This window comes from Chryseobacterium sp. UF-290 (genome assembly GCF_058245615.1).
This window is the reverse complement of record NZ_JBSICB010000025.1, coordinates 1-43,183: the sequence shown is the minus strand read 5'-3', so window position 1 is coordinate 43,183 and position 43,183 is coordinate 1. Positions and strand designations below refer to the sequence as shown.

The 43,183-nt window shown below is 37.6% G+C and carries 35 protein-coding genes; 24 read left to right on the top strand and 11 right to left on the bottom strand.

Features of this window, described 5'->3' with window-relative positions:
- The 6 genes from AC4IF5_RS19975 to AC4IF5_RS19950 form a co-directional block, all read left to right on the top strand.
- Positions 1 to 266, top strand: a 266-nt coding sequence (locus tag AC4IF5_RS19975; RefSeq protein ID WP_490737643.1) for a hypothetical protein, incomplete at its 5' end; no start/stop codon positions are given.
- 25 nt (positions 267 to 291) lie between these two features.
- Entirely contained in the window at positions 292 to 861 is a 570-nt protein-coding gene (locus AC4IF5_RS19970; RefSeq protein ID WP_490737641.1) for a DUF6705 family protein, read from the top strand.
- Positions 862 to 977: 116 nt separating this feature from the next.
- Positions 978 to 1,775 carry an MPN domain-containing protein gene (locus AC4IF5_RS19965; RefSeq protein WP_490737639.1) on the top strand — a complete coding sequence of 266 codons (798 nt, stop codon included), beginning with the start codon at positions 978 to 980 and terminating at the stop codon, positions 1,773 to 1,775.
- Between the two features lie 35 nt (positions 1,776 to 1,810).
- Positions 1,811 to 2,302 carry a hypothetical protein gene (locus AC4IF5_RS19960; RefSeq protein ID WP_490737637.1) on the top strand — a complete coding sequence of 164 codons (492 nt, stop codon included), beginning with the start codon at positions 1,811 to 1,813 and terminating at the stop codon, positions 2,300 to 2,302.
- A complete protein-coding gene (locus AC4IF5_RS19955) occupies positions 2,259 to 2,813 on the top strand; it encodes a hypothetical protein (RefSeq protein WP_490737635.1) in 555 nt (184 codons plus the stop codon). Before AC4IF5_RS19960 ends, AC4IF5_RS19955 begins: the two co-directional genes overlap by 44 nt.
- Positions 2,814 to 3,265: 452 nt before the next feature.
- Positions 3,266 to 3,847 carry a DUF6705 family protein gene (locus AC4IF5_RS19950; RefSeq protein ID WP_490737634.1) on the top strand — a complete coding sequence of 194 codons (582 nt, stop codon included), beginning with the start codon at positions 3,266 to 3,268 and terminating at the stop codon, positions 3,845 to 3,847.
- Positions 3,848 to 3,971: 124 nt separating this feature from the next.
- Here AC4IF5_RS19950 and AC4IF5_RS19945 read toward each other — a convergent pair whose 3' ends face one another.
- The 6 genes from AC4IF5_RS19945 to DarG all read right to left on the bottom strand — a co-directional run bounded on the left by AC4IF5_RS19945 (position 3,972) and on the right by DarG (position 9,021).
- On the bottom strand, positions 3,972 to 5,129 hold the full coding sequence (locus AC4IF5_RS19945; RefSeq protein ID WP_490737633.1) for a beta-ketoacyl synthase N-terminal-like domain-containing protein: 1,158 nt from the start codon (positions 5,127 to 5,129) through the stop codon (positions 3,972 to 3,974).
- Positions 5,126 to 5,554 (bottom strand): acyl-CoA thioesterase, encoded by a 429-nt coding sequence (locus tag AC4IF5_RS19940; protein ID WP_490737632.1) that lies wholly within the window; start codon positions 5,552 to 5,554, stop codon positions 5,126 to 5,128. Before AC4IF5_RS19940 ends, AC4IF5_RS19945 begins: the two co-directional genes overlap by 4 nt.
- Positions 5,544 to 6,812 (bottom strand): ABC transporter permease, encoded by a 1,269-nt coding sequence (locus AC4IF5_RS19935; RefSeq protein WP_490737630.1) that lies wholly within the window; start codon positions 6,810 to 6,812, stop codon positions 5,544 to 5,546. Before AC4IF5_RS19935 ends, AC4IF5_RS19940 begins: the two co-directional genes overlap by 11 nt.
- Positions 6,799 to 7,557, bottom strand: a complete 759-nt coding sequence (locus AC4IF5_RS19930; protein WP_490737628.1) for an ABC transporter ATP-binding protein — start codon at positions 7,555 to 7,557, stop codon at positions 6,799 to 6,801. Before AC4IF5_RS19930 ends, AC4IF5_RS19935 begins: the two co-directional genes overlap by 14 nt.
- A 1-nt stretch (position 7,558) precedes the next feature.
- Positions 7,559 to 8,554, bottom strand: a complete 996-nt coding sequence (gene darH / locus AC4IF5_RS19925; RefSeq protein WP_490737626.1) for a BtrH-related acyltransferase DarH — start codon at positions 8,552 to 8,554, stop codon at positions 7,559 to 7,561.
- Positions 8,555 to 8,616: 62 nt separating this feature from the next.
- Positions 8,617 to 9,021, bottom strand: coding sequence for a flexirubin biosynthesis protein DarG (gene DarG, locus AC4IF5_RS19920; RefSeq protein WP_490737624.1), 405 nt, complete (start codon positions 9,019 to 9,021; stop codon positions 8,617 to 8,619).
- 428 nt (positions 9,022 to 9,449) lie between these two features.
- Between DarG and AC4IF5_RS19915 the strand changes: the two genes are divergently transcribed.
- Positions 9,450 to 12,362, top strand: a complete 2,913-nt coding sequence (locus tag AC4IF5_RS19915; protein WP_490737622.1) for a M16 family metallopeptidase — start codon at positions 9,450 to 9,452, stop codon at positions 12,360 to 12,362.
- A 434-nt stretch (positions 12,363 to 12,796) separates the two neighbouring features.
- Here the strand turns inward: AC4IF5_RS19915 and AC4IF5_RS19910 are convergent, their stop codons facing one another.
- Genes AC4IF5_RS19910 through AC4IF5_RS19890 form a run of 5 tightly spaced genes read right to left on the bottom strand, consistent with a single transcriptional unit; the run spans position 12,797 to position 19,429 of the window.
- Positions 12,797 to 13,240 carry a hotdog family protein gene (locus AC4IF5_RS19910; RefSeq protein WP_490737621.1) on the bottom strand — a complete coding sequence of 148 codons (444 nt, stop codon included), beginning with the start codon at positions 13,238 to 13,240 and terminating at the stop codon, positions 12,797 to 12,799.
- 6 nt (positions 13,241 to 13,246) lie between these two features.
- A complete protein-coding gene (locus AC4IF5_RS19905) occupies positions 13,247 to 13,678 on the bottom strand; it encodes a hotdog family protein (RefSeq protein WP_490737620.1) in 432 nt (143 codons plus the stop codon).
- The gene (darB, locus tag AC4IF5_RS19900) at positions 13,678 to 14,817 is read right to left on the bottom strand and encodes a dialkylresorcinol biosynthesis protein DarB (RefSeq protein WP_490737618.1); all 1,140 of its coding nucleotides are present in this window, start codon (positions 14,815 to 14,817) and stop codon (positions 13,678 to 13,680) included. The genes AC4IF5_RS19905 and darB overlap by 1 nt, the downstream gene beginning before the upstream one ends.
- A 1-nt stretch (position 14,818) precedes the next feature.
- Positions 14,819 to 15,733 (bottom strand): dialkylresorcinol condensing enzyme DarA, encoded by a 915-nt coding sequence (locus AC4IF5_RS19895; protein WP_490737616.1) that lies wholly within the window; start codon positions 15,731 to 15,733, stop codon positions 14,819 to 14,821.
- 42 nt (positions 15,734 to 15,775) lie between these two features.
- Positions 15,776 to 19,429 carry an MMPL family transporter gene (locus tag AC4IF5_RS19890; protein ID WP_490737614.1) on the bottom strand — a complete coding sequence of 1,218 codons (3,654 nt, stop codon included), beginning with the start codon at positions 19,427 to 19,429 and terminating at the stop codon, positions 15,776 to 15,778.
- 193 nt (positions 19,430 to 19,622) lie between these two features.
- On the opposite strand from AC4IF5_RS19890, the gene AC4IF5_RS19885 reads away from it, so the two are divergent.
- The 17 genes from AC4IF5_RS19885 (at position 19,623) to AC4IF5_RS19805 (ending at position 42,854) form a co-directional block, all read left to right on the top strand.
- On the top strand, positions 19,623 to 20,630 hold the full coding sequence (locus tag AC4IF5_RS19885) for a hypothetical protein (RefSeq protein WP_490737612.1): 1,008 nt from the start codon (positions 19,623 to 19,625) through the stop codon (positions 20,628 to 20,630).
- A 1-nt stretch (position 20,631) separates the two neighbouring features.
- Positions 20,632 to 21,771 carry an EpsG family protein gene (locus AC4IF5_RS19880; protein WP_490737611.1) on the top strand — a complete coding sequence of 380 codons (1,140 nt, stop codon included), beginning with the start codon at positions 20,632 to 20,634 and terminating at the stop codon, positions 21,769 to 21,771.
- A 214-nt stretch (positions 21,772 to 21,985) separates the two neighbouring features.
- Positions 21,986 to 25,423, top strand: coding sequence for a T9SS type A sorting domain-containing protein (locus AC4IF5_RS19875; protein ID WP_490737610.1), 3,438 nt, complete (start codon positions 21,986 to 21,988; stop codon positions 25,421 to 25,423).
- A 272-nt stretch (positions 25,424 to 25,695) separates the two neighbouring features.
- A complete protein-coding gene (gene topA / locus AC4IF5_RS19870; RefSeq protein ID WP_490737608.1) occupies positions 25,696 to 28,257 on the top strand; it encodes a type I DNA topoisomerase in 2,562 nt (853 codons plus the stop codon).
- Positions 28,258 to 28,417: 160 nt separating this feature from the next.
- Positions 28,418 to 29,488 carry a formimidoylglutamase gene (locus AC4IF5_RS19865; RefSeq protein WP_490737606.1) on the top strand — a complete coding sequence of 357 codons (1,071 nt, stop codon included), beginning with the start codon at positions 28,418 to 28,420 and terminating at the stop codon, positions 29,486 to 29,488.
- A gap of 3 nt (positions 29,489 to 29,491) precedes the next feature.
- Complete coding sequence (locus AC4IF5_RS19860; RefSeq protein ID WP_490737604.1) at positions 29,492 to 30,493, top strand: glycosyltransferase family 2 protein; 1,002 nt, start codon at positions 29,492 to 29,494, stop codon at positions 30,491 to 30,493.
- Positions 30,494 to 30,605: 112 nt separating this feature from the next.
- Positions 30,606 to 31,724, top strand: a complete 1,119-nt coding sequence (locus AC4IF5_RS19855; RefSeq protein WP_490737602.1) for a glycosyltransferase family 4 protein — start codon at positions 30,606 to 30,608, stop codon at positions 31,722 to 31,724.
- 35 nt (positions 31,725 to 31,759) lie between these two features.
- Positions 31,760 to 32,647: a polysaccharide biosynthesis/export family protein gene (locus tag AC4IF5_RS19850; RefSeq protein WP_490737600.1), complete on the top strand. Its 888-nt coding sequence runs from the start codon at positions 31,760 to 31,762 to the stop codon at positions 32,645 to 32,647.
- A gap of 5 nt (positions 32,648 to 32,652) precedes the next feature.
- Positions 32,653 to 35,145 (top strand): exopolysaccharide transport family protein, encoded by a 2,493-nt coding sequence (locus AC4IF5_RS19845; protein WP_490737598.1) that lies wholly within the window; start codon positions 32,653 to 32,655, stop codon positions 35,143 to 35,145.
- 213 nt (positions 35,146 to 35,358) lie between these two features.
- Positions 35,359 to 36,249: a type IX secretion system protein PorG gene (gene porG, locus AC4IF5_RS19840; protein WP_490737596.1), complete on the top strand. Its 891-nt coding sequence runs from the start codon at positions 35,359 to 35,361 to the stop codon at positions 36,247 to 36,249.
- A gap of 1 nt (position 36,250) precedes the next feature.
- Complete coding sequence (gene uppS, locus AC4IF5_RS19835; RefSeq protein WP_490737594.1) at positions 36,251 to 37,000, top strand: undecaprenyl pyrophosphate synthase; 750 nt, start codon at positions 36,251 to 36,253, stop codon at positions 36,998 to 37,000.
- A 27-nt stretch (positions 37,001 to 37,027) separates the two neighbouring features.
- Positions 37,028 to 39,562: an outer membrane protein assembly factor BamA gene (gene bamA / locus AC4IF5_RS19830; RefSeq protein ID WP_490737592.1), complete on the top strand. Its 2,535-nt coding sequence runs from the start codon at positions 37,028 to 37,030 to the stop codon at positions 39,560 to 39,562.
- Positions 39,563 to 39,569: 7 nt separating this feature from the next.
- Positions 39,570 to 40,124, top strand: a complete 555-nt coding sequence (locus AC4IF5_RS19825; protein ID WP_490737590.1) for an OmpH/Skp family outer membrane protein — start codon at positions 39,570 to 39,572, stop codon at positions 40,122 to 40,124.
- A 65-nt stretch (positions 40,125 to 40,189) separates the two neighbouring features.
- Positions 40,190 to 40,693 (top strand): OmpH/Skp family outer membrane protein, encoded by a 504-nt coding sequence (locus AC4IF5_RS19820; RefSeq protein ID WP_490737588.1) that lies wholly within the window; start codon positions 40,190 to 40,192, stop codon positions 40,691 to 40,693.
- Positions 40,694 to 40,763: 70 nt separating this feature from the next.
- Entirely contained in the window at positions 40,764 to 41,249 is a 486-nt protein-coding gene (locus tag AC4IF5_RS19815; protein WP_490737586.1) for an acyl-CoA thioesterase, read from the top strand.
- A 52-nt stretch (positions 41,250 to 41,301) separates the two neighbouring features.
- The gene (rfbD, locus tag AC4IF5_RS19810; protein WP_490737584.1) at positions 41,302 to 42,165 is read left to right on the top strand and encodes a dTDP-4-dehydrorhamnose reductase; all 864 of its coding nucleotides are present in this window, start codon (positions 41,302 to 41,304) and stop codon (positions 42,163 to 42,165) included.
- A gap of 8 nt (positions 42,166 to 42,173) precedes the next feature.
- Entirely contained in the window at positions 42,174 to 42,854 is a 681-nt protein-coding gene (locus tag AC4IF5_RS19805) for a hypothetical protein (RefSeq protein ID WP_490737582.1), read from the top strand.
- Positions 42,855 to 43,183: the final 329 nt, after the last annotated feature.

Below are 43,183 nucleotides of genomic sequence, written 5' to 3'. Positions count from 1 at the left end.
ATATGCTCCGGTATACTAATGAGAGCTGGCCAGGTTCTACTTGGGATAAGATTGATACCTGGAATGCTTGGTATAATGACGAGTATTCTAAGCTCATCAACGAAAATCAGCTAAATCAAGAAAATGTAGAAAAAGTATTTGCACAGTTTTTGAAAGAAGTTGTAGGTATAGATGGCCTACAGGTATATAAAATTGATGGGGATACAACCAAAAAATTGGAATATGACGGCAAAGATAAACCAGTAAAAAAAACACCATGTTCCTAATCCATAATTAATAAATTTGAAAACTATGAAAAAAATATTTTTGCTTATGTTGTTAGCTTTTTCATTTTCCTCTAAAGCACAGCAAGTTTATCCTTTGAAAACTTATGGTATTGAGTTTCCAAAAGACTCTTATGTAAAGGATACTAACAATGAGCTCCAATCCTTTGAAGGTATTTGGAAAGGAAATTGGAATGGTAAATCCATATTAGTTATTCTCAAAAAAATAAAATTTTATAAATCCTATCTAGGTAACAGAGCTTATTATAGTGATATCATTATTGGTAAATTCAAAGTATTAGATATTGATGGTAATATTTTATTTGATAATACCAATCTGTTGGATGATCAAGCTAAAATTAAAGGAACAAACTTCAAAAAAATAGATAATAAATACTCATTGATTTATAATGATCCTGATTTATGTCATATAACAGGTAATATTGCTATTAACTTTACAGATACTACAAAAACAAAACTAGAATGGAAGTATTATCAAAATAGTGACTGGACAGATAATGATTGTTTTTATTATGGTTTGCCACAATCCCAACGACCTGATCCTTTGCCAAAGAATATTGTTCTAACAAAGCAATAGAATACAAATGCTGTTTCAAAATGGGGCAGCATTTTGTTTATTATTAAATCGGAATCTGATATTCTGGCAAAGACTGTTGGAAGGTTGCTTCGTGGACAGATCCCAAAAACGGTCCTATGGGAGGGGGACAGTCTATGTCCGGTGATGGCTCCAAGCATAAGTTTCCTGATTATATGAGTCCTGATGATGATCCGTGTAAAAAGGCTAAGACTGTGGTAACCGCTGCAAATAATGTTTATGGAAACGTTAAAGTGCAGCAAAATATGGATTCTGTTCTGAAAGCAAAGACGACGGCTCAGAATGAATGGGCAGTTGCAATAGGACAAAAAGCGGATGGCACTTATGATGTAACGCCTCCTAAAGAAGGATCAGCTACCAATGGAAGTATACCCACTTCTCAATTGTCTGGCACGTATATTGGGGACGGGCATTCACATGCCGGGGGTTTTGGTGCACCGTCTGCCGGTGATTTGTATGGGATGCTGGAGGAAATGCTTACCAATAGCAATTTTAAGTATCGTTTTGTATATGGCAATTACCATGGTACCCCAGAAGTCTATGTATTGATCGTCAATGACAGAAGCTTAGGGGTTAATTTTCTGGCGAACTATCCCAGAAGTCAGAATTATGACCCTATAACACATAGATTTTTGGAAGGATCTGCTGTGGAAACTGATTTTTCTGATATTTATAAAAAATATGGAAACGGAACCTACATTAGCTCTATAGGAGATATCACAGGACGTAGTGCAGGTTTGGCCTATATTTTAGATCAATTCAACACTGGGATCAGCTTGGGAAAAGTAGATGGGAATGGTGATGTGAAAAAGATAAATGTCACTAAAGAAAATATCGTAGTACTGGGAGGAAATGGAGTGCCTAAACCGGGAGTGAACGTGAAAGGATGTCCTTAAATATATGTATCAATAATAAATAAAAAATAAACAATATGAAACCAATTTTTAAAATAGTCTTAGCTTCTTTTTTTCTTCTGTCATTGCAGTTCTGTAATGCCCAACAGAATGAATATTTCAAATTTTATAATGAAATAACTCCCAAATTACAAACTATAGCAGAAAGTAAAACACAATATTATAACAGAAAATTTTCAGACTTCAATACAATATTACAATATAATGATCTGACAATTAAAACTTTCGCCTATGATACTAAAATATTTAACAGTAAAGATAATTATGTTCTGAGAATTTATTTTATAGATGATGATTTGTCAAGCTATGCCATTGATAATAAGTATCAATACCCCAGGGTAACAATAACTTTTACCGAAAAAATTCCGGATGTAATAGAAAAACTGACCAGGCAATATCATGGAGAGTGGAATAAAGAAATGTTGCAATTTTTTTCTGATCAAAAAATTGAGAAAATAGATTTTTATGGGATCAACGGAGTCACAAGTGCTGACAGGAAGGGTAGATAAGAGAGGAGGTTTATTACGGCAGCATTTTGCTTTAAAAGTAGTCTTAGCTTCTTTTTTTCTTCTGTCATTGCAGTTCTGTAATGCCCAACAGAATGAATATTTCAAATTTTATAATGAAATTACTCCTAAACTACAGAAGATAGCGGAAAATAAGACTCAGTATTATAACAGAAAGTTTTCAGATTTCTATGAGATATTTCAGGATCATAATATTACAATCAAAAGGTTTGGCTATGATACTAAAATATTTAATAGTAAGGATAATTATATTCTGAATATTTATTTTACAAGTAATGAGACTTTGTGGTATGCAAGCGATAATCAGTATCAGTTTCCCTTAATTAATATTACATTTACCGAAAAAATTCCGGATGTAATAGAAAAACTGACCAGGCAATATCATGGAGAGTGGAATAAAGAAATGTTGCAATTTTTTTCTGATCAAAAAATTGAGAAAATAGATTTTTATGGGATCAACGGAGTCACAAGTGCTGACAGGAAGGGTAGATAAGAGAGGAGGTTTATTACGGCAGCATTTTGCTTTAAAAGTAATGTTTGTCATATGTTATAAATGTGGCAAGCAATGATTTTGGAAGACTATATTTATCATCAAAACGACATGATCAGAATGAGTTGTCCCTGACATTTTGGAGGGAACCGGATCTTGTCAATTTGAAATTATGTCCACAGATCTAAACCTATGTTACACTGATTCCTAAAGACACTTCGATCAAACTGATAAAGCAATAGAATGTAAAGAATCTGTCTCTGTAGACGGATTCTTTATTATAGAGTATTGAGTTTTCCTGTATAATAGTAGCACTAATCCATCGAAACCAGAAGCTGTTTTCAGAGTAATTGATGGTAGCTGTTAGGTTTTCTTTATCCCAAAAAGAAATTTCAAAGACGGACAGTAATACAATAGAATCAACAGATTGTCCAGAATAATTAAAAATAAAGAAAATGAAAAATATTATAATATTACTTTTATTCACTATAGGATTAACAACATTCAAATCCCAGATCATTAGCCTGGAACAGGCTGCTGCTTATCCCCGACAACCCGATGGAAGAAGTCTACCAGAAGGTATCACTTATATAAAAGACATCAACAATTCTCTTGACATGTATGTAGGCACATGGAAAGGTTCCTATAATGGAAAAAATTATGAGTTTAGGTTTATTAAGAAATTGGCTGTTGGAGATAGAATTAAAAGAGATAAATTAATAGGACGATTATTGGTAACAGATGATAGTGACAATATAATTTATAGCTCATTGGAGAAGTCGGATGATGAGACTTTAATTAGAGGTCTTAATTTTGTAACATCTAACGTTAAAACATATCAATTAGCTTATACTATAAATTATGCATGTAATGATTCCGGAAGACTATATTTATCATCAAAGCCAAATAATCAGAATGAGTTGACTTTAACTTTTTGGAGAGAGCCGGATCTTGTCAATTTGAAATTATGTCCAGAGATCCAAACCTATGTTACATTGATCCCTAAAGACACTGGAATCAAACTGATAAAGCAATAGAATGAATCCATCTCACTTTTGGTTGTGAGATGGATTCTTGATAAAGGGAAGTTTTCAGACTTCAATACAATATTACAAGAAAATAACAGATAAGAGACTGCCAAATGTGGCAGTCTCTTATCTATTATAAAGTATTTATTTTTTCCAGCACAATAGCCGCATTACATCCACCAAAGCCGGAGGCTGTTTTCAAAATATATCTGATAGTAGCTTCCTGGTTTTCCCGGATAATGTTTAAAGGCTGGGAAACTCCCATTTCTTCAAAATTTTTAGAAGGGATTAAGGTGCCATGAAGGGCGCTTTCCATAGAAATAATGCTTTCCAGAAGTCCGGAAGCGCCCAGACAATGCCCATAATAGCCTTTCATACTGTTCAAAGGAACCTTTTGCAGCTCCATTCTGTTGAAAGCAATAGCTTCCATTTCGTCGTTGTATAAAGTGGCTGTTCCGTGCGCAGAAACAAAATCAATCTGTCCGACGGATACCCGGGCTTCTGTCATGGCATTTTTTATACTGGCATACAAACCGTCTCCGGTTCTTGAAGGTCCTGAAATATGGTTGGCATCATTGATAGCAGAATCACCAAGCACTTTAAATCTGAATTTTTCGTTTTCAGAAGGTGTTGACGTGATATAAACCGTTGCCGCGGCTTCTCCAATATTGATTCCGTTCCTGTTTTTGTCGTAAGGCTTGCATGGCTCTGTTCCTATGGCCTGAAAAGAGTTGAATCCTGATATCACAAATTCTGTAATTTCATCTCCCGCAATCACAAACGCATCTTTATATTTTCCTGCCTGGATCATGTTTTTGGCAACAGCAATCGCCATAACACCGGAAACACAGGCATTGGATACTACAATAGGTCTTGCTTTAAATCCAAAGAAGTCAGCTATTTTCTGGGCTAATTTTGAAAGATGAACTCCTTCCGGTAATTCAGTCTGATCTTTTAATAGGCTGATATTTCCTTTAGTCGTTGAAAGGATTAAAGCCGTATTTTCTGTAACGGAGTATTTTTCCATCAAAGGTTTCATGCTGAGAAGCAGCATTTTTTCCAGTCTTGTGAAATCTGTATAGCTATTCTGAACAGAACCGAAGATGCTGTTAAATTCTTTTTCAATTCTTTCGGAATCGATCATGGAAGCATAGAAAGCATCCTGATTTTCTATAATCTTGTGCAAAGCAACTCCTGATTTTCCTTCTAAAAGTGCCTTCCAGTTGGCATCCACATGAAAGCCCAGGGGAGTTACGCAATTGTAATCTGTTATGTAAATTTCTTTCCTCATGATAATCCCATTTTGTCTTTCCAAGTTTGAAAAAATTCCGGATTATACAGACATAAGCTTCCATTACTATCCAGAAATACCTGAATGGTCTCTCCACTGCATACCAACTGATCTTTCTGATTGAAAAGCTCATACCTGTAGATAAGCTTGGCCGAAACAGAATTTACAAAAGTGGTTACGATCCTGAAGGTTTCTCCATATTTTAGAGGCAGAAAATGTTCACAGGTACTTTTTACGATGGGGGTTACATACCCCGCATTCTGAATGTCGAGATATGTCAGGCCATGCAGACGTCCGAAGGCTTCCCGTCCGTCTTCAAAATAAACGATGTAATGACCGTGCCAGACAATTCCCAAAGGATCTGTCTCATTGAAGCGGACTCTTACTTCCTCAGTACAGGTTAATATATTTTCGTTAGACTGCATTTTGTTTCTTTTCGTAAAAAATGGAAATGGAAACAGTGGCAAGGTAAAATAAAAAGAGGAATGACAGTTCTTTGGCAATCCCTCCGATACCGCTGTTTCTTAAAATAATATCGTAATAAGCATTCAGTCCCCAGTTCATTGGCGAGAACCTGGCTACGGTCTGCATGAATTCAGGCATTAGGAATACCGGAACCCAGATTCCACCGATAGCAGCCAAAACTACTACGGAGGTAGCCCCGAATGGTGCCGACTGCTCCTGAGTGTCTGCAATTGTCCCCAGCAGAACTCCGAACCCAATGGCTGCCAGCCCGGCAAACAAGGTGACCATAATCAGCTGAACCATTTTTCCGGATACATCAAATGCCGGAAGATCCATATAAGGGAAAAGGTAAACCCCTACGGCAACCATCAGTAAAAACTGAATGATACAGATGATAAGATAGGTAAATGTTTTTCCTAAAATATGCACAAAATACGGGGTAGGGCTGATTCTTGCCCTGACGCTTGTACCCTGGCTTTTTTCTTTAACCAGATTAATGGATAATGGCACCACGATGAAAAATATGGCAAAAAGCGTCCATGCCGGAACATTATGCTGAACGGAATTGGGCATTACGTCCATTGCTCCTTTTTTGGGCGTAATCTCTTTGAAGCTGATCAGATTTTTATTTTCGTCAAGGTTTTCTGTGGTTCCCAGCTGATCCTGAAATGCCTTATAGATCTTTTTATTTTCGATCTCAAAAACCATTTTGTTAACGGAGTTCATCACAGAATTTTTAAATCCCGCATTAGTAGCAGGGTCAAAATATAAATGAATTTCCTTTGTCTTAGAAACCGGCTTTTGAGTTGCAGCAGAATCACTTTCAAGTCCGAACGAGCTTACAATAGCCTGAACTTTAGAATCTATATTGGCATTTAAATCCTTTGTTAGATTTTCAGGAATAACGATTGCCATCTGGTAATCCCCGGAAAATACAGCTTCCTGTGCTGATTTTTCGTTGAAATTCGTCAGCAGCTGAAAGGTTTTACTGTTTTCCAGCTCTGCCTTTATATTTTTAGAAACTTCAGACTGATCATTATCAATAAAGATGACCGGGATTTTTGATCCTTCAAGATTTTTAAAGGTGGAATCCTGGATCAGGGTAATGGTAACAATCAAAAGTAAAGGCATCACAAAGATGATGACAATTCCTCCGATATCTCTCTTCAGGAGAAGAATTTCCTTAATAAAGCTTCTCCACAGTTTATACAACAACATCTCTTAATTCTTTTCCGGTTAATGAAATGAAAACATCCTCCAGGTTTTCAGCATGGGCAATCTGTGAAACAAGTTCTTCGGGGGTTCCTGCTGCATGAATTCTCCCCTTGTCTATAATGGCAATTTTGGTACAGAAATCCTCTGCTTCAGAAAGGTGATGAGAGGTATAGATGATACAGGTTCCGTTCTTATTCAGTTCCAGTAAGAAATCGATGATCACTTTTTTAGATTGAACGTCTACTCCTACAGTCGGCTCATCCAGAAAGAGTACTTTAGGATTGTGAAGAGTTCCTGCGATGAGGTTACAACGGCGTTTCATCCCTCCTGAAAACTGTCCTACCTGCTTATCTGCAAATTTTGAAAGCCCCATGATCTCAAGAGACTCATCAATCGCTTTTTTGAGCTCATTATGCTTTAAGCCGTACAGGCTCCCGAAAAACATTAAATTTTCCCTGGCTGTAAGAGTGGGGTAAAGGGCATATTCCTGTGGAACGATACCGATGATCTGTCTGATCTTAAAACCATCCTCCTGCGGTGAAAGCCCATTGATGGTAAACTGTCCTGAAGTAGGTTTAATCAATCCTGAAAGCATGGAGATTAAAGTGGTTTTTCCTGCCCCGTTAGGTCCTAGAATCCCGTAGATTTCGTTCTTGTCAATATTCAAAGAGATATCATTTACCGAGAAATCTTCGGAGTTTTTGTATTTTTTATATAGATTTTTGATCTCAATCATATTTTCCGCCATATCAGATCGCTTTTTTCAGTTTTTTATAAAAAGCTTCTTCCAGATCTGCGATGTGCAGCATCGCTTTTGAAAGTTCGTTGTAGATATTGCTCTTTGAGTTCCTGTTCTTGTAAACACGGGCAATGTCTACGGCAAAGTCTCTCCAGAGATCACCGATAGCGGTGATTTCTTTAGATAATTCTTTTAACTGATCGTTTTTAAGAATGACAGAAGCTTCCTGAAGGAAGGCTCCATAGATAAACCTGAATCCGCCGCCGCCTGTTCCAATCTCCTCCTGCATTCTGATCAGCTGTCCCAGATAGTGGTTGGTCACCTTTGTTCCTTTCTTTTCTGCCCATTTCGGAATGCTCTTAGCGACCCATCTCATTGCTTTTACTCCAATAAGAGGTACCGGAGCCAGCATATTTTTGCAGGTATCTCTGATTCCTTTTTTTATGGCTTCTTCCAGATGAATGTCTTCAGGAATATAGACAGGATAATACATATGTCCTTTCGGAGGAAGTGCTCCTTTGGCATATCTCACCTTTTCCAGTTCGGCTTCGGAAAGGGAAGTGGTATAATCCATTACGGGGTCACTGATAAGGAATCTGCCGTCTTCTTTTCCATATACTACAAGGTTGTGGGCATTGAAGTGGAATTTATATTCCTCAGGAAAATAAGTAAGGTTGAAAACACCTACCTGAAGTCCTGTAGGTATATTCTGCTCTAAATTTCTTTCAAGAGCTTTCTGGGCATCCTGAGGATTTGAGAACTTTTCTCTTTTTATTTTAATTCCTAATCTTTTGGCTGCTTTGCTGAAAATAGCGCCCGGCATCGGCCGGTAGCTGAAACCCGGAGCAAAATTCACCTTTAAAAAGGGAAGATAGACAAAAAACAATCCTGAACCGATCCCGAAGATCATGGGTTCGCTTAGTTTAAGGCCTTTGTTGAGCAATAGATTAGAAGCAACACCGTTTTCGCAATGTGCAGTCTGATGGTGTTCAAAATTTAATTTCATTGGCAGCTTGTATCTTTTTCATTGGTCAAATGGAATGCAGCACAGCAGTATGCATATTTCATTTATTTCCCGTCGAAGTTTTTTAATTCATCCACTGAAATTCCGAATGCATCGGCATATTTTTTCAGTGCGGTTTCGCTTAGTGTTTTAAATATTTTAGGTTTAAAATGTCTTTTCACCCTCCATTGCCACATTCCTACATAAGAGGCAAGTACTCCCAGATCCATCTTGTTCAGCTCCATAAAATACACGATAGGACTTGCTATATTCCGGGCAACGTTTTGTTTCGCCTCCTCAATTCTTTCATGGATGAGTTCCATAGATTCATCCAAAGCAGCTTTCTTTGCATCCCAGCCTGTACTGTTGGCTGTAGTATAATTGTCATTATCATCCGTTACATACAGTACCTCAGTCATGTTGGCGGATTTCAGGTTGCTTTCGTCTTGGGGCAGGTCTTGTTTTTTCATCTAAATAATGCTTAATTCTTTTAGATTCCAGATGAAATAGGGTTCACCTGTTTTGATTCCTTTAATCAGGTGGCTAAAATAGTGAAAATACATTATATGTAAATCATATTAAATACAGAAGGATCATTGTGATCAAAAATGAGCGGTATCAATGATTTTATATAGGTTTTAATTTAAAAATCAATTCCGTTTTGCGTTCCGGATTAAAGTAAAAAAAACGTTCAATATATTTTCTGTTTGTTGATATCCGTTAAATAATTTCTTCTGAATTTAATTTTCCTGTTTAACTAATCCGGGTATATGAAATCTTAAGAAATACTTCTAAAGCTTATTATCTTCGTCTGTAACAAAACTCTTGTAACAAGTGTCTCCTATAATAAGACTAATGAGGTAAGAAATTTGATAAAAATAACAAACAAATAACAACTATGAAGAAGTTTTTTATTTCTGTTTCGCTTTTTTGTATGCTGAGCGCAATGGCACAGAAATTTGATACCCAAAAGCTGACGGATGCTCAGGGGTACACGTATGAAACGGTGAAGAATGATCAGGCAGGGGTAAGAGTATACACCCTGAAGAACGGATTAAAGGTTTATCTGGCAAAAAATGAAGATGCACCGAGAATCCAGACCTATATCCCTGTAAGAACGGGATCAAATAACGATCCGAGTGACAACACGGGATTGGCTCACTACCTGGAGCATATGGTCTTCAAAGGAACTTCTCATCTGGGAACTCAGGACTGGGCAAAGGAAAAAGCCTTGTTACAGCAGATCTCTGATCTTTATGAACAACATAAAGCGGAAAAAGATCCTGCAAAAAAGAAAGAGCTATATAAAAAGATCGATGAGGTTTCTCAGGAGGCATCCCAATATGCTATCGCTAATGAGTATGATAAAGCAATTTCCTCATTAGGAGCTACTGGAACAAATGCCCATACCTGGCTGGATGAAACGGTGTATAAGAACAATATCCCTTCCAATGAACTTGAAAAGTGGCTGAGAGTTGAAAAAGAACGTTTCTCAGAATTGGTACTGCGTCTTTTCCATACGGAACTGGAAGCAGTATATGAAGAGTATAACAGGGCTCAGGATAATGACGGACGTCTTGTGAACTATGCCCTGATGGAAGCCCTTTTCCCAAAACACCCGAACGGACAGCAAACGACGATCGGTACTTCGGAACACCTGAAAAGTCCTTCAATGGTAGCGATTCACAAATATTTTGATACATACTATGTGCCTAATAACATGGCGGTAGTATTGGTTGGAGATCTTGATTTTGATAAAACTATAAAGTTAGTTGATCAGTATTTCGGCTCTTTCAAGTATAAAGAATTACCTATGAAGAAAATGGTTACGGAAGAGCCGATGACAGGAATTGTTTCCAGAACGGTAAAAAGTCCGTCCACTCCAAGAATGACGATGGCATGGAGAACGGATTCTTACGGTAGCCAGGAAGCAAGATTGGCTGATGTAGTGGCAGGGATTTTAAGCAACAGGGGAGATGCGGGATTGATTGATCTTAACATTAATCAGAAGCAGAAAACGCTTGGAGCAGGAGCTTATGAATCACCATTCAAAATGTACGGTATGTTTGCATTGGTGGTTACTCCTAAAGAAGGGCAAAGCTTTGATGAGGCTAAAAAATTATTGCTGGATCAGCTGGATCTTGTGAAAAAGGGGCAGTTCCCGGACTGGATGCTGAAAGCTATCGTAAATGATAAAAAGGTTCAGCGGATGAAAGGATGGGAAACAGCTGATGGGCTGGCAACAGAGCTTTATGATTCTTATATCAAGGGAAGAACCTGGGAGCAGGAACTTGATGAGATCAATCAGTATGAAAAGATCACTAAAGCGGATATTGTGAAATTCGCTAATGATTTCTTTAAAGATAATTATGTAGTGGTCTACAAAGAGAAAGGAGTGAACGATAAGCTGGTACGTGTAGAGAATCCGGGAATTACCCCGATTAAGCTGAACAGAGAAGCTCAGTCTCCTTTCCTTAAAGAGATTTTAAATACCAAAGTACCGGAGATCAAACCTGAATTTATCGATTATAAAGCGGCTATCCAGACTTCAAAGGTAAAAGACAAGACGGTAAGTTTCGTGAAAAATAAATACAACGAAATTGCTCAGGTAAGCTATGTTTTCCCTTTCGGAACAGATAATGATAAAGAGCTTTCTATAGCAGGAACAGTTTTTGAATATCTTGGAACGGATAAGTATACTCCTGAACAGCTGAAGGAAGAGTTTTATAAGCTGGGAATCAGCTATAACATCAGAACCGGCAATGACCAGATGGTGATTACGCTGAGCGGGCTTGAAAGCAATATGAAGAAAGGTGTGGAGCTGATGAATCACTGGATGACCCATGTAAAGGCGGATAAAGCTATTTATGGACAGACGGTAAAAACAATCCTGGAATCCAGAGCTGCAGCGAAGAAGGATAAAGTGAAAATCATGGCTGCTCTTTCAAATTATGCCAAGTATGGTAAAGATTCGAGAATGACGGATATCGTTTCCAAAGAACGTCTTGAGAACATCGATGTAGTAGAGCTCATGAAAAAAGTGAAAACGTTGGATCAATATCCTTATCAGGTATTCCTTTACGGGCAGGATCAGTCTGGTTTGGAGAAAGCGGTGAAGCCTTTTATTGCCAATACAAGCCTTCAGCCAGCAAAAGCTAAGGTGTATGCTGAGCCGGCTACAGCAGGTAAAGTATATTTCACAAACTATGACATGGTACAAATGGAAATGTCCAAAGTAGCGAAAGGAAGTACGGTAAACCTCGGCAACTTCGGAAAGGCTAATGTTTTCAACGAATATTTCGGAAGAGGTCTGTCCTCTATCGTATTCCAGGAAATCAGGGAAAGTAAATCACTGGCCTATACTGCCTATGTTTCTTATGCCAATGCTTCAGAAAAAGGTCATGCCAACTATATTACCAATTATATCGGAACGCAGGCCAATAAGCTGCCTTTAGCGGTGAATGCAATGAGTGACCTTATGGTAACGCTGCCGCAGATCCCGGCACAGTTTGAAAATGCAAGAGGTTCTGCATTGAAGCAGATCGCTTCCAACAGGATCAACAGAACGAATATCTTCTTCAACCAGTTAGCATTGAAAAAGCTGGGAGTGGATTATGATATCAGAAAAGATATTTATTCTGAAATTCAAGGGCTGACGTTACCACAGCTTACAGAATTCTATAATACCGAAGTAAAGCCTGTAAAATACAATACGGCGATCATTGGCAAGAAAGAAAACCTGAATATGGAATCTATCAACAAAATAGGTGAGTTCCAGGAAGTATCTCTTGAAGAGATCTTTGGATACTAAACTTTTCAGAGTTTAAATAATTATAAAAGCGGAACAGAAATGTTCCGCTTTTTGTTTCTTAAATGTCCTGTTGATTTTGTAGATTTATTCAATGTTTCACGTGAAATAGATTAGCGTTGAGCTTATTTTTTACTACGGATTGTACAGATTTTCACAGATGATGATGCAGATTGTTAAATACATTGCTCATGAATCTGAATATAAAATTCAATAGAGATGTGCTTTAACTTGGTTAATGAACTAAGAAGATCATTCATAGGATTGAAGCAAAACTTAATATAGCGTTCTTTGTTAAATGAAATGGCCTTACGATCTTAAAAATAATGAATTTTATAAGTAATTTCTTTGCAGCATTGCGTTATTTAACAATCTGGTCTAAAACTAAAAAGCCGTACAGAGATGTACGGCCTTATGATTTATTTTGAATGAATTTTTTACGACTTTACTTCCTGAATAAATAGGTTGATCTCTGCTCTGATCAATAATTCCTCATTATTGAAGGTCTCACAGAAAATGTGACAAATATTTTCAAACTGGGAAATCAGTGATGCTTTTGAAATGATCTTGTCATGCACTTTGGGAAGGGCGAAAACTTCAATTTTCTTGATGTTGGTAATGAAGCCTATTACTTTTGTATCTGCTTCCGGATTTTCGAAGAAACTTTGTCCGAGGATGGAAGAGCAGGTCTGGGCCAGATTTTCGATTAAGCCGGCTTCAACGAACTCATTGTTGTGAACGAAGATATTGTCTTCTTTTATTTCAAAGGAAGTTACTACTTTTTCCTTGGTCAGCTCCAGAATGTAATCTGCCATAAGCATAGGCTCACGATGAGGTAAAAAGTTGTGTATATTGATGATATTTTCTTCCCTGATTTCCATTTCCAGTTATTTTACAGCAGTTTTCATTTGAGATCTTGCAATCACTTCGCCATTCAGCTTGGTAATGATATCTACCAGTGTTACTCCCATTACTTCATTGAGGATGGTTACCTCTGAAATTAGCCGGTCACCTGTCCTGGGCAATATTTCAGCTTCAAAAGATTTGATAGCCCCGATATATCCGGTAGGTGCTTCTTTTCCCAGCAGATAATACTTATATCCGGTATGCAGCGCTACACTTTGTGCCTGATGCTCAATCAGGCCCGAAGCCTGGAACGTTCCCTCATAAACAAACAGGTTTTTCTCTTTTATTTCAAATCCTGAAATAAGATGATTTTCAGAATACTCAGACAGTTCATGCACCATTACAAAAGGAGCTCTTTGCGGAATAAGGCTTTCTACAAAATCTTTATCGGATGTTGGCAGTCTGTTTTCCATTAGCAAACCGTTAATAAAGCACAAGAATAAGCAAACCTTCCACTTTCAGGAACACAAAGAAGCACTTTTTCTCCTTTCTTCAGGTTTCCTGAATTCATCAGCTCTTCCAAAGCAACAAAGATAGATCCGGCCCCGATATTTCCGATATCAGATAGATTGTAGAACCATTTTTCTGCCGGGAAATCCATTCCTTTTTTAGCAAATTCATCTTTTAATCCTTCTTTGAAATAACCGGAAGAGATGTGTGCTAAAACATGGTCAATTTTTTCAGGATCTAAATGATGTTTGTCGAAAGAGGCTCTTAAGCTCTCCGCTCCTTTTACCAGAATATATTTATCCAGAATTTTAGTGTCCTGCTTTATCGCAAAAATAGACTGTTTCAGCCATTCGTCTGATGGGTAATCTGCCCATGACCTGAGGCTTCCGTCTTCCTGCTTGTCACATCCTGCATACATACATGCTTCGATCTCGTGAGCGTAGGAGTAGAAATCAATGAATTCTATTTTTAAGGAAGTGCCGTTTTCTCTTGGTTTATTTTCCAATAGGAAAGCCCCTGCTCCATCAGAAAGCATCCACCTGAGAAACTCCCTTTTGAAAGCAATGATCGGTCTTTCTTCCAATAGCTTTAAATTTTCAGCTTCATGGTTGAATTTGTCTGCGGTCATCCATGCAGACATTCTCTCAGAACCCGCACAAACCGCATTTTCCTGCACGCCGGCTTTTACAGAAAGAAACCCGTAGTTCAGCGCATTCATCCCCGAGTTGCACAGGCCTGTTGCGGTATTGATCTCAATGGATTTTCCTATATTCAGCTCTCCATGTACCATAGAGGCGTGTGAAGGCTGGATCTGGTCAGGAGAAGTAGTTCCTACAGATAATAATTTCATATCCTCCTTTTTGAAATTCTCATCAAAAAGTCCTTCAACCGCTTTTGCTGTAAGCTGCGCATTGGTATGCGTAGGATTTCCTTCTTTATCTAAAGCGTAATATCTTGTAGTAATTTTATTGTTTCTTAAAATAAGTGATTTTGCTTTAGAAGGTGCGTCATTGATAAGCCCAAGATAAGTCTCCATTTCATCATTCGATACCGGCTCATTGGGTAAATATTTTGAAGCCTTTGTTATAAATACGTCGTACATTCTATTTTAAATTAATTCCTTGTAAATATCTTCTTTGTTTTTGTCTTTTAAACCAAAATATAGGGGTTGTGAGAAGGTGTAACACTAAAACGACAGGTGAGATGATCCATATCGCAGCCATCAAATATACCTTAAAGAATTTTATCAGCAATGGACGTTTCTCTTTTTTATTGATAATCAGACGAGACCATATGGTGAAAATCTTATTCCCTACCTTTTCTACACGGACCAGGAACGGCCGGATCTCAACGGCTCCGTTTTTGACCAGATCCGGTTGTAAGCTGCCCAGATCGTTATTTTTGAAATGTTTTTCAATGATCTCACCATACTTTACTGAGCCTGAGATCTCCTCATCAGAGACTCCTGCTGCAGGAAGTAATCCTGATTTCTCTTTCTGTCCTGTTGTCAGCCATCGGACGATAGTCAGCACGCTGGTGTAATTATCATGCCTGTCCACCAGGGCTATATTGCCTACAAGCCGGGCCTTCAGATCTTTTAAATAGATCTTTAGTTTTTCCTGGGACAGCATCCACATATTTCTCGTGCCGGAAATGGTAACTACAGGAGTGTCCTTAAGGATCTGTTCGGCATAGCCGCTTTTCAGAAATGAGATGATCGGGATAGACGGGGTAAGGAACCATACCTGATACCCAAACAGGATGAGGTCATATTTTTTGTTCAGTATTTCGTCTGAAGGTGGGAAGATCTCTTTCGGGATCTGTAAATAAGATTCCGGGAAAGCGTTGAAAAAAACATCACCCGGCCAGGGATAAGGAAAATCTTCCTTCAGCTGAATATTATAATAGGTAATATCATATTCCTCCTTTTGAGCTTCAAAAGGCCTGGCTATGTTTCTCACAATATCTTCAAGTTGTCCGGTTTGTGAATAATATATGACAAGTATATTTTTCTTCATTAGTTTTCTTTAATGTTTACAAAAATATGTTTTTCATATTTATTATTTAGTTTTAAATACTTTTAATGATTCAGAGCTAAATTCTAATGCATAATTTTCACTTTCAAACATCATATTATTTGTATTTACGAAAATAATGGTTTCAGGAAGTGTACCAATGTCATGCGGCGTGAAGTTTTTATCCGAAACCAGAAGCACATCAATACTTTTGCTGACTTCTGAAAGCTCTTTTATATAATGGATCTTTCTTGTTTTCACAAGATAACTGTGCGCAGCGATTGCTCTTTTTTCTTCATCCTTTATCAACGAGAAAACTCTTCTGCTGGCCTGGTATAAAGTCAGCAGAACATCTTTTTGCCCATAATCATCTGCGATATGAAGAATATTGGCATCGTTTGCAATGTGTCTGCTCAGCTCAAAGTATACCGACTTATTCGCATTGAAATCTTTCCTGACTTCTTTCACCACATCACTGTCTTTATACAGGAAGCTCAGGAACAGTTTTTTCTTAAAATAATCTTCATCCTCAATTTCTTCTCTCAATTTGGCAAATTCTTCTCTGAAATAGGCATTGATCTTTTTAGTTCTCTCAGAATAGTTTTTGCCGAAGCTCATATCATCTTTACGGATTCTGTTGCCCACCTTTACAGTAATGCTTCCGTCGTAGATAATGAAATCTCCTTTCGGTAACACTTCAGAATTCCCATGAATGTAAAGAGGAAGAACGTCCAGGTCAAATTGCTCAGCAAGATAAAAAGCCCCCTTGTGGAATCTTTTGACATCATTGGTATAAGACCGTTCAGCTTCAGGGAAAACTACCAGGGAATACCCCTGTGCAATTTTTTCTTTCAGTTGATCCATTCCGTTTTCTATGCCTTGAGAAACCGGGTAGAAGCCCAGCGCTTTGACCAGTTTTCCGAAGACAGGAGAATGATATACCCAGTCATTGACCAGATAAATGATCTTGTGGGTTGCCATGGCAATGGCTAATGTATCTAAAAAAGAGGTGTGATTGGCAATGATCACTGCCGGTTTGCTAAAATCTTCAGCCGTATTTTTAATGACCTTTTTCCTGACAAAAGGAGTAGAATATAATACCGATGTTAAAAATTTAGCCAGAATTAATTTTATAATATCCAGTGTTTTGCCTTTGGATCTTTTAATAAAGACACTTCCCAATGCTGAAAATATCATGCCGCCCAGTCCATAATATAAAAACGAGAATACAGCCCTCAGGAACAGTCTTAAAGTGATCGGAGAAAGCCCTTTTTTTGCTCTGTTGGTAATAAGGAATCTAAACCAGAACGGGTATAGGGTAGAGGTAATGACAATCACTGAAAACATCCCGATCAACGCAACCAAAGCTAAAGAATGTAAAGCCGGATGCTTGGCAAAGATCAGGGATCCGATAGAAAGAATGGTTGTAAAAACGGCCAGAATAATTGAAATTCTGTAGGTTGGAAGCTCATTCTTTCCTGTCGTATGCTCTTTTTGCATAGCCTGTGTGAGAAAAATACTGAAATCATCTCCTACACCGAATACCAGCGTACATACTACCGTACTGAAGATATTCAGTTCTAATCCTGTAAAATAAAGGATTCCAGCGGTAACCACTCCGGTTAAAACTATCGGGAACATGGTGAGAATGGTCAGTTCTAAGTTTCTGAAGAAAACAATAATCGTTAAAACAATCGCTAAAAGAGAATAATTGATCAGAGTGTTGAAATCCCGCTTCAGCAGGCCCAGAAAGTTTTCATTCATCTGCTGACGGTCAATAGCGAGTGCGTCATGTTTCTTTTCTATATCTTTGATGAAGGCGTCTCTTTTGTTTTCGTCTACTTTTACAACATTAGAAACCGTGTAGAATCCATTTTCGTTACTCATGAATTCTGAGATCTGAAGCGCTTTTATCTTTTCATAATCTTTCAGGCTTAAAGCAGTATAATTTTTATTCAGGACTTCAGTGAAGTTATCAAAAGCAGAACTGTTGAAGCCAAATTTGTTTCCATTGTCGATCAGCTCAGAAATAGTCTGGCTTTTTTTATGGTTGTTCCAGAAACTTTTCCATTCTTCAATTTTCTTTTGCTGGTCCTTTTCAGAAAGTACAATGTTTCCAATAGAATTATAGCTTAAGATCTTTCCCTCTTTTTTCTCTTTTTCAAGGAAGCTGTTCAGTTCCGAATTTCGGGCTAATGCTTCCTCTTCCGAATTTCCGTAAGAGATCGTGTAAATAGACTTTGAAGTGATATCTGAAAGTTTCTGAAGTTTGGCTTCACTGATCTTCATTTCTTTCGGAATGTAGTTCAGGTCACCAATATCTTCATTAAATCCGACATGCCTGAATCCGAACAGGCAGGCTACAATAATAACAGAGCAGCCGATGACCAGCGGTTTGTTTTTTTCATACGGATAAGATCCTATCTTATCTATAAAATTGGTATTGAGCTTTTCTCCTTTTTCTTTTGGTGTATAAAGCTGGGGAATAATGATCAAAGCCGTAATGGAAGATAAAATAACGGTGATCGCTGCAAAGAGCCCAAGATCCTTCAATGCCTCAGAGCGTACAAAAACCAGGCATAGAAACGATACCGCTGTAGTTGCACTGCTGAGGATAATAGGCTGTGTAATTTCTTTGTAGAGCTCCTCAATATTGTTATTGTGTTTATAATGCGTAAGAATGTGCAGGGCATAATCTATTGTAATTCCGATAAGAATAGCCCCGACGCTCAATGAGATCGCGGAAATTTTATCTTTGATAAAGTATAAGATTAATAAGGCCAACAAAACGGAAAATACTGTGGGAAGAAAAACAATGACCGGCGTAAAGAGATTCCTGAAGTAATAGATCAGCAGGACCAGGAGCACGGTCATAGAGATGACAACCGTATTCTGGATATCTTTTTTGATCTGCTTGGCATTGGCCACAGCAATGACGGGAGAGCCGAAGTAGCTGATTTCAGTTTTACCTTTGAACTGCTTATTGATGTTGTCTTTTATTTTACTGAGCTGATCCACAAAAAATTCGTTGGCTTTCGTATCGTTGCTTTTGTTTTTAGGATCAATGAAAAGCAAAAGATTTTTTCCATCCCTGGTTACAATATAGCTGTCTTCCAGTTTGAAGTCTTTGCTGATATTTAAGGCATTCAGTTTTTTGATTCCTAAAAAGGTAAGTCCCAGAGGATCTTTTTTGATGAACTCTTTGGTGACAAGGCTTGTAGGTGATACCAGTGAAATATAATTATCTTCTACCTGCCTGGCAATGCTGTCCTTCTGAAGCTTCCGTTCAATTTCTTTGTAATCATTTTCATTCAGGAATAAAGGCAGGTTTTGGTTGACGAAATCAAACGTTTCGGAGATCTCATGGTCATTTACCTTCCCCTGAACAGAGCTGATATATTGTTGTAGAGGTCCTGTTTTCTGTAAAAAGGTATCTGCTGTTTCAGAGAGCTGAAAGTTGTCTTCATCAGATTTTTTTTCTATTATTACAATGATCTTATCCGAGAAGTTCAGCTGTTTAAGAACTTTGGCCGTAAGATCTGACTTTTCATTTTTAGGGATGATCTGATTGATGTCCTCTTCAAAATTGATCTTTGAAGCAAAGAACAGGCATACGGCAGCAATTCCCAAGGCAGTAAATGCAGAGAGAATTTTGTTCCCGGAGATCAGATAATATAAAAATATAAAAAAGCGATGCATTGCGTTTAAATCAAGTCTGCAAATTTAAATTTTTAAGAATTAGTTCAAAATAGTTGGACGATAAGTTTTGACTGAAAATCAATAAAATATTCTAGGCAGAATGAAAAAAAACTCTACTTTTGCAAAAGTTCCCCTTTAATGAAATGTATTTTAAACCACAATTATTATTAAAAAATAAGAATCTGTTTTAGATATGTTGAAAAAAAATGATGAAAAAATCAACGGATTTCTATTTGTAATAGTGCTTCCGCTTCTACTGTTTGCCATGTCTTATTACGGGTTTGAATCCTCTTATACGAGATTAAAGACCTCTGAGAAAACACCGGACTTCTTATTTTCATCCGTTTATGCTTACAGGGTGATTCCCAACTATCTCAGTGTGCAGATGACCACGTTGATGTATGATCTTATCAATGGGCCATTGGTCTTTTTTAAAGATTTTTTATCCAAGAACGGAACACCATTTTATCATGGGCTTTTTCTGATGAACAGCGTATTCTTCATTTTATGTTCACTCATTTTAAATGCTATATTCAAACTTAGGGCTGTGGGATTCCTTTTAAACCTGAATTCAAGAAGAATTATCCATCTTTTGTCTGTTTTCTTTATTGTCATTACACAATATGCGCCTACAAACTGTGATACGATTGCACTTTTCTGCTATCTGGCAGGCGTTTTTTTTACCCTGAAATATTTACATACACACAATAACATGTTCCTTTATCTTTTGATTGTCCTTATTGGAGTCTCTACATTTGTGCGGGAAACAGCATGTATTAACATAGCTTTTTTTGCAGCAGTATTCTTCAATATTGATGACCTTAAAAAAGGAAACTTTCACATAATCCTGAAAATATTGCCTCTGGTCATTGCGTTCCTTGTCCCGTATCTGGGGCTGAGGGCAATGCTGGTACAGGAAGAAACTACTTTTGTGGAAGGCTTTTATATCAACAGAAATTTTTCCAGTCCGTTCAATCTTGCAGGATTACTCTTTGCGGTAATCGTGTTGTATTTTATATACAGGCTCTGTATAGGAGAGGAGAACAGAATAGTTTTTGGAAAATATCTTTTTTTTTCCGTCCCATATCTTCTTATGATTACCTTAGTGGGGCTTTTTTGGGAAGTAAGGCTTTTTTTGCCTTTGATACTGACCGGAATTATAACAGCATATCATCAGTTTAAAAAAACATCAGAGATTTAGCATGAGTTTATTACACCCATATTATCTAGTTGCCATTGTCTATATGCTGTTCTTCAGTGTTCAGGAGGTTTTTGGCAAAAAGGTAGATAAAAAGTGGTTTTGGTTCCTGGCGGTTTATTTTATCATTATTGTCGGGTTCCGGGATAGTGTCGGACCTGATTACGGAAGTTACAAAGGGATCTATATTTATTCTGATACCAAGAGTTATTACAGTATTTTCATGAAGATGCTCCATCTGGAAGCACCGGATACTCTGGATGTGGAATGGCTGTATACCCTGATCAATAAAATTCTGCTCAATGTTTTTAATGCCCCGTTTTATATATTGACCCTGGTCATTGCTATTTTTGCGATGATATTTAAGGTGGAGTATACGGATGATAATACTTTCTATCCCTTTACCTTTACGCTTTTTATGTTTATTCCCAACTTTTTTATCGGAGAAAGCGGGCAGATCAGACAAAACCTGGGGACCTTTATCGTGTATTTTGCAATCCGGTACATCAAGGAACGGAAACTCTGGCATTACTTATTCTTTATTTTTTTAGGCTCAGGTATACATAATGTTTGTTACTTATTTCTGCCAATGTATTGGCTGGCGCGTGTTCCTTTGAATAAGACCGTGATGCTGATCATGATTATAGGCTCAGTTTTCTTATCACCGTTTGAAATTTATAGGTTCTTTGGTAGCTTTCTGGATGGCATGGCATCGGAGGTAGAGCTTGTTGAAGGCTTCAACGGATATATGAATGAGAGCGTACAGCGATTGAACGGAGGTATTGGAATTCCCGAAGTAATGATGGCTATCCTGACATTCTTCCTTTTTGTTTTTGATAATAAGATGAAAGAGCTGTACCCTTACTACGAATACCATAGAAACTATGCTGTGATCGGGATTTGTCTGTATTTTATCTTTCGAAATAACCCTATATTTTCGTCACGGCTTGCAGGAGCATTCATCGGATTCTCATACATTATCATTCCGAATGCGATGTATGTTGTTTCAGCAAGGGTCAAGGGTCTGATCTATGCATTTATTATTTCACTGGTCGTCTTTAATTTTGTCGTCTTTTCGATATTTAATAATATCAAGGCAGGGCGATTCTCCGTAGACCTTTATAGAAACCACATACTTCCATAGGATTTTTGGATCCAAATACATAAAAGGCAGCTGTTAAGCTGCCTTTTTCTTTTTTTTGAATAAAGGATTAATATTTTATAGTGTTAATGTGGTTTTATCTTAAATTATTAATAACATAATTTAAATATGTTATTTTTATTTATAAAATAAATCTATTTTTGTTGATGTAGGCTTAATAGTTGTACTTCGCTAATGACACACAAATCCATAAGGTATGAAAAGGTTCTTTGAAAAATTAACGGTATTTATTTGCCTGACAGTGATGGGTATAAGTTCCAAGGGTAGCACTGTTTCAGAAGGAGGTTTCCCTTCGGTTAGACCTATAAGTGATGTATCGATCATTCCGAAATCAGATTCGATGCTAAGACGGGTACAAAGGTATTGGTCTAAAATGGCAATTCCGGATTGGCAAAAAGCTCCCAACAGCTATATTTTTGATCCGGATCAGAATAATGAAGGGCTACTGGTACCTGTAAGAAAAGCATATGCCATGTGGGAAGGGGGTGGTTATATTAATGGTAATGGGATCCCGGCAGGCGTAGTAACAGCAGATGTATTGTGGGAAGATGTGCATGGATTGATAAGATCAGGAGCTAATTATGCTTTGGAAATTTTAGGTTCCGGTCAGAATGCAAAAATAAAGGTTCCGGTCAATAAAACTAAAAAAGGAAATGCTGTCATAGCCTTCAGAGTAAACGGAGAGATTTATTGGAGCTGGCACATCTGGGTAACGGACGATCCCACCAATGGGGCAGCTTATAAAAGCTTTAGCAATATTAAAAGAATGAGGTCAGACGGTACTGTTGAATTGATTCCTGACTCTGACTGGAAATGGATGGACAGAAATCTGGGAGCGCTCACCAGTTCCATTACTTCATCAGACTGGAACAGGAGTATAGGGCTGCTTTACCAATGGGGGAGAAAAGACCCTATTCCGCCTTTGGTAACACGGGGAAATGACTTCTATGAAGTTTCAGGATCTACCGGCCGGATAAGGCACAGGGGAGCGAAGAATATGACGAATGCGGTAAGTATTGATGACCTCAGAAAATTTGTTCTGCTTTCCGGCGCAGAAGTCACCAATAATATCAGGCTTTCTGTGAAAAACCCACTGAGCCTTATCTATGTGAATAAAGATGATAACTCAGGACAGGCCTATTACAACAACAATCTTAATCTTCCTGTCAATTGGTTCGGTGCATCTGCTGGCTTACCGAATAACAGGCTTTCAGAACTTAATCTTTGGTCCGATAATTCACAGGGCAAAATTGAAACGGGTTATAATGCTGACGACAAGGCAAGGCCATATAGGGATAAATCCCCTTATGATCCCTGTCCGAACGGATGGCGGGTGCCTTCTGTGCTGGTAGCCAATCTGGCCTCGCCATCCTATGTTGATGATATCCGGATAGACTTTTCACCTTTCGGGGTCAGAACGAATATGTCGAAAAATGTTTTTGAAACCAGTAAATACTATATTATAAAGCCTACGGATGCAGGTGTTCCGGGATTTATGACGGGATTTAAAGTATATCCTAATCTTGGTTTCGATCTTTCCGATGCAGGTGGATATGATATGGGAATTTTTCCCGGGAACGGGCAGCTGATCAGAGGAGCTCATTTGGGACAATACAGTGACCAGCATCATATAGCTTTATGGACAGCAACAATGACCAGGCATTTTGATGCTTCACCGGCAGTAAGTGTGAGGGGGCTGTCGATGATTCCGGATAAGACACAGCCTGATGTTCCGGATCCTAGTTATCCTGATATCAAAGGACGGTATTATTATTTTCCTCTCTCAGGAATGTATACTTCAGACGCGAATGGTTGCAGATGTGTAAAAGATCCGCTATATGTTGTGAATGACTATGATTTTCCTACGGAATATCTGCCTGCGGCAACAGAATACAGGGAGGGGCTTGATCATCCCAATACTTATCAGATTGTAAAAAGCGGATCGGTTTCTGTTATAGAGATTCCGGTAAGCAAAGCCTTCTCTGTACAGAGTCAGTTGCTAAATAATTCTGATATATTAAACGCTTCAAATTTCAACAGTTTAAAAGCTAATGTACTATGGTCTACTAATGTTAATCTGATCAGTAAAATCTCAGTGATCAATCCGTCCCCCTCTTCTCTTCAGGGACTCGGAAATTCCAGAATATCTGTGGAGATAGCACCTAATCAGAGTGGGAATGCTGTAGTGACTCTGCATAATGGTAATATTTCGGGTCCGGTATATTGGAGCTGGCACATCTGGGTGACCGATTCCCCTATAGCATCTTATACTTACATTACAGAGTCTCCGGTAACTGCGGCTGTAAACTATATGAATTATGTAAGCAAGGCGGATGTGGTACTTCAGACCACATTTATGGACCGTAACCTGGGAGCGGTGGATGCTTTTCCTAATGTAGCGAACCCTCTTTCTCCTACAGCGGATGAGCTGGCGAAAGTACGAGCATCTACAGGAATGCATTATCAATGGGGAAGGAAAGACCCTATTCCTACATTTCAGAATGCTGATAATAAGGGCTCTTTTAATATTTCTCTGGGAACCACAGCGGCCAATGGAACTATTTCTTATACAGTACTTACTCCTGCTGTCTATAATGATCTATCGGGAAGCTATATGATTCCTTATAATGCGTATGCTGCCGCATCAAACGTCCAGGCTGCAGATAAAACATCAGATAAAATCTCTAAAATATTAGCCTATTCTGTAAAAAATCCTTTGGCATATATGATTCCAAGTGCGTTTGCTCCTTTTAACAGCAGTACGCCCAATTATACCAATGGAACAGACTGGCTGGGAACAGAGCCCAACTTAGCGCCGGACAGATGGGGCAGAGGTGGTAAAAAATCCCCGTTTGATCCATGTCCTGAAGGATGGAGAATTCCTGATCTTGCAGATGTAGCATTGGTTTCAGGATCTGATTTCGGACAGACCCCATGGTATAAAAAAGATAAAAGCATAGCCACTTCTTACAGTGTAGCCACAGACTATGCGGGGTTCAGGGTGAGGCATCCCTCTACAACCTCTACCATTGGCTATATGTTCAGTAATCCTTTATATCCTGTGGGAAACTATCCGGATTCAGGATCAAGAGGATTCAGAAGTGTAATTGCCAATCAGTCTCCGCAGGGAACATTCAACGTGATTAATTTTCAATATCCGGGTGTCTGGACGGGTGCTTTAAATTCAAACTATATTGGAAGACCGGTTAATATACTTTTTGACGCTGCCTCTACAGCTAATAGGTTTATTGCATTTCATGACAATAATGATCCGTACTTTGGTATGAGCTGCCGTTGTGTGAAAATAAAGTATGACATAAACGGGGACGAAGAAGGTCCGGTTTCAAGGAGAAGAATTGAGCCCGGCGGACCTACATTGGGCGTTGCGAATACGGAATTTAAAACTGTGGAAAACACAATTTCTCTATATCCGAATCCTGTATCCGATGTTCTTTACATAAAGACTACGGAAGATAAAGATTATTATTACCAGATATATAATGTATTGGGGCAGCTTGTGAAATCAGGAAAGTTTGAAGATAACCGGACTGATCTGTCATCTCTGAGCCAGGGAGTTTATCTGATAAGGATAAATAACTCTGTTGAAGTTGTTGAGAAAATTATAAAACTATAAAATAGGAAAATGATGTCTAAAGCAGTGGAATAAAGCGATTTGTTCCACTGCTTGTAGATGAACATATTTTTTACGTCTATTACGGCTGATGAAAAATTCTATATCATTAAATATTAACAGGATAATAACCGGCTAAACCCTACAGTACAAAGGACTTGGTTCCTTTATAGATAGTAGCTGGAACAGTTGCTGAACGACTGCAATTGTTAAATTAAACCCGTTTAACAAAAAGTATATAATAAAAAAGCTTTACTTTTGCAAAAATTTTTAGAATGTCGAAAAATTTAGTAATCGTAGAGTCCCCGGCGAAAGCAAAAACTATTCAGAAATATTTAGGAAAGGATTTTGAAGTGAAATCCAGCTTCGGACATATCCGGGATCTGCCTAAAAAAGGAATGGGGATAGACCTGACTACATTCAGTCCTGATTACGAAGTTTCAGCAGACAAAAAGAAATTGGTAACCGAATTAAAGGCAGCAGTAAAGAAGGCGGATATGGTATGGCTGGCTTCCGATGAAGATCGTGAAGGAGAAGCTATTGCATGGCACTTGGCAGATGAATTGAAACTAAAGCCGGAAAACAGAAAAAGAATTGTTTTCCATGAGATTACCAAAAACGCCATTCTAAAAGCCATTGAAAATCCAAGAGATATCGATCAGAATTTGGTGAATGCCCAGCAGGCAAGAAGAGTGCTGGACAGGATCGTAGGTTTTGAAATGTCTCCGGTTCTATGGAAGAAAGTAAAACCGGGGCTCTCTGCAGGAAGAGTACAGTCTGTCGCTGTAAGATTAATTGTTGAAAGAGAAAAAGAGATCCGCGAATTTACTCCTAAGGCAAGCTTTAAGCTTGATGGGATCTTCTTAAATAAAACTGAGCAGGAAATTGCTGCCAAGCTGAAAAAAGATTTCGCAAAAGAAGAAGAGGCGGAAAAATTCCTTGAATTAGCGAAAACTGCGGAATTCAAAGTTCTGAATGTTGAAACCAAACCGGGTACACGTTCAGCATCAGCCCCTTTTACAACGTCTACATTGCAGCAGGAAGCTTCCTCAAGATTGGGGTATAATGTGACGAACACAATGCGTCTGGCACAAAGGCTTTATGAAGAAGGGTTCATTACCTATATGAGAACAGACTCGGTAAACCTTTCCCAGGAAGCTATTGAAGGTGCCAAAAAGCAGATCATATCAGAATACGGAGCAGAATATTCTTCTCCAAGAAATTACACCACAAAATCAGCGTCAGCACAGGAAGCTCACGAAGCGATCCGTCCTACAGATTTTGGTGTGAAAAGTATAGGCGATGCACAGCTGAATAAGCTGTATCAGCTGATCTACAGAAGAACTCTTGCTTCCCAGATGGCGAATGCGAAAATTGAAAAGACGGTGATTGAGATCGGAAATGCATCATTGCCGCATCATTTTGAAGCACAGGGAGAAGTTATTATATTCGATGGTTTCCTGAAAGCTTATGGCATTGTAAAAACAGAAGATGATGATGAAGAGAACAATGAAAAACTGTTGCCGAAAGTAAGGGTAGGGGAAGTTTTAAACTATAAAAGCATTACAGCTACTGAAAAGTTCACAAGACCGAGTGCAAGATATACCGAAGCCGGTCTGGTCAGAAAACTTGAAGAATTAGGGATTGGCAGACCATCTACTTATGCGCCTACGATTCAGACGATTCAGAACAGGGAATACGTGGATAAGCGTGAAATAGAACCTCAGACCCGTGAAGTGATCAAAATGTCTCTGGCAAAAGATAAGATCAGGAAAGTGGTGCTTGACGAGAAATTCGGAGGTGATAAAAATAAATTCGTTCCTACGGATATAGGTGAAGTTGTAAACGATTTCCTAACCGATAACTTCAGAGAAATCCTGGATTACGGTTTTACGGCAAGAGTAGAAGAAGGATTTGATGAAATTGCCAATGGTGATCAGAAATGGAAAGAAATGATGACGGATTTCTACTCAAAATTCCACCCGAGAATTGAAGATGTAGAAGAAAATGCAGACCGTGCGACGGGTGACAGATTATTAGGAGTTGATCCTAAGACCGGTAAAAATGTTCATGCAAGAATCGGAAGATTCGGAGCAATGATCCAGATTGGAGAAACAGATGATGAAGAAAAACCGATTTTCGCTTCATTGATGACCGGCCAGAATATTGCAACCATTACTCTTGAAGAAGCTTTGGAACTTTTCAAATTGCCTTTTGACTTAAGTGAGGTTGATGGACAGCCGGTTTCAGTTGGAGTGGGTAGATTCGGTCCTTATGTGAAATGGGGAGAAACCTATATCAGTATTCCGAAAGGCGAAGATCCGCTTTCTGTAGATCAGAACCGTGCAGAAGAGATCATCAGTGAAAAGAAGAAGGCTGACGCTCCGATTGCCACATACAAAGGTGAGCCGGTAACAAAAGGAACCGGAAGATTCGGGCCGTTCATCAAATACAAGGATATTTTTGTGAATGTTCCGAAGAAATATAATTTTGATAACCTTTCCCAAAGTGATATCAATGAGCTGATCGATGCTAAACTGGAAAAAGAAGCCAACCGCTATATCCAGCAATGGGAAAAAGAAAAAATTTCTATTGAGAACGGAAGATGGGGACCTTTCATCAAATTTGGAAAGGCAATGTTCAAAATTCCGAAGAAAAAAGATGAAACGAAATATGATGCGGAAGAGCTGAAAGAAATTTCTTTGGATGAGGTGAAGAAATGGATCACCGATCAGGACAAGAATGCCTTTGCAGAAAAGAAAAAACCTGCAGCCAAAAAACCTGCTGCAGCCAAGAAAACGACAACTGCCAAAAAGCCAGCTGCGAAAAAGAAGTAATATTAAAATAATAATACAAAGCCGTTAACAAATAGATGTTAACGGCTTTTTTTATTAACAAAACATACCAGGGGCTGTTCAGTTGTGGTGTTTTTTTGTATGTTTGTTATATCAAGCAATTAAACAATTTATTACATTCTGAAACTTTTTGAATTAACATATGGATTTTGAAGACTTTATCATTTCACCAAGAAATTTCAAAACAGAAAGCTGGCAGATAGGAAGTCGGATTACAAAAGATATTAAAGAAGACAGTATCGTGCTGTTGTTCATATCTGATTACAGAGGTGCGGGAGGAGATGCGGAGGTGCAGGATTTCACAGCTGTCAGAAAAGAATTTTATAAACTTTCGCAGTTGGATTTTGAAGTTCCTGTTGTGGATCTTGGAGATCTGGTATCAGGAAGATCTGTTCAGGATACCCATTATATCCTGCAGGAAGTTTTGTCTGCCTGTCATTATAAAAGAGCCCTTCCTGTAATTATCGGCGGGTCCAATGACTTTGCATTCTCATTGTTTTCTGCCCTGAACTTTCATCAGAAAAATATCAACTATACCCAGATCAGTAATATCATTTCCCTGCAGCAGGGTGAAGAGATCAATGAACATACTTTCTTAAGCAAAATGTTCGGTGCTAAAAATTTCTCTATTAAAAATTATCATCATCTGGGATATCAGAAGCATTTGAATGAAATGGATTCCGTAAGGCTGATTAAGGAAGTGGAATTTGACATTGTCCGCCTTGCTGAAATGATGAATTCTACAGAAAAAACTGAACCTTTTTTCAGAAAAGCGGATCTGGTTACTGTAAATTGTGATGCTGTTGAAAGCTTCAGCGAGCCTTTCTCTATGAATCCGCAGGTAAACGGACTCAACAGACGGGAGATCTGTGCCTATATGAAAGAGATCGGATTGAGTGAAAATTTGAAATCCGTTGGCATCTTTAATTATAATATTTACTCGGAAAACCAGTTGAATCACCAGCTTTTAGCACAAATGCTGTGGTACCTGATCGAAGGAATTAATATCCAGCATTCACACCCGAAAGAAAGACACTATGAATTGTTCTATGTCCTGATTGATGATAAGCAATATGCATTCAGGCGTGATACTTTCAGTAATTTGTGGTATTTTGGTGATGATGAAAATATAGAAAACTGCATTCCCTGTTCCAGGAAAGATTTTGATGAAGCTAAGAAAGGCTGGCTGAATGCAAGACTGACGAAAATTTAATGTATGACAAACGTTCCCTCAAAAGTTTCCATCATTGTTCCCGTTTATAATGTCGAAAATTATCTGACAAAATGCCTCAGCTCTCTTATTGAGCAGAGCCTTCAGAATATTGAAATTATAGTGGTCAATGATGGAAGTAAAGACAGATCTGAAGAGATCATTCAGAATTACGCACAGAAATATCCCGAAAAAATAAAAGCCTTCAGCAAAGAGAACGGAGGCTTGAGTGATGCCCGTAACTTCGGGATTGATAAGGCTTCCGGAGATTACATCGGTTTTGTAGACAGTGATGATTATGTGACAGAGACGATGTTTGAAGAAATGCTTCTTCTTGCAGAAAAACATCAGGCTAAAATGGTGATCTGTAATATCCAGAAAGTGGATGAAAATGGGAAAATCACCCAAAAACTGACACAGCTTCCCAACATGCCGGAGAAAATAATCCTTGAAAATAACTTCTCGGTTTTTTCGGATGTCAGCTATTTTGCCTGCAATAAATTGTTTAAAAAAGAACTTTTTGATCAGAAAAGATTTAAAAAAGGAGTTCACTTTGAAGATATTCAGCTTATTCCCCAGCTTTTATTGGACTGCGAAATGATTGCACAGACCCAGAGCTTCCATTATCAATACCTTGAACGTACTGATTCTATCACCAAAACTCATACGGAAAAAGGACTCGATATGCTGAAAGCTGTCAAAGATGTGGAAAAAGCATTTCACGGATCGAAGTATTCCCATAAAAAAGAAGAACTTAAAAATTTTCAGATTTTTGAAGGAATATATTCTTTCCTGGCGTATCTGGCATTCGTAAAAAAAGAAGAAATATTCTACAGAATGTCTGATGAGCTGTCTGTTTTCATGAGAGAAAGACAAATAAAAATTCAAGATATATTGAACTATAGTCGTTTTGGTAAGAATTATCTTTTATCTTTGCCGTTGAAAAAAAAGATTTTTTATCTGTTATTTTTTGCCGGACAAAAGAAGTTGATAAGAAAATTAATATAACACAAATGCAAGTACTATTGTTTCGATCAATAGGAAATGATGATGAAGTTTACCTTTTATAGAGGCCGAATTATACATTTTTATTGAAGATACATGTGCTGGATAAAAAAGAATGAAAAATTTTGAATTGTTCTTAAGCGGGTCGGGAATCCCTATTTTCTACGTGAAAATAGGATTAGGTTTCGTATTCTCCTTTTTAATTACTTTTTTCTCTATTCCTACTATCATAAAGATTTCAAGAAGAAAGAATCTTATGGATGAGCCTGGAATAAGAAGTTCACATCTCAGAAAAATTCCCAATCTGGGAGGAATTGCCATCTTTTATTCGATCGGGATCTGTGCATCCATCTTTGCCTATGAGCTGTTCGATCTTTATAAGTTTCTGTTTGCCTCATTGATTATTCTGCTGTATGTAGGAGTAATGGATGACATTGTAGTGATGAGAGCCTATAAGAAACTTGTCGCACAGATTGTAGTGTCATCTCTGGTCGTTATTGGATCAGATATCCGGATCAGAAGCTTATTCGGGATATGCGGAGTGTATGAACTGGGGTACTTTGTGAGTGTTCTGTTCAGTATCATTACGTTTATTATTCTGATCAATGCTTTCAATCTGATCGATGGTATTGATGGTCTGGCGGGTGGATATTCTGTGATATGCAGTGCTTTGTTCGGGATAAGCTATTACAGATTGGGAGAATATAATTATCCCCTGGTTGTCCTCTCCGTAGTGATTATAGGGACGGTGCTGGCATTTTTGTATTATAACCTGTCGAATTACAGAACCAATAAAATATTTATGGGGGATACCGGGTCTATGCTGCTCGGCTTTTTGCTGGCCTTTACCTCTATTTGCTTCATTGATATTTTTATTGATAAAAAATTGATTGATGTACCGAGATATCACCTGCAGTCTGCGCCGGCTGTGGCTGTAGCGATTCTGATTCTTCCGATCGTAGATACGTTAAACGTTATTATAGTAAGGCTTTACAACAAGAAATCACCTTTCGATGCAGATAAAAACCATATCCACCATAAACTTCTAAAGCTTGAGCTTACCCATAGAAGATCTACTTTTTATATTATTATTTACTATCTGATGATTGTAGCGGTAGCTTATTATTTTAGACATATTAATATCAATTTGCTGCTGTTGGTCATCCTGGCATTAGGTTTTTTCGGTGCTTATTTACCGGATTTGCTATATCGATCAAGAAATAACAAACATTAACAATTAAATATTACTTTTGTAAACAATATTCAAATATGATGAAGAACTTTAAGTATTTATTTTTAATATTACCTTTTTTGGTTATCTCATGTATCACGACGAAGGATGTGAGATACCTGCAGCCAAGCGAAAGCCTGGTCATTAACGAAGAAGGCCTTGTTCCCTACAATATTCCTGTTTACAGGATCACAAAAAATGACATTCTTAACCTGAATATTGTAACAACCCCGAAAGGAGATGCTGCACAATTTTATTCTTCCTACAATACATCAGGAAGTACTGAAACTCCTACTGCAAATAATGTAGTAAGAGGAGGAGGAGCTGGTGGTAGCGGATCCGGTGTAGGGTCTGGATCCGGATCTGGAAATGGAGGTAATGTGAACTTCTATTTTAACGGATTAAAAGTTGACAACAATGGAGATATCAATGTTTTTGGAATCGGTTACATTAAAGCTGAAGGCAGAACACTTGATGAGGTAAGAAAAGAAATACAGGATAAGGTAAATGAAAACTTCCAGGATGGAAAATCTGAAGTAAGATTGAATACAAACGGAATTACCTATTATATTCTTGGTGATGTGGAAACTACCGGGCTTTCCGGAGAAAAAGTAGCTCATAAAAATACCCTTACCATTACTGAAGCCTTAGCGATCAATGGTGGACTGAACAGAAGTATTGATAAAAAAGAGGTTGTCATCCACAGAAAACTTCCGGAAGGAATCAAAATTGCCAAAATAGACCTTACCCGTGAAGATCTCATGAATTCTCCTTACTATTACGTGCAAAACGGAGATGAGATTTACCTTAATACAAGAAGAAAAAGTCTGAACGGATTCGGTAAAGATCCTATCCAGACCTTGCTTACGGGTGTAACGGCGATTACAACGGCATTAACTTTATATACAATCCTACAAAAACTTTAATCCTCATGATTCCAGGAAAAGACACACAAGTAGGAAAGAACGAACCTCAGAAAGAAAAGTATGGGACGTTCGCATTGTTTGATATCGAACATTTTTTAAGAAGGATATTTAAGAACTGGTACTGGTTTGCTTTTATGCTGCTTATTGGTTACGCTATTTCTTGGGCATATAGTAAATATTATGCACAGAACGTATATGCGTCAAACCTGTCTTTAAGTATCTCAAACAATACGTCAAGTTATTTTACCCCGAACCAGTCTATTAACTTTATCTGGGGGCAGGGAGGAAATCAGGATGGGGTTTATTTGAAAAAAATGCTTCTTTCAAGATCTCATAATGAGTTTTTGGTAAAAGAATTAAACCTTTTTGTCAATTATTCCACTAAAGGTGCTATCAAATCTACCTATCTGGATAAGGATGATTCCCCTGTTTTTGTTGAGATTGATAAAAAACATCTTCAGCAGATCAATTATCCGATTACATTACTTCCCAAAAGCAATGGAGCTTATGAGGTGGTCCTGCCTGAAGAAGGGCAGTCAACCAATCTGTACAGCTATGATATAGAGGGATTTCAGAGTATTAATGCTTATTCAAGACCGGCTAACAAGACTATTAAGATTAATGAATGGTATACCTCTCCGAACCTGAGATTTAAGCTGGTTCAGAATCCTGTTACCCCTAAAACCAAGTTTGAAAATATCATTGTATCCTTGGGTTCTGTTAATCAGAGTGTTAATGATATTGTATCTACTGTAGGAGTGGAATTTGATAAGGAAATCTCCACGATCATGATCATTACCAAAAAAGGTTATAACCTGAACAGTACTGTAAACTTCCTGAATAAATCGGTGGCTGAATTACAGAAAAAAAGGCTTGAAGATAAAAATATAGTCAACAAAAGAACCGAATCCTATTTACAGGGTAATCTTGATAACATCCGTAAAAAGCTGGATTCAAGTGCTAATGTTCTTAATTATCTGAAAACATCAGAAAAGCTTTATAATATTAAAGACAGGGATGAAAAATCTCTTGAGAGAATCAAGGAGCTGGAAGCGAAAAAAGCAGATATCGTAAGCAAAATCAGTGCGCTGAATAATATTAAAAATACCCTTCAGTCTCAGAATTTTGATAAAATGATAGGAACCAATGCTGCCGGTTTTGAAGATGGTCTGTTCTCAGCTACTGTTACAGAGCTTAAGGCTTTGTATACCAAGAGAGCAGAAATGGCCACTATCTATAAGCCAAACTCTGAGCCAATGAAAGAGATCAACAGGCTTATCAATGAGGCAAGAATGGGGTCATCCAACAGCTTGAGAAGTTATTATACCAAATATTACGATGAGATCAGCAAAATAGATCGTGAAGTAGCTTATGCCAACTCTGACTTATCTAGCTATCCTGAAAAAGAAAGAAGATATCTGGATGCTGAAAGAGGCTATAATATGATTGAAGCTACCTATAACAGCTTATTGAGAAGGCAGAATGAGACCCAGATGAATGTTGCGACCAATCAGTCTGATATCACAGTCATTGACCCGGCGAAAAACCTGGGACAAGGCCCGATCAGCCCGAATATTAAATTGGCGAAGATTTCTATTATTTCAGGAATGCTATTACTTCCGTTATTGTTTATCCTGATTGGTGAAGTGCTTGACAATAAGATCAGAAATATCAAAGAATTGCTGGGTGCTACAAAAATCCCGCTTCTTGGGGTAATTGGGAACAACAGCAATGAAAATATGCTGACAGTTTTGGAACAGCCAAAATCATCTGTGTCAGAGGCGTTCAGGGGAATCAGGGCTAATATGAGATTCCTGATGGATAATGAGGATGAGAAAGGAAAGGTCATCCTGATTACGTCCTCCATCGGAGGTGAAGGAAAGACGTATGTTTCCATCAACCTGGCTTCAGTAATAGGATTAAGTGATAAAAAAACGATCCTCTTAGGAATGGACCTTAGAAAGCCGAAGATCTTTGGAGATTTTAAAATTGATAATAAATATGGTATTTCCAATTATCTGACAGGAGAAGTAAGTATAGACCAGATCATCAACAATACAAAAATTCCTAATCTGGATGTTGCCACTTCGGGACCTATACCTCCCAACCCGTCAGAGCTTCTAATGAGCCAGAGAAACATTAAGTTTATAGAAGAGCTGAAAGAAAAGTATGACTTCATTATTATTGACTCTCCGCCGGTAGGTTTGGTGGCAGATTCATATGAATTAATGAAATATTCTGATGCCAATATTTATGTTGTACGTCATGAATATACCGAAAAGTATATGCTGAAGATGATTACTGAGAAATATCATAATGATGAGATCAACCATTTAGGACTTGTTTATAATGATTACAATACAAAACAGGGATATGGTTATGGCTACGGCTACGGTTATGGATATGGGTACGGATATTTTGATGAAGATAAAAACTATAAAGAGCCGTTGTTGATCAGAATCAGGAATAGAGTACAGAGATTCTTTAATAAAAAATAAAGCATTAAACCCTCATTTAATGGGGGTTTTTTCATACTGAAAGTATTTTCATAGTATGGAAAAAAGAATATTTTTGACACTTTGCCGTTTACTTTATAACAAATTATGTTTTTTTGTTTATTTTTAACTAAACATTAAGATTATCATTAATATAAAAATGTTTTATATTTGCAAAAATTAAATTTTAAAATAACCATAAATCCATATTCTTTTATGAATAAAAAATTATTGTTTAGCTTCCTTGCCTTCCTTGGAGTGGTAAGTGTTAAAGCACAAAGAAACGAATTGGGAGTTCGTCTAGGGATGAGTAACCTAGTGGGAGATGTAGGAAGGACAAATTATATTTTACAAAAGCCGTTGGATTTAAACAGAGTGTCAGATTGGGGCATCCCATTTTATGGAGGGTTGTTATATAGATTTAATTTTAATCCGCATCAGACTGTTAGATTGGATTTAGGATATAACCAGGTTCAGTTTAGCGATAAAGCTGCGAAAGAAGATTACAGAAAAAATAGAAACTCATACGGGAAAAATAATGTCTATGAGGCGAGTTTAATGTTTGAATACAACTTTTTCCCGGTAAATAACGAACAGATCAGCATGGTGAGTCCATATATCTTTGGTGGTGTCGGTGCTTTGATGTTCGATGCTCCTAAAGCGACTCTTGTTCATGATTTCAAAAGAGATGCGGATGGAGTGGCAATAGCTCCGATCAATGAATTGGACTATAAAACTACGGCAGATTATTCGTTAGGAAAAAAAGTAACCATGCATATTCCTTTCGGTGTAGGTTTAAAATATAAATTTAACCATACCTGGGCTATATTTGCGGAAGCAACATTCAGGCTTACGCTGACGGATCAACTGGATCATAGTAAGATCCTTGGTAAAGATGTGAAGGCTTCTTATAATGCAGATATTTTAGATCCTGCTACCGGAGCTTCATTATTGCAGTCCGGAAGCTATTATGCAGTATCTAAAGAAAGGGAAGAGGAGTTTATTAATAAGAGAAATATTGGAGATAGCCAATCCAGAGACTGGATGAATACATTCAGTGTAGGACTTACCTATTCGTTCGGAAGACCTCCATGTTATTGTGATTAATATGTCGTTGATTAAAGATAAAATAAATTCTGAGAATTTACCGAAACACGTGGCCATCATTATGGATGGTAATGGAAGATGGGCAAAATCTCGTGGTGAGGAAAGAACTTTCGGCCACAAAAATGCCATTAATGCTGTAAGAAATGCCATTAATGCCTGTAATGAGATCAATATCCCCTATTTAACGCTTTATACATTTTCTTCAGAAAACTGGAGCCGTCCGGCTGAAGAAGTGAATACCCTTATGAATTTGCTTGTGGAGACCTTACTGCTTGAAGCAGAAGAGATCTTCAGCAAAGGATTGAGAATGCATGTTATAGGGAATTTGGAAAAGCTGCCTTCTTTAGTAAGAGAACAATTGCAACGTGTGGTAGACCTTACAAAAGAAAACACAAAAGGAAACCTTGTATTAGCGATAAGCTATGGCTCACAGAACGAAATACTGAATGCCGTAAAGAATATAAGCTCTGATGTAAAAGAAGGAAAAGTAGAGGTAGAGAATATCGATGAAAAATTATTCGAAAGCTACCTTTATACCAAAGATTTTCCACCTGTGGATTTACTGATCAGAACCAGTGGTGAAATTAGGATCAGTAATTTTCTTCTCTGGCAGATTGCTTATGCAGAATTACAGTTTTTAAACGTTCTCTGGCCGGATTTCACCAAAGATATCTTCTTCCAGTGTGTTGTTGATTATCAAAACAAAGAAAGAAGATACGGATTGACCGGTGAGCAGATACAAGGCCAATAAATTTAAAGAAAAGAAAGACTCGATAAAATGAAGTTTAGACTATTACCCATCATTATGTTTGCTGCTTCTGCACATTTTTATGGACAAGTAACTCCACAAGACAGCACACAAGTAAATAATGCTGTACACGCAGAAAATGAGCCAGGCACTTATACGCTTAAAGACATCGTTGTAGATGGGGTAAAAAAATATACACCAGCTCAGATTTTGAGATTTACAGGTTTGACAAAAGGTGAGAGTGTAGACATTCCGGGACAGAAGATCAGCAATGCTGTTAAAAAACTTTGGGATACCCAATCTTTTTCTGAAGTGGAAGTTTATGTTCAAAGCATTGAAGGTCAGACTATAGTTTTGAGATTTTACCTGGAAGACCTGAAAGAACTTGGAGAAGTTAAATTCACAGGAAAAGGGATCGGTAAATCTAAAAGCGAAAAACTGGCTAAAGACAATAATCTTAAACCGGGAACTAAGATCACACAAAACTTAGTTTCAAGTCTTAAGACCAATATTCCGAAAGACTATATCAAGAAAGGTTTTGCCGATGCTAAGATCAGTATTCAGGATAAAATGAATGCAGGAGATCCTGCTTTGGTAGACTGGACGATCAATGTAGAAAAAGGGAAAAGAATTAAAATCGATCATATTGAATTCGAAGGAAATCAAAGTGTTACAGATAGAAAACTTAGGAACAAAGCCTTTAAAGAAACCAAACAGAAACGTTTCGGTATCGGTGGTATCCTGAAATCTTCAAAATTCATCGAAGAGAAATATCAGGAAGACAAGCAGAATCTTGTCAGTTATTATAACTCCCTTGGGTACAGAGACGCGAAGATCGTTTCAGACTCAGTATGGAGAAATAACAAAAACAATTACGATATCAATGTAAAGCTTAATGAGGGTAAAAAATACTATATCGGGGATATTACATTCACCGGTAATACGGTGTACTCTACAGAATATTTACAGAGATTGTTAGGATATAAGAAAGGAGATATCTACGATGCTGTCGGATTCAACAAAAAAGTTGGAGAAGACGGAGGTAAAGAAGATGATTCAGATATCAAATCCGTGTATATGAACAACGGATACCTTTTCTCGAATGTAACACCTGTGGAAAAATCAGTATCGGGAGATGCTGTAAACCTTGAGATCAGGATTAATGAAGGAGAGCAGGCGACCTGGAACAAAGTAACCTGGCAGGGGAATACAACTACCCATGATCACGTAATCCTTAGAGCGTTAAGAACAAAACCGGGAGAATTATTCAAAAAGACTGAGATCAAAAGAACCTATTTTGATTTAGCAGGGATGTCTTTCTTTGATCCACAGCAGATCGGACAGGATATTCAGCCTAATCAGTCAGATAATACTGTTGATATCAACTGGAAGTTAGTAGAAAAAGGATCTTCTCAGGTACAGCTACAGGCTGGTTACGGAGGTAACAGCTTTATTGGAACCTTAGGATTGACGTTTAATAATTTCTCGTTAAGAAATTTCCTTAAATTCAAAGACTTTAAGCCGGTTCCTCAGGGAGATGGACAGACTTTCTCCGTTCAGGTTCAGGCAGGACAGTATTTCCAGAACTATGGATTATCATTTACAGAACCTTGGCTATTTGGGACAAGAGCTACAGCTCTTTCTGTAAGTTTGAACAATTCCAGAGTAAGATATACCGATCAATATGGGATAGCACAGAAACTTAATATTTTCTCCGCTTCAGCAGGGCTAAACAGACTATTGAACTGGCCTGACGATTATTTCTCATTGTATACAGGTTTACAGTTCCAGAAGTATGACTTCAATAACTATCCGTTCCAGTTTGGGGATTCCACAGAATACAACGGGACAGCTAATAACTTCAGTATCAATTTAGGGTTGAGCAGAAACTCAGCAGGTATTGACCCTATCTTCCCAACCATGGGATCCAATATCGAGCTTTCAGCAAAACTGACTCCTCCATATTCATTGTTCAAGAAGAAAGATTATTCTACCATGTCTCCTATTGACAAATACAAATGGATGGAATTCTATAAGATCAAATTCAAGGCTGACGTATATAACGAAATTATAGGAAAGCTTGTATTGAGATCTTCTGCTGAGATGGGATTCATGGATGGATATAACAGCAAATTGGGAGCTCCGCCTTTTGAAAGATTCTATATGGGAGGTACCGGACTTTTTGGAGGCCGATATGACGGTAGAGAATTAGTTCCTTTAAGAGGATATGAAAACGCAAGTACGGAAGGAGGTCTGGCAGAAGATATTACACAAAAAGGAGGAGGTACGATCTATAACAGATTTACCTTAGAATTGAGATATCCGATTTCTATGAGCCAGACTGCAAAAATCTATGCGTTGACATTCGCTGAAGGAGGTAACGTGTGGAACAACTGGAGTTCTTACAGCCCATTCCAGCTGAAAAGATCAGTAGGTGTAGGGGTAAGAGTATATATGGGTGCATTTGGATTGATCGGATTTGACTTTGCACTTGGATTAGATAAAACAATATCAGGAGATAAATCCGGATGGAGACAGCACTTCCTGATGAACCAATCATTATAATACAAATATGAAAAATTTTAAAGTAACTTTCACACTCGTACTGCTTTTACTTTTCGGGCTTGGTAATGCTCAGAAAATAGGAGTGGTGGATACTAATGAGATTCTGAATAAATTACCTCAGTATAAAGAAGCCGAAGCGAGGCTTAATGCACAGATTGATACCTGGCAGACAGAACTTCAGAATCTGCAGTCAGAATATGAACGCAAGAAAGCTGCATTTGAAAGTGAAAAAGTATTGTTGATAGGGGATCAGCTTAAACTTAGGGAAAAAGAAGTTACGGACCTTGATAAAAATATCAAAACCACTACCAGCCTACGTTTCGGAGCCAATGGTGAAATTACAAAGTTGAGAACAAACCTCGTTTTGCCATTCCAGGACCAGATCTGGGGAGCGATCAAAACAATGTCTGAAAAAAATGGGTTGGGCATAGTTCTTGATAAAAGCAATAACATTAGTGTTATCTTTCTTCAGGGAAAATATGATTATACGGAAAAAGTATTAACTATTTTACTGAAAGGAACGGATAAGAAAGAAAAAACTAATAGTAAAAGTAAAAAGTAAGTTTAAAATTAACTTTTGCTTAAATTTAAAATCTAAAAACAAATTAAATTATTTATTTACCAATTATGAAAAAATTAAGTGTATTATTTGCAGCAGTGATGATGGTTGTGTCTGTAGGTATGGCAAAAGCTCAAAAAATTGCTACTTTGGATGTAATGGGAGTGCTTAATGCTATGCCGGAAAAGAAAAAAGCAGATGCAGATCTTAAAACATTCTTAGATACAAAACAAGCTGAGATTAAGAAAAAAGCAGATGCAGCTCAAACTAAATTCCAGCAATATCAGACTGAAGCTCCTAAAAAGACAGCTGAAGAGAACAATGCCAGAGAGGCAGAAATGAAAAAATTAGGAGAAGAGATCCAGCAAATGCAGGATAAAGCTCAGAAAGATCTTCAGTCTAAACAGGAAGTAGCTTTCGGGCCAATTGAGAAAAAACTTAATGATGCCGTAGAAAAAGTTGCTAAAGCTAACGGATACGAGTACATTATGGACGCAGGTTCTCCGGCATTCCTTTATAAAGCGGGAGCAGATGCTACAGCAGCTGTAAAGAAAGAATTAGGAATTCAATAATTTCAGCAAATTAACAAAGATTTATAAAACTAACCGCCTCTTTTAGAGGTGGTTTTTTTATTTTTGCGGAATGGAAAAAGAAGTATCAACTACGGTAAAAGTGAGATTTAGTGACTGCGATCCGATCGGACATTTGAATAATGTAAAATATCTGGATTATATGTTTAATGCCAGAGAAGATCATGTAGAGACATTTTATGGATTTACCTATGAGGAATACACTAAGCAAACCGGCTGTACCTGGATTGCGATTCAAAATGAAATTGCTTATTTAAAAGAAGTAAGATATAATACCCAGGTGGTTATCAGCAGCAAAACGATCGATGTTCAGGACAGAACTGCCAAAGTTGAAATTTTAATGAAAAGTCTGGATGAAAAAACAACCCATGCTGTCCTTTGGGTAACCGTGATATATTTTAATGTGAAAACAAGGAGATCTGAAGTTCACCCTGAAGATATAAAAGAAGTTTTCAACAAATTCTATGTGGATTTACCACAAAAGGACTTTCAGCCGAGAGTTAAGTTTTTAAGATCCCAAAATGCAAAGAATTCTTAATGGACCATGTTTCATGGAGAGCACTTTGATCAATAAAATTAATAATATATAAATGAAAAAAATAGCAGTAATAGGAAGTAACGGACAGTTGGGAAACTGTATCAGAAAGATAGCACCTGACTTTGAACATCAATATGAGTTCTTATTCACAGATTCATCAACATTAAATGTTACAGATGAAGAGCAGGTTAACGATTTTTTCTATGATAACAAACCCGATTACTGTATCAATGCTTCAGCATATACAGCAGTTGATCTTGCAGAAACGGAAAAAGAGAAAGCTTTCGCGGTAAATGCAGATGGAGTGGCTTACCTTGCCCAGGCTTGTGCAGACTTTAAAGCGACTCTGATCCATGTTTCTACAGATTATGTTTTTGATGGAAGTACCAACCTTCCATATGCTGAGGATGACTTTACCGATCCAATAGGAGTATATGGAGCATCAAAGAGAAAAGGAGAAGAGCTTGCTTTGGAAATAAATCCTAGGACCATTATCCTGAGAACTTCGTGGCTTTACTCTGAGTTCAATAAGAATTTTGTTAAAACGATGTTGAATCTCTTCTCTCAGAAAGAAGAATTGGGAATTGTTGCAGACCAGTTCGGCCAGCCTACCAATGCAAATGATCTTGCAGAAGCGATAATGGATATCATTGAGGCTCCAACCAAAACCTATGGTGTGTTCCATTTCTCAAATTATCCGGAAACAACATGGTTTGAGTTTGCCCAAAAAATTGCTGAATTCTCGAAGTCCTCCATAAAATTAAATCCTCTGACAACCGATCAATATCCAACTCCGGCCAAAAGACCTGTGAGAAGTACCATGTCGCTGGATAAAATCGAGCAGATCTATAAAATCGAGCCCAAACATTGGGAAAACAGTCTTGAAGAATGTGTTGAAATACTTGCACAACAATAAATATATATATGAAAAATATAGCAATCGTCATTTCAGTATTGTGTGTGCAGCTTTGGAATGCACAAAATGTTTATTTGTCCAAAGTTGAAAAGACAAATGATAACACCGATAAATTCCTGTATAAAAAAGAAGAAGCGAATACAGATGCAGTTTATTTAGGAGAAGTGGAAGTTCAGGGTTTTTCCAAAGATGATGCGGGAGTGTTTTCTATGATATATAAAAAGGCAAAAGAGATCGGGGCCAATACGTTTGCCCTGAAACCTTTTGAAAATATAGAGGGTGCACCGCAGCCATTCAATGCCACAAATTATAAGATTGCTTTATATTATACACCCAAAGAAAAATTGGAAGTCCGGCATGGAGAGATGTATATTTTTGCATCTTCAGAAAAAGACCAGAAAATAAGCGTCAATAGAAAAGACTATGTCATATCGCCGAGATCATTTTTAAAATTTAAAACTGTTTCCGGTGAGATTTATACAATATCAACAAAGAAACTGTTAGGCTCTACTATAAAAATTCAGCCAAAGACCGGTGATGATAACTTGTATTTTCAGATTTCATCTTTAAAAGTTAAATCAGATACATCCGGAGTAGGAGGCTTAAATCTTAAGTCAGGAGATATTATTGGTTTGGAAAGGTCTTATGCAGAATTTTTAAGCATAATTTATAAAGAGGATACGCTTTAACAAAGAAGTAATGTCTTATTTTCTTTTAGACAAAGCCCTTATTTCTATATTTTGTTTAAAATTTTTCATATTGTATCCCAGTATATTAGGGTTAAAATGTTAGTGGAATGTAAACTTTATGTTAAATAAGTTTGTTTTGTGTGTTAATAAGTAGTTATCTTTGCCCCACTGAAAACGAGAGTAGTCAGTTAAGCGCAGAAGAGCTTTTAGCTAAGCATAAACATTTATTCTACCAGAGAAACAGACTAAAATACTTTTACTTTTTTTCATTAAAAAAAGGTTGTGAGTTAAAATAAAGTTTGTATCTTTGCGGTCCCAATTATAGGGAG

Coding starts and splice junctions, on each gene's coding strand:
- AC4IF5_RS19970 (WP_490737641.1), top strand. CDS start 292: ATGAAAAAAATATTTTTGCTTATGTTGTTAGCTTTTTCATTTTCCTCT.
- AC4IF5_RS19905 (WP_490737620.1), bottom strand. CDS start 13,678: ATGGAAAACAGACTGCCAACATCCGATAAAGATTTTGTAGAAAGCCTT.
- AC4IF5_RS19950 (WP_490737634.1), top strand. CDS start 3,266: ATGAAAAATATTATAATATTACTTTTATTCACTATAGGATTAACAACA.
- AC4IF5_RS19940 (WP_490737632.1), bottom strand. CDS start 5,554: ATGCAGTCTAACGAAAATATATTAACCTGTACTGAGGAAGTAAGAGTC.
- AC4IF5_RS19960 (WP_490737637.1), top strand. CDS start 1,811: ATGAAACCAATTTTTAAAATAGTCTTAGCTTCTTTTTTTCTTCTGTCA.
- darB (WP_490737618.1), bottom strand. CDS start 14,817: ATGTACGACGTATTTATAACAAAGGCTTCAAAATATTTACCCAATGAG.
- AC4IF5_RS19935 (WP_490737630.1), bottom strand. CDS start 6,812: ATGTTGTTGTATAAACTGTGGAGAAGCTTTATTAAGGAAATTCTTCTC.
- porG (WP_490737596.1), top strand. CDS start 35,359: ATGAATAAAAAATTATTGTTTAGCTTCCTTGCCTTCCTTGGAGTGGTA.
- uppS (WP_490737594.1), top strand. CDS start 36,251: ATGTCGTTGATTAAAGATAAAATAAATTCTGAGAATTTACCGAAACAC.
- AC4IF5_RS19825 (WP_490737590.1), top strand. CDS start 39,570: ATGAAAAATTTTAAAGTAACTTTCACACTCGTACTGCTTTTACTTTTC.
- AC4IF5_RS19915 (WP_490737622.1), top strand. CDS start 9,450: ATGAAGAAGTTTTTTATTTCTGTTTCGCTTTTTTGTATGCTGAGCGCA.
- AC4IF5_RS19820 (WP_490737588.1), top strand. CDS start 40,190: ATGAAAAAATTAAGTGTATTATTTGCAGCAGTGATGATGGTTGTGTCT.
- AC4IF5_RS19955 (WP_490737635.1), top strand. CDS start 2,259: ATGGGATCAACGGAGTCACAAGTGCTGACAGGAAGGGTAGATAAGAGA.
- AC4IF5_RS19910 (WP_490737621.1), bottom strand. CDS start 13,240: ATGGAAATCAGGGAAGAAAATATCATCAATATACACAACTTTTTACCT.
- AC4IF5_RS19850 (WP_490737600.1), top strand. CDS start 31,760: ATGATGAAGAACTTTAAGTATTTATTTTTAATATTACCTTTTTTGGTT.
- AC4IF5_RS19880 (WP_490737611.1), top strand. CDS start 20,632: ATGAGTTTATTACACCCATATTATCTAGTTGCCATTGTCTATATGCTG.
- rfbD (WP_490737584.1), top strand. CDS start 41,302: ATGAAAAAAATAGCAGTAATAGGAAGTAACGGACAGTTGGGAAACTGT.
- AC4IF5_RS19815 (WP_490737586.1), top strand. CDS start 40,764: ATGGAAAAAGAAGTATCAACTACGGTAAAAGTGAGATTTAGTGACTGC.
- AC4IF5_RS19965 (WP_490737639.1), top strand. CDS start 978: ATGGGAGGGGGACAGTCTATGTCCGGTGATGGCTCCAAGCATAAGTTT.
- AC4IF5_RS19930 (WP_490737628.1), bottom strand. CDS start 7,557: ATGGCGGAAAATATGATTGAGATCAAAAATCTATATAAAAAATACAAA.
- AC4IF5_RS19875 (WP_490737610.1), top strand. CDS start 21,986: ATGAAAAGGTTCTTTGAAAAATTAACGGTATTTATTTGCCTGACAGTG.
- AC4IF5_RS19890 (WP_490737614.1), bottom strand. CDS start 19,429: ATGCATCGCTTTTTTATATTTTTATATTATCTGATCTCCGGGAACAAA.
- AC4IF5_RS19865 (WP_490737606.1), top strand. CDS start 28,418: ATGGATTTTGAAGACTTTATCATTTCACCAAGAAATTTCAAAACAGAA.
- AC4IF5_RS19855 (WP_490737602.1), top strand. CDS start 30,606: ATGAAAAATTTTGAATTGTTCTTAAGCGGGTCGGGAATCCCTATTTTC.
- AC4IF5_RS19805 (WP_490737582.1), top strand. CDS start 42,174: ATGAAAAATATAGCAATCGTCATTTCAGTATTGTGTGTGCAGCTTTGG.
- DarG (WP_490737624.1), bottom strand. CDS start 9,021: ATGAAAAAACAAGACCTGCCCCAAGACGAAAGCAACCTGAAATCCGCC.
- topA (WP_490737608.1), top strand. CDS start 25,696: ATGTCGAAAAATTTAGTAATCGTAGAGTCCCCGGCGAAAGCAAAAACT.
- AC4IF5_RS19945 (WP_490737633.1), bottom strand. CDS start 5,129: ATGAGGAAAGAAATTTACATAACAGATTACAATTGCGTAACTCCCCTG.
- bamA (WP_490737592.1), top strand. CDS start 37,028: ATGAAGTTTAGACTATTACCCATCATTATGTTTGCTGCTTCTGCACAT.
- AC4IF5_RS19885 (WP_490737612.1), top strand. CDS start 19,623: ATGTTGAAAAAAAATGATGAAAAAATCAACGGATTTCTATTTGTAATA.
- AC4IF5_RS19845 (WP_490737598.1), top strand. CDS start 32,653: ATGATTCCAGGAAAAGACACACAAGTAGGAAAGAACGAACCTCAGAAA.
- AC4IF5_RS19860 (WP_490737604.1), top strand. CDS start 29,492: ATGACAAACGTTCCCTCAAAAGTTTCCATCATTGTTCCCGTTTATAAT.
- AC4IF5_RS19895 (WP_490737616.1), bottom strand. CDS start 15,733: ATGAAGAAAAATATACTTGTCATATATTATTCACAAACCGGACAACTT.
- darH (WP_490737626.1), bottom strand. CDS start 8,554: ATGAAATTAAATTTTGAACACCATCAGACTGCACATTGCGAAAACGGT.